This window comes from Bradyrhizobium sp. Leo78 (assembly GCF_059512425.1).
In genome coordinates, this window is sequence record NZ_JCAMOT010000050.1 from 1 (window position 1) to 49,921 (window position 49,921).

At 63.6% G+C, this 49,921-nt stretch carries 47 protein-coding genes and 4 pseudogenes; 31 read left to right on the forward strand and 20 right to left on the reverse strand.

Translation table 11 applies throughout. From position 1 onward, the window contains the following. Window positions 1-101 precede the first annotated feature (101 nt). From AC5ZG1_RS37450 to AC5ZG1_RS37460, 3 genes and pseudogenes are all read left to right on the forward strand, one after another. Window positions 102-371 (forward strand): annotated as a pseudogene (locus tag AC5ZG1_RS37450) (hypothetical protein); the annotation flags it as partial. 72 nt (window positions 372-443) lie between these two features. Beyond that, the gene (locus tag AC5ZG1_RS37455) at window positions 444-698 is read left to right on the forward strand and encodes a FitA-like ribbon-helix-helix domain-containing protein (protein ID WP_130226832.1); all 255 of its coding nucleotides are present in this window, start codon (window positions 444-446) and stop codon (window positions 696-698) included. After that, entirely contained in the window at window positions 695-1,117 is a 423-nt protein-coding gene (locus tag AC5ZG1_RS37460) for a type II toxin-antitoxin system VapC family toxin (RefSeq protein WP_130226796.1), read from the forward strand. The genes AC5ZG1_RS37455 and AC5ZG1_RS37460 overlap by 4 nt, the downstream gene beginning before the upstream one ends. Here AC5ZG1_RS37460 and AC5ZG1_RS37465 read toward each other — a convergent pair. The 4 genes from AC5ZG1_RS37465 to AC5ZG1_RS37480 all read right to left on the reverse strand — a co-directional run bounded on the left by AC5ZG1_RS37465 (window position 1,092) and on the right by AC5ZG1_RS37480 (window position 2,705). After that, the gene (locus tag AC5ZG1_RS37465) at window positions 1,092-1,727 is read right to left on the reverse strand and encodes a hypothetical protein (RefSeq protein ID WP_496135892.1); all 636 of its coding nucleotides are present in this window, start codon (window positions 1,725-1,727) and stop codon (window positions 1,092-1,094) included. The genes AC5ZG1_RS37460 and AC5ZG1_RS37465 overlap by 26 nt on opposite strands. Continuing rightward, window positions 1,679-1,960 carry a TRAP transporter small permease gene (locus AC5ZG1_RS37470; RefSeq protein WP_496135893.1) on the reverse strand — a complete coding sequence of 94 codons (282 nt, stop codon included), beginning with the start codon at window positions 1,958-1,960 and terminating at the stop codon, window positions 1,679-1,681. Before AC5ZG1_RS37470 ends, AC5ZG1_RS37465 begins: the two co-directional genes overlap by 49 nt. 389 nt (window positions 1,961-2,349) lie before the next feature. Further along, entirely contained in the window at window positions 2,350-2,526 is a 177-nt protein-coding gene (locus AC5ZG1_RS37475; protein WP_496135894.1) for a hypothetical protein, read from the reverse strand. Then, window positions 2,523-2,705, reverse strand: a complete 183-nt coding sequence (locus tag AC5ZG1_RS37480; protein ID WP_496135895.1) for a hypothetical protein — start codon at window positions 2,703-2,705, stop codon at window positions 2,523-2,525. The genes AC5ZG1_RS37475 and AC5ZG1_RS37480 overlap by 4 nt, the downstream gene beginning before the upstream one ends. A gap of 233 nt (window positions 2,706-2,938) precedes the next feature. Here AC5ZG1_RS37480 and AC5ZG1_RS37485 point away from each other — a divergent pair. Then, a pseudogene (locus tag AC5ZG1_RS37485) lies at window positions 2,939-3,260 on the forward strand (ISL3 family transposase); the annotation flags it as partial. 276 nt (window positions 3,261-3,536) lie between these two features. On the opposite strand, the gene AC5ZG1_RS37490 reads toward AC5ZG1_RS37485, so the two are convergent. The 5 genes and pseudogenes from AC5ZG1_RS37490 to AC5ZG1_RS37510 all read right to left on the reverse strand — a co-directional run bounded on the left by AC5ZG1_RS37490 (window position 3,537) and on the right by AC5ZG1_RS37510 (window position 7,507). Beyond that, the gene (locus AC5ZG1_RS37490) at window positions 3,537-4,892 is read right to left on the reverse strand and encodes an NAD(P)H-dependent oxidoreductase (RefSeq protein WP_496135896.1); all 1,356 of its coding nucleotides are present in this window, start codon (window positions 4,890-4,892) and stop codon (window positions 3,537-3,539) included. Continuing rightward, a complete protein-coding gene (locus AC5ZG1_RS37495; RefSeq protein ID WP_496135897.1) occupies window positions 4,892-5,773 on the reverse strand; it encodes a dihydroxy-acid dehydratase domain-containing protein in 882 nt (293 codons plus the stop codon). The genes AC5ZG1_RS37490 and AC5ZG1_RS37495 overlap by 1 nt, the downstream gene beginning before the upstream one ends. A 30-nt stretch (window positions 5,774-5,803) precedes the next feature. Beyond that, a complete protein-coding gene (locus AC5ZG1_RS37500; RefSeq protein WP_496135898.1) occupies window positions 5,804-6,202 on the reverse strand; it encodes an NAD-binding protein in 399 nt (132 codons plus the stop codon). Window positions 6,203-6,251: 49 nt separating this feature from the next. Beyond that, window positions 6,252-6,503 (reverse strand): annotated as a pseudogene (locus tag AC5ZG1_RS37505) (NAD(P)-binding domain-containing protein); the annotation flags it as partial. A 101-nt stretch (window positions 6,504-6,604) separates the two neighbouring features. Further along, window positions 6,605-7,507, reverse strand: a complete 903-nt coding sequence (locus tag AC5ZG1_RS37510; protein WP_496135899.1) for a LysR family transcriptional regulator — start codon at window positions 7,505-7,507, stop codon at window positions 6,605-6,607. A gap of 365 nt (window positions 7,508-7,872) precedes the next feature. Here AC5ZG1_RS37510 and AC5ZG1_RS37515 point away from each other — a divergent pair, with 365 nt between their 5' ends. From AC5ZG1_RS37515 to AC5ZG1_RS37525, 3 genes are all read left to right on the forward strand, one after another. After that, the gene (locus AC5ZG1_RS37515) at window positions 7,873-8,496 is read left to right on the forward strand and encodes a GntR family transcriptional regulator (RefSeq protein WP_496135900.1); all 624 of its coding nucleotides are present in this window, start codon (window positions 7,873-7,875) and stop codon (window positions 8,494-8,496) included. A 23-nt stretch (window positions 8,497-8,519) separates the two neighbouring features. Continuing rightward, complete coding sequence (locus AC5ZG1_RS37520; RefSeq protein WP_496135901.1) at window positions 8,520-9,632, forward strand: isocitrate/isopropylmalate dehydrogenase family protein; 1,113 nt, start codon at window positions 8,520-8,522, stop codon at window positions 9,630-9,632. Between the two features lie 277 nt (window positions 9,633-9,909). Continuing rightward, window positions 9,910-10,797: a tripartite tricarboxylate transporter substrate-binding protein gene (locus AC5ZG1_RS37525; RefSeq protein WP_496135928.1), complete on the forward strand. Its 888-nt coding sequence runs from the start codon at window positions 9,910-9,912 to the stop codon at window positions 10,795-10,797. A gap of 368 nt (window positions 10,798-11,165) precedes the next feature. Here AC5ZG1_RS37525 and AC5ZG1_RS37530 read toward each other — a convergent pair whose 3' ends face one another. From AC5ZG1_RS37530 to AC5ZG1_RS37545, 4 genes are all read right to left on the reverse strand, one after another. Next, window positions 11,166-11,438 carry a hypothetical protein gene (locus AC5ZG1_RS37530; protein ID WP_496135902.1) on the reverse strand — a complete coding sequence of 91 codons (273 nt, stop codon included), beginning with the start codon at window positions 11,436-11,438 and terminating at the stop codon, window positions 11,166-11,168. Window positions 11,439-11,766: 328 nt separating this feature from the next. Next, entirely contained in the window at window positions 11,767-12,663 is an 897-nt protein-coding gene (locus AC5ZG1_RS37535) for an acyl-CoA thioesterase (RefSeq protein ID WP_165435284.1), read from the reverse strand. Window positions 12,664-12,795: 132 nt separating this feature from the next. Further along, a complete protein-coding gene (locus AC5ZG1_RS37540) occupies window positions 12,796-13,911 on the reverse strand; it encodes an Rv3169 family protein (protein ID WP_496135903.1) in 1,116 nt (371 codons plus the stop codon). Between the two features lie 46 nt (window positions 13,912-13,957). Next, on the reverse strand, window positions 13,958-15,187 hold the full coding sequence (locus tag AC5ZG1_RS37545; protein ID WP_496135904.1) for an ABC transporter substrate-binding protein: 1,230 nt from the start codon (window positions 15,185-15,187) through the stop codon (window positions 13,958-13,960). A gap of 262 nt (window positions 15,188-15,449) precedes the next feature. On the opposite strand from AC5ZG1_RS37545, the gene AC5ZG1_RS37550 reads away from it, so the two are divergent. The 15 genes from AC5ZG1_RS37550 to AC5ZG1_RS37620 all read left to right on the forward strand — a co-directional run bounded on the left by AC5ZG1_RS37550 (window position 15,450) and on the right by AC5ZG1_RS37620 (window position 33,257). After that, complete coding sequence (locus AC5ZG1_RS37550; RefSeq protein ID WP_496135905.1) at window positions 15,450-17,003, forward strand: acyl-CoA synthetase; 1,554 nt, start codon at window positions 15,450-15,452, stop codon at window positions 17,001-17,003. Then, on the forward strand, window positions 17,003-18,079 hold the full coding sequence (locus AC5ZG1_RS37555) for a phosphotransferase family protein (RefSeq protein WP_496135929.1): 1,077 nt from the start codon (window positions 17,003-17,005) through the stop codon (window positions 18,077-18,079). Before AC5ZG1_RS37550 ends, AC5ZG1_RS37555 begins: the two co-directional genes overlap by 1 nt. After that, window positions 18,076-18,570, forward strand: coding sequence for a hypothetical protein (locus AC5ZG1_RS37560; RefSeq protein WP_496135906.1), 495 nt, complete (start codon window positions 18,076-18,078; stop codon window positions 18,568-18,570). Before AC5ZG1_RS37555 ends, AC5ZG1_RS37560 begins: the two co-directional genes overlap by 4 nt. A gap of 145 nt (window positions 18,571-18,715) precedes the next feature. Further along, on the forward strand, window positions 18,716-19,870 hold the full coding sequence (locus tag AC5ZG1_RS37565) for an acyl-CoA dehydrogenase family protein (protein WP_130226813.1): 1,155 nt from the start codon (window positions 18,716-18,718) through the stop codon (window positions 19,868-19,870). A 72-nt stretch (window positions 19,871-19,942) separates the two neighbouring features. Beyond that, window positions 19,943-21,109 carry a CaiB/BaiF CoA transferase family protein gene (locus tag AC5ZG1_RS37570; RefSeq protein ID WP_496135907.1) on the forward strand — a complete coding sequence of 389 codons (1,167 nt, stop codon included), beginning with the start codon at window positions 19,943-19,945 and terminating at the stop codon, window positions 21,107-21,109. A 249-nt stretch (window positions 21,110-21,358) separates the two neighbouring features. Further along, window positions 21,359-22,183, forward strand: coding sequence for an enoyl-CoA hydratase/isomerase family protein (locus AC5ZG1_RS37575; protein ID WP_496135908.1), 825 nt, complete (start codon window positions 21,359-21,361; stop codon window positions 22,181-22,183). Window positions 22,184-22,187: 4 nt separating this feature from the next. Then, a complete protein-coding gene (locus AC5ZG1_RS37580; RefSeq protein WP_496135909.1) occupies window positions 22,188-22,928 on the forward strand; it encodes an SDR family NAD(P)-dependent oxidoreductase in 741 nt (246 codons plus the stop codon). After that, window positions 22,925-23,851: an alpha/beta hydrolase gene (locus AC5ZG1_RS37585; RefSeq protein WP_496135910.1), complete on the forward strand. Its 927-nt coding sequence runs from the start codon at window positions 22,925-22,927 to the stop codon at window positions 23,849-23,851. The genes AC5ZG1_RS37580 and AC5ZG1_RS37585 overlap by 4 nt, the downstream gene beginning before the upstream one ends. Next, a complete protein-coding gene (locus AC5ZG1_RS37590) occupies window positions 23,848-25,323 on the forward strand; it encodes a hydroxymethylglutaryl-CoA synthase family protein (protein ID WP_496135911.1) in 1,476 nt (491 codons plus the stop codon). The genes AC5ZG1_RS37585 and AC5ZG1_RS37590 overlap by 4 nt, the downstream gene beginning before the upstream one ends. Before the next feature lie 14 nt (window positions 25,324-25,337). Further along, a complete protein-coding gene (locus tag AC5ZG1_RS37595; RefSeq protein ID WP_496135912.1) occupies window positions 25,338-26,540 on the forward strand; it encodes an acetyl-CoA acetyltransferase in 1,203 nt (400 codons plus the stop codon). Window positions 26,541-26,544: 4 nt separating this feature from the next. Beyond that, entirely contained in the window at window positions 26,545-27,339 is a 795-nt protein-coding gene (locus tag AC5ZG1_RS37600) for an enoyl-CoA hydratase/isomerase family protein (protein WP_456645093.1), read from the forward strand. Further along, window positions 27,336-28,874 carry a 3-hydroxyacyl-CoA dehydrogenase gene (locus AC5ZG1_RS37605; RefSeq protein ID WP_496135913.1) on the forward strand — a complete coding sequence of 513 codons (1,539 nt, stop codon included), beginning with the start codon at window positions 27,336-27,338 and terminating at the stop codon, window positions 28,872-28,874. Before AC5ZG1_RS37600 ends, AC5ZG1_RS37605 begins: the two co-directional genes overlap by 4 nt. 144 nt (window positions 28,875-29,018) lie before the next feature. Beyond that, window positions 29,019-30,335 carry a phytoene desaturase family protein gene (locus tag AC5ZG1_RS37610; protein ID WP_496135914.1) on the forward strand — a complete coding sequence of 439 codons (1,317 nt, stop codon included), beginning with the start codon at window positions 29,019-29,021 and terminating at the stop codon, window positions 30,333-30,335. Further along, the gene (locus AC5ZG1_RS37615) at window positions 30,332-32,035 is read left to right on the forward strand and encodes an acyl-CoA dehydrogenase family protein (protein ID WP_496135915.1); all 1,704 of its coding nucleotides are present in this window, start codon (window positions 30,332-30,334) and stop codon (window positions 32,033-32,035) included. Before AC5ZG1_RS37610 ends, AC5ZG1_RS37615 begins: the two co-directional genes overlap by 4 nt. A gap of 1 nt (window position 32,036) precedes the next feature. Next, the gene (locus AC5ZG1_RS37620; protein WP_496135916.1) at window positions 32,037-33,257 is read left to right on the forward strand and encodes a CoA transferase; all 1,221 of its coding nucleotides are present in this window, start codon (window positions 32,037-32,039) and stop codon (window positions 33,255-33,257) included. Here the strand turns inward: AC5ZG1_RS37620 and AC5ZG1_RS37625 are convergent, their stop codons facing one another. Further along, complete coding sequence (locus tag AC5ZG1_RS37625) at window positions 33,258-34,334, reverse strand: MBL fold metallo-hydrolase (RefSeq protein WP_496135917.1); 1,077 nt, start codon at window positions 34,332-34,334, stop codon at window positions 33,258-33,260. 426 nt (window positions 34,335-34,760) lie between these two features. Here AC5ZG1_RS37625 and AC5ZG1_RS37630 point away from each other — a divergent pair, with 426 nt between their 5' ends. After that, window positions 34,761-35,465 (forward strand): TetR/AcrR family transcriptional regulator, encoded by a 705-nt coding sequence (locus AC5ZG1_RS37630; RefSeq protein ID WP_474419001.1) that lies wholly within the window; start codon window positions 34,761-34,763, stop codon window positions 35,463-35,465. Window positions 35,466-35,496: 31 nt separating this feature from the next. Here AC5ZG1_RS37630 and AC5ZG1_RS37635 read toward each other — a convergent pair whose 3' ends face one another. Beyond that, entirely contained in the window at window positions 35,497-36,708 is a 1,212-nt protein-coding gene (locus AC5ZG1_RS37635; RefSeq protein WP_130226824.1) for an NAD(P)/FAD-dependent oxidoreductase, read from the reverse strand. A 170-nt stretch (window positions 36,709-36,878) separates the two neighbouring features. On the opposite strand from AC5ZG1_RS37635, the gene AC5ZG1_RS37640 reads away from it, so the two are divergent. The 7 genes from AC5ZG1_RS37640 (at window position 36,879) to AC5ZG1_RS37670 (ending at window position 45,110) form a co-directional block, all read left to right on the forward strand. Then, the gene (locus AC5ZG1_RS37640; RefSeq protein WP_456645101.1) at window positions 36,879-38,135 is read left to right on the forward strand and encodes an aromatic ring-hydroxylating oxygenase subunit alpha; all 1,257 of its coding nucleotides are present in this window, start codon (window positions 36,879-36,881) and stop codon (window positions 38,133-38,135) included. Between the two features lies 1 nt (window position 38,136). Continuing rightward, window positions 38,137-38,694, forward strand: a complete 558-nt coding sequence (locus AC5ZG1_RS37645; protein WP_245474780.1) for an aromatic-ring-hydroxylating dioxygenase subunit beta — start codon at window positions 38,137-38,139, stop codon at window positions 38,692-38,694. A 341-nt stretch (window positions 38,695-39,035) separates the two neighbouring features. Beyond that, window positions 39,036-40,604, forward strand: a complete 1,569-nt coding sequence (locus AC5ZG1_RS37650) for an acyl-CoA synthetase (protein ID WP_496135918.1) — start codon at window positions 39,036-39,038, stop codon at window positions 40,602-40,604. A gap of 425 nt (window positions 40,605-41,029) precedes the next feature. Next, window positions 41,030-42,055 (forward strand): TRAP transporter substrate-binding protein, encoded by a 1,026-nt coding sequence (locus AC5ZG1_RS37655; RefSeq protein ID WP_496135919.1) that lies wholly within the window; start codon window positions 41,030-41,032, stop codon window positions 42,053-42,055. Between the two features lie 7 nt (window positions 42,056-42,062). Continuing rightward, window positions 42,063-42,566 carry a TRAP transporter small permease gene (locus AC5ZG1_RS37660; protein WP_496135920.1) on the forward strand — a complete coding sequence of 168 codons (504 nt, stop codon included), beginning with the start codon at window positions 42,063-42,065 and terminating at the stop codon, window positions 42,564-42,566. Next, entirely contained in the window at window positions 42,563-43,873 is a 1,311-nt protein-coding gene (locus AC5ZG1_RS37665; RefSeq protein ID WP_496135921.1) for a TRAP transporter large permease, read from the forward strand. The genes AC5ZG1_RS37660 and AC5ZG1_RS37665 overlap by 4 nt, the downstream gene beginning before the upstream one ends. Window positions 43,874-43,922: 49 nt before the next feature. Beyond that, window positions 43,923-45,110 carry an enoyl-CoA hydratase-related protein gene (locus AC5ZG1_RS37670; RefSeq protein WP_496135922.1) on the forward strand — a complete coding sequence of 396 codons (1,188 nt, stop codon included), beginning with the start codon at window positions 43,923-43,925 and terminating at the stop codon, window positions 45,108-45,110. 24 nt (window positions 45,111-45,134) lie between these two features. Here AC5ZG1_RS37670 and AC5ZG1_RS37675 read toward each other — a convergent pair whose 3' ends face one another. Genes AC5ZG1_RS37675 through AC5ZG1_RS37685 form a run of 3 tightly spaced genes read right to left on the reverse strand, consistent with a single transcriptional unit; the run spans window position 45,135 to window position 48,248 of the window. Further along, a complete protein-coding gene (locus tag AC5ZG1_RS37675; protein WP_496135923.1) occupies window positions 45,135-46,610 on the reverse strand; it encodes an AMP-binding protein in 1,476 nt (491 codons plus the stop codon). Then, on the reverse strand, window positions 46,597-47,403 hold the full coding sequence (locus AC5ZG1_RS37680; protein WP_496135924.1) for an ABC transporter ATP-binding protein: 807 nt from the start codon (window positions 47,401-47,403) through the stop codon (window positions 46,597-46,599). Before AC5ZG1_RS37680 ends, AC5ZG1_RS37675 begins: the two co-directional genes overlap by 14 nt. Further along, window positions 47,400-48,248 carry an ABC transporter ATP-binding protein gene (locus AC5ZG1_RS37685; protein WP_496135925.1) on the reverse strand — a complete coding sequence of 283 codons (849 nt, stop codon included), beginning with the start codon at window positions 48,246-48,248 and terminating at the stop codon, window positions 47,400-47,402. Before AC5ZG1_RS37685 ends, AC5ZG1_RS37680 begins: the two co-directional genes overlap by 4 nt. A gap of 369 nt (window positions 48,249-48,617) precedes the next feature. Between AC5ZG1_RS37685 and AC5ZG1_RS37690 the strand changes: the two genes are divergently transcribed. After that, a complete protein-coding gene (locus tag AC5ZG1_RS37690) occupies window positions 48,618-49,253 on the forward strand; it encodes a TetR/AcrR family transcriptional regulator (protein ID WP_496135926.1) in 636 nt (211 codons plus the stop codon). Between the two features lie 57 nt (window positions 49,254-49,310). Here the strand turns inward: AC5ZG1_RS37690 and AC5ZG1_RS37695 are convergent, their stop codons facing one another. Together AC5ZG1_RS37695 and AC5ZG1_RS37700 are read right to left on the reverse strand one after the other, a co-directional pair. Next, window positions 49,311-49,757 carry an integrase core domain-containing protein gene (locus AC5ZG1_RS37695; protein WP_496135927.1) on the reverse strand — a complete coding sequence of 149 codons (447 nt, stop codon included), beginning with the start codon at window positions 49,755-49,757 and terminating at the stop codon, window positions 49,311-49,313. Next, a pseudogene (locus AC5ZG1_RS37700) lies at window positions 49,642-49,921 on the reverse strand (hypothetical protein); the annotation flags it as partial. The pseudogene AC5ZG1_RS37700 and the gene AC5ZG1_RS37695, both read right to left, overlap by 116 nt.

The window sequence follows — 49,921 nt, forward strand, 5'->3', positions numbered from 1 at the left end:
AGCCAGCATGGTGAATCAGAAACCGCCTGATTTGGGAATCCCAAATCGATTCAAGCTAACTTCATTCCGCTTTAGCTGGGTCGCGGAAGGCGGACGGGGCCGAAGGCGACAAGCTGACTTTCGATGTCGATGTGTTCGAGGGCGACCTTGCGGGGGCTGACGGACCGGCATCGGTCTTTATCGACATCATTGGGCGACCGCTCACGCTGCTGTCCTTTGCTGGCGTTGCCCGTCGGACGGCTTGGCGCGGCGCTTTCTATCGTGGCGCTGCCTATGCGGGAGCGGCCGCCGTGGGGGCTGCTGCCGTGGCAGGAGCTGCGGCCTATCCTTACTACTACGCACCCAAGACCGATGCGGCGCAAGCGCCGCCCCGTCCGACTTGCAAAATGATAGCAAATTATATATATTGCTATCAACGCCATCGTCAATTTTGGGGTGCCATCGTGCCCGCTGTCACAATCCGAAATCTTTCCGAGGCGACCCACCGAGCTCTCAAGGTGCGCGCGGCCCATCATGGTCGCAGTACCGAGGCCGAGATGCGCGAAATCCTCGAAGCTGCCGTCCGTCCCGAACGCCGTGTCCGATTGGGTACCGCACTCACTGACCTCGGCCGCCGCATCGGGCTTACGAATGAGGACCTCGATGCCTTGACGCGCGGTCGCGAGAAGAAACCTGCCGAGCCGATGAGCTTTGAATGATCGTCCTCGATACGAATGTCGTCTCGGAGGCGATGAAACCGCAGCCGAATCCAGATGTCCTTCGTTGGCTGGATGAACAAGTCGCGGAAACCATCTACATATCGAGCGTCACCGTCGCCGAGTTGCTCTTCGGCATCAACGCGCTTGCACCCGGCAAGCGCAAGGACAGGTTGGCTGAGGCGCTTAACGGCCTGATGGAGTTGTTCGCGGACAGGATTTTGCCATTCGATACTGACGCCGCACGTCAGTATGCTGATCTGGCAGTCAGGGCTCGCGCCGCAGGCAAGGGCTTCCCGACGCCCGATGGCTACATCGCAGCGATCGCTGCATCGCGAGACTTCATCGTGGCGACGCGCGACGCCAGCGCATTCGATGCAGCAGGCATCTCTGTCATCAATCCTTGGAACACAAGCGCCTGACCTCCATTCGCTCGGTGCTTACGTTCCCGGCGACGTCCGTCCCGGCGCGTCTATCGTCATGGCTGCGGGCATGGCTGGCGCAAACTGGGGCGGAGTGCGTGATCGTTATCTCGACCCTGTGAACCTCGCCGATCCAACGAAGCCTCTGGCTGGTCAGCCGGGCAAGGCGATGAAGAACTACAGGCAGGAGCTCGCTGGCTGGCTGAAGACCCGTTATGGGCAGGAAGGCAGGAAGACAGGAAGGCAGGAAGAGGAGAACCTCGCTTACTTTGATGCTCTCGCCCCTGAGCATCAGCGCATCTTCCTGCGCGAAGTCTATTACGCGGAGTTGCGTGAAGGCGGAAACTCCCAACACGCCAAGAGCCAGTCCCCCGCCCGAACTGCCTGAAAACAAAACGACCATGGCCATGACCACTGCCGAAAGCACCAGCACCGTGACGAGGATCCGGATGGGAATTGAGGCTGCCTTGCCCAAGGCAAACACCGCCATTGCCGCTGCGCCGATGGTGACGGGACAGACGAACATCCACTGCGGGTAGCCGCCGGGACTTTCCTGGCCGCTCACCGCATAGCCGAGCCGAATGCTGAGCACCACAAGGTTCGCGGCCACCACAACTGTGATGAGGGTACCGACGCCTTGCCGTAATCGTGAATATGGCCCGGCAACTTCGCGAGCAACGCCTCGATGCCGGTCAGTTGATCGCGCCGCAGTGCGGCCGCCGCGCCGATGAGGGTGACAGCGATCAGAAGGACGCGAGCGGCCTCTTCGGCCCATTCGATAGGTTCGTGGAGCGCATATCGGTAGAAGACCGAAAGCAGAACCACGATCACGTTCAAAGCCAAGACCAACGCGCCGAGCCCGTCGACGAGAACTGCTTCGGGCCGAGGCTGGCGAACCGTCGCGTGGGCGCCATAGTGGCTTGCGTCATGCCGAGTATATCGACATGTTCCAGGATGCGTCGACCGAAAAACGATCGTTCAGCTTGGAGCGCTAGGACAGGACCACAACTTTCTTCGCAACTCATTTTAATTGAGCGCTTCGTTCATGCATCGAGGGCTCAATAACAAACGACAGACTTTTGCGCGTTCTCGAGCTACGTTACGGCGCTAGGATTGAAACTATCGGCCCTACTGAAATCATCGTGCTGCCGGTCAGCTAGAGTCCACAGATGCCAGTCGATCACGTGCAATTCTGCACCAAAAAGTACCTGAAAAACTCCTACGGCTTTCGATCAGCGGCCGTGCGGCCGGATCTTGTCGAGAAAGCAAACGGCTGGTTGACGGCTAACGCCACCGGCATAGGGGCCGTGCTCGGCGTGCAGACGATCGCAGAGGACTCCGATGAGATCGCCTTCGTCGGTGAGAATGGGCTGTTTCTGGCCGACATAGCCAGGGCGTGTCTTATTCATCGATTGTCGGGACCCGCGCCGAATACCAAGCCAAGCAGGAATTCCGCGCGATTGACCTCGATCTGGACGACGGCTCCAGCGTGAAGCTCAAAGTCGAAAGTGGACATGGCAAGCTTCGCGATGCATTCGCCGTCTCGTCTTTCCTCGGGCATTTGCTCCAACGTTTGAAGCAGGATCACCCGGCCTACCGGCCGTACTCGGGTTGAGGGATACTAGACTAGCGCAGACGTGTGTTGGCCCCCGGATTCGTGAGGGAGACCCAACGGCGACAGCGGCGATCAATTTGAGAGACGCACTTTGCCCAGCAGGTACCGTTTCGCCTGTCAGCGCGCCAGGGTGTGAAGCGGCGCCCAACATTGACCCCTACGCTTGCGAGATCAATCAATCACTTAAGACGCCGATCGGTCTCCGGACCCTACGCCGAATAACAATCGAGGCCGGCGTACCAAGCCTGGTCGAGGCACGCGAGATCATCGCCGAATTCCACCTGATGATCCGGCGCAAGATCGAGGCGGGCCTCATCCCATAGATCGAGCGCGCCCGCGCCAGCCTCGTCGTCTCGTTTCGCCAGCGGCGTCGCGAAAGATGAAGCGGCGGTTCGAGCAGCAATCACTTTGCCCTGGTCCAACGGACAGACTGAAGGTCAGATCACGCGCCACAAGCTCGTCAGACACCAAATGTACGGCCGCGGGAAAATCGATCTGCTTCAAGCCAGGTTGATCGGCGCAGAATGAACGGAGCTGCGTCGGAGCCCGTATTGCAAGCCGAATGACAGGAAATGTCGTGGAGTTTGTCGCTGCGCTCATCACCACCTCCGGGAGCGCACTATTTGGCAGGGTCGGCCAACCATTTGAAATAGGCCTCGCGCTACCCACGTTGGCAAATTTGATATCGACCGCACACGGAATCGGCAACGACGCCATTCGCCACGATATGTGCAGCAATCGGGCCGTGATGGTTGTCATGGCCCGCTTTCGGGCATCCATTGTCCGGAAAGATTTCGGCTTTGCCTACTCTGCGGCGCTCGCCCTCGCAAAGGTGGCTTCGAGTTCTTTGCGGAGAGCAAACGCTGGCAACTTCGTGTCCCACGAAACGTCCTGCCAGGTGATCGGCTCGTCCGACCGGATGTCGCGGACCAACTTGATGCCATGGGCCAAGCCCAGCGGCAGATATCCACTTGCGAGCGACTTTCGAGCCGGAACGAGCTTGCCGAACACGGTGTAACCGCCCTCGCCGTCCAACACTTCCCCCGCCTTCAGATCGCGCTTGGCCGTCGCGACCGCATCGGCGTTGAAGGCCGTGGCCACGCCGGTCGCTTCGCGGCGCAGACCGATCGACGCAACCGAGATGCCCAGTTCCAGACCGATCAGGTGCCACTTCTTGTAGGAGCTCATGTAGCGACCGCTCGGATCGGTGATCACCTGATATTCCTTGAAGCATCTCCGGATGTATTCGGTGTCGCCCTCGAAGCTCACCCAGACGCCCTTCCGGATATCGTTGGGGATCGGCGTCCCGTCCGGGCGAAGGCTGGACACGACCTCGACGAGTCCCTTGCGCGACAACACGCCGCCTTCGGCCTTGGGCCGCATCAGCGCGGCAATGTCATCGACCGATCCCGGAGGGAAGCTCAGCCCGTCATCGGCCACATCAAGACCGGTCGCATTCGCGATCGCCGCGCTTTCGATCGCAGGCTTGGAGCCGTCGAGAAACGCGTTGAACATCTTCGGGTTCATGCCGCCGAGCGCCGCCTGCTCCGCGGTGACGCCCCAATGGTCCCAAACCGTCTCCGGGGTCGACTTGCGATAGGCAGGCAGCCATTTATGCCCGCGCCCTGCCGCCACGACTGGGAAGCCGCATGCGCGTGCCCAATCGACAAGTTCACAGGTAAGCGCGGGCTGGTCACCGTAGGCGAGGCTGTAGAGGACATTCGAGGCCTCCGCGCGCTTGGCGAGCATCGGCCCGCAGAACGCATCGGCTTCCACCGTGACATTGATCACGTCCTTGCCGTGTTCGAACGCCACGAGGCAGTGTTCGATCGCCGCAATCGGATTGCCGGTGCATTCGACGATGATCTCGATCTCGGGGCGGGCCACGACCGCGCGCCAATCATCCGTCAGGTACGTCGTTCCATTGCCAAGCGCGTCGTCGAGCGATTTGGCTGCATGGCGTTCGGACGGCCAACCGACCCGGGCGAGGTTCTCGATCGCACGTGCCGGAGCGACGTCCGCAATGCCGACGAGATGAACGCCCGGCGTCTTCAGTACCTGGGCAAGGTACATCGAGCCGAACTTTCCGGCACCGATGAGACCCACGCGGATGGGCCGACCATTGGCCTCCCGCGTCTGCAACATCTTGAAGAAGTTCATCAGCACGTCTCCGATTGATTGTCCTGGCCGCCTTCGACGTCCCCAACGAGGAAATCGAAATCGCAGCCATGAGGGGCCTGCAATACGCTTCGACGATACAGCGCTTCGTATCCGCGTTTCGGAACGCTCGGCTGACGATGGGACGCCAGCGGCTGCGCGATTTCGCTGTCGTCAACGAGAAGGGCGATCCTCTTGTTCGCGACCGAGAGCCGGATGCAATCTCCCGTGCGAACGGCCCCCAAACGGCCGCCGATTGCGGCTTCCGGAGCGACGTGCAGCACGATCGTGCCAAAAGCCGTTCTGGACATGCTGGCATCCGAAATGCGGACCATGTCCTTGACGCCCTGCCGAGCCAGTTTCTCGGGGATCGGATCGGAGATAGCGTTCAGTTCGTCATTTCCGATCCCGATGCCAGCCCGCCCGGCGATGGCAGCGAGATGAATCACGGCGTTGGTCGAACCGCCGAGCGCCATAAGCACGCGCAGCGCATTCCGGACGGAGTGTCTGGTCATGATCTCGCGCGGCCGATCCGGGCGATCGATCAATGCGACCGCTGTCTGGCGGCTCTGTTCGGCCGCCACGAGGCGGTCGGCGCTGACCGCCGGGATCGCCGCCGTGCCGGGAAGCATCATGCCGAGCACTTCCGCGATGCAGGCCATCGTGCTGGCCGTTCCCATCACCGCACAGGTGCCCGCGGTCGTCGCAAGGCGTCCCTCGACGACGTTGATCTCGTCGGCATCGATTTCACCACCGCATATTTTTGCCCGATAACGCCCACAATCGGTACAGGCGCCCAGTCTTTCGCCGCGGTGCCGCCCCGTGGACATCGGCCCGGTGACGACCTGGATCGCGGGTACCGTGCAAAATCCATGTCGCCGCAATTCGTAAGGCCGACGTAGAGCCCCTTGGGTTTAGTCATTCCGCTTTTCCTGAGACGCCCTGCTGCGGAATTCGACCTGCAGGAGCTTTTCGTTCGGAAGGATCATCGCGCCCTTGTCGAGTTTGCCGTGTCCCTGCTGCAGTGCTTGCTGATAGGTGGCAGTCGCGGCGGCCAGAACGGGAAGTGGGATGCGCTGCTCGGCCGACAACGTGGCGGCGCAGATCATGTCCTTGTAGGCAGCCTTCATTGGATAGCCCGACTCAAACTCGCCCTTGGGATTGTTCGGCACGAAGACCTCCGACGCGTAGCTTTTGCCCGTGCTGCCGTTGACGACTTCGGCGACGAGGTCGGGATCGAGACCGAGCTTCACCGCCATCGGCAAGACTTCGGCGGGTGCGGCCATTCGGAATGGAATTAACAGCGGCGGCATGCGAGTTCGTGCTGAGGTCGATGACGATCGATCCCAGTGCGAGGTTCGCCGCAAGGCCGTTGCTTCCAAGCAGAATGCCGTCAACGGACGCAGTGTCAGGCAGACACAGGAAGACGACCGAACAGGAGGCTAGATCGAGATAATTGGTGGTCGTTTTCGCCCCGGCCCTCTCGAATGACGCGAAGGTGTCGCGACTACGGTTGCAAACGATGGTCGGATCTCCGCCTTTCATCAGGTTACGCGCCACGTGGCGCCCCATCTGACCAAGGCCGACAAAGCCGATTTTGGTTCGTTCGATCATGCTTATCCCGTCGGTGACGATCGCCTTTGGGCGAACCTAGCTTTTCCGGAAGAAGCGTTGCATCACTGGATGGGAACGCCGCCCAACGCCAATCACGATGGCTACGGACTAGGGACTTCACCAGGCGCGAAACATTCGATCATGGCGCGGGCCACGACGGGTAGCGACCGGAATTCGCGATATCCCACCAGCAGCGAGCGTTGCGCCCACGGTTCATTGAGGTTCATTGCCGCAAATTCGCCCTTCTCGATATAGGGCAATACCGCTCCTTCCGGCAGGACGGCGACCCCAAGCCCGGCCTCGACCATCGGGCGGACGCCGTCGAAACCGAACACCTGCACCCGCATCCGGATGTCGATGTCCGAAGTCTTCGCCTCCGTCAGGATCTTCGCCTGCAGCGAACTGCCCGCCTGCAGCCCGACATGCTGATAAGACGCGGTTTCACCGAGGCGGACGCTGTCGCGGCCGTCGAGCTCGTGCCCCTTTGGCACGATCACCATCAAGGTGTCGCGCCGGTACAAACGGGTCTCGATCGAGGAGTGGTCTATCTGATCGGATATCACGCCGAAATCCGCCGTTCCTTGGCCGACGGCCTGTACGATCCTGTCGCTGGTGTCCTCGCGCAGATCGATGCGGACCTCGGGATACTGAGCCACATAGGATGCGAGGTCTTCCGGAAGAAACTGGGTCACCGCCGAGGTGTTGGCCCACAGCCGAACCAGGCCTTTCGCGCCTGACGAGAACTCGCTCAGTTCGGCATCCATGTCCTCGGCAATTCGCGAGATGCTCTGCACGTATCTGTAAAGCGCTTCGCCCGCCGGCGTGACCTCGATCCCGTCGCGAAGCCGATACAGCAATGCGACGCCGAAGCGTGCTTCGAGATCGGCCACCCGCTTGCTGACGGCCGACGCAGCGATGTTGTTCGCGCGAGAGGCCTGAGCAATGTTGCGGTGCTCAACCACGGAAGCGAACAACCGCAATGAAATGAGATCGAGATGAGCCATTGGGGCGAAGACGCTTCCTTGGACGCGGAGACCGCCTCGTAACGTCGAGGCTCCGTCGACTGCTTTCTCGCGGAAACCTGCCCTCGTTTCAACCGGCACCGGAGCCACCGCCTCGAGCGGCTTGCCGGACTCACCAGTTACGTATACGTTATCGCATGCATAATGTGACGGTAAAGAGACACCGGATGGCTCGAATGGCTTCGTCTCGAACATCAGCAGGACGCCGCGGCCGTGCGCCGACAACACACGAGACCCGCGGCAAGTCCGCTCCGAAGGTGAGGGCCCGGATTCCTCGTTCTGGAAACTCAGCGACAGTCGCAACGCCTAGGGCCCGCGCAAGTCGTTCGGATGCGGCGCACAAGGCGATGCGCGTCCTCATCCTCAACAACGCGTGGCCCGCCGGATTCCAAGCCACCGAGCAAGAAATTGCCGATCACTTGAAGATGAGCCGGACGCCTGTGCGCGAGGCAATGATGAAGCTGCAGCAGGAGGAATTGGTACGCGTCGTTCCCCGTCACGGACTGCGCGTCCTGCCTGTCTCTGCGGATGACATGCGCGAGATCTATGAGGTGCTGACCTCGCTCGAGGCGACTGCGGCCGGACTCGCTGCGCAACGTTCACTATCGACGCAGGACCTCGCCCGGTTGGTCTCCGCGACGGCGTCGATGGAGCGCGCGCTTTTGGCCGGAGATCTCGACGCATGGGCTTGCGCCGACGAGGATTTCCACAAAGCTCTGCTCGCGCTTTGCGGCAACCGGAAGCTCGAAGCCGTGGTCCTGAACTTCATGGATCGAGTTCACCGGGCACGCATGGTGACCTTACGGATGCGCGCGATCCCCACGGCATCGACCGAAGAACATTCTGCACTCGTGGACGCAATCCGCCGAGGTGATCCTGAAGCCGCGCACAACGTTCACAGGTCTCACAGGCAACGCGCGGGCCGCGAGTTGCTCGCTCTCCTGGCGCGAGTGGGCCTGAACCAGATTTGAATTCACCACCTTGGAGGTTCGACATGGCGACACACAACGACACGCTCGATATTGCGGTTCTCCCGGGCGACGGCATCGGACGCGAGGTCGCGGCGGCCTGCATCGAACTGCTCGCGGCAACCGAGAACGTCGCCGAGGGCCCTAAACTTCGGCTCACGACGCATAATGCGGGAGCGCAATATTACCTCGAGAGCGGCGACGCATTGCCGAAATCCACGATCGACGCATGCCGCTCGGCCGACGCGATCTTGTTCGGTGCGATGGGATGGCCGGACGTGCGCTTGCCCGATGGCACCGAAATCATTCCGCAACTCGACCTGCGCATGGAATTCGACCTCTATGCCGGGATCAGGCCTATACGCTGGTTTCCGGGTTTGCCTCAAATCCTGAGCGACGACCGATCGCGCCAAACCGATCTGGTTCTCGTCCGCGAACAGACTGAGGGCCTCTTTTACGCACGCGGTACAGGTACCGTCATCGAGGATCGCGAGGCCCTGGATACGATGCGGATCACCCGCGAGGGGACGGCGCGCGTCAGCGAATACGCCTTCCGGCTCGCAAAGCGCCGCAAGGACCGCCGCGGATCAGCGCGCGTCACCTGCGTGGACAAGGCGAACGTCTTCAGCTCGATGGCCTTCTTTCGGAAGGTGTTCGACGATGTTGCGGCATCGCACACCGCCGTCACGAGCGACCATGCCTACGTCGATGCGATGGCGCTCACGCTTGTCAAGGCGCCCTGGACCGTCGATGTCATCGTCACCGAGAACATGTTCGGCGACATTCTGTCGGATCTCATTGCCGGGCTTGTAGGCGGCATGGGAATGGCTCCCTCGGCGGACATCGGCGATAACCATGCACTGTTTCAGCCTGCACACGGGACGGCGCCGGATATCGCCGGACAGGGCAAGGCGAACCCATGCGCCATGTTCCTCTCGGGCGCAATGATGTTGGATTGGCTGGCCGACAAATACGAGGACCAGCGATTGGAGTTGCGCGCACGTCTGATCGAGCGCGCCATCGAAGCCGCTTTCGCTGCCGGGAACGTCCCCATCGAACTCAAGGGTGGATCGGGGTGCGCCGAGATGACGCGCGCAACCATCGCAGCCATGCCCGAGGCGATCCGGGCCCTCGCCTGACGTCGGCTGGAAGCGCCGGATCAACTAACTGGGACCAGCCATCGCCGGTGACGAATGCGACCATGTCGAGAAAATAGTTCTGACCGCCAGAACCTATCCTAGTGTGACCTGACAAGGTCGGCGGGGACGCGATCAATTTGCGCCCCGCCGAAACCAAAAAAGAAGGGAGGTAGAAATGATCGTTAGGACGATTCTGACCGCCGGATTCTCGGTTCTGATTTCAGTGATGGCATCGGCGACCTACGCTGAGAGCTCCTTCCCCACTCGGCCGATCACGATGGTCGTGCCGTTCGCCGCCGGCGGCGCCACGGACGTGATCGCGCGGATCGTCTCGGAAGGCATGAGCAAGCAGTTGGGAAAGCCCATTATCATTGAGAACGTGGCCGGTGCTGGCGGCACGACCGGATCGATCCGTGTGATGAAGGCAGCGCCCGACGGCTACACCTTGCTCACGGGGCACATGGGCACGCACGCCTCATCTTTCGCGCTGTACGAGAAGCGCAAATACGATCCACGTACGGACTTCGAACCGATCGGTCTCGCCGCGTCCGCACCGATCGTCGTTTTCGCTCGAAAAGATTTGTCCGCCGCGACCTTTCCGGAGTTCATCGCGCTCATGAAGCAGAAAGGCGCGGACCTCAAGGTTGGTCACTCCGGCGTCGGCTCGAACGCCCATCTGACTTGCGCCCTACTCAACATCCTGGTCGGCAGCAAACCAACTGAAGTGCCCTATCGCGGCAATGGTCCATTGATGACCGATCTCATGTCCGGAGCGATCGACTACTCCTGCGATCAGGTCATCACCGTCGCGCCGCAGGTCTCGGCAGGCACGGTGAAGGCTTTCGTCGTCGCGTCCTCGCAGAGGTCGAAAGTCCTGCCCGACGTCGCTACGTCCGAAGAAGGCGGCCTCAAAGCGTATCAGGCAGATGCATGGACGGCGGTTTTCGCACCGAAGGGCGTCCCGGCCCACATCATCGACAAGCTGGAGGACGCATACAAGAAAGCCATGGCCGATCAGGACACGGTCAATCGTCTCGAGAAGCTGGGAGCCGTCGTTCCTGCACGCGAAAATCAATCGCGGGCCTACTTGAAGAAACTCGTTTCATCCGAAGTTGACCGCTGGTCCAAGGTCATCACGGATGCTCGCATCAGCATCGCCGACTAGGTTTTGCTGATAACCACCGCTGCGACGAACCCGCCCCAGGGGCCATGGCAAGGTGCCCGCGTGTTCGGTGAAAGTTCGGTCAGCAGAAAATCAACCTCTACGGAACATCATCGCCGCGCATCCGACCGCCGCCGATCGAATGCGGCCTATTCCAGAAAAATTCGCGATTGCCTGTCGCTGTAATTCGGCGCGCTGTTTGACCCCTATCGGCGCCGAAGGTTGACCCCAGCCGATAATATCGAAACCTTTGAACCGTCGCCGGAAAATTCATGTCGTGCAGGGTCAACGTTGGAAGCCCTTAGGGGTCAAAGTTCGGCGCTTATTCACAGACCAGGAGATGGACGAGATCTTCGCGTTTCACATGGACCTCACAGACGCCGCACTTCGACCCGGCCGAACAATCCGCCGGGCCGGCGGATGAGCACCAGGATCACGATGGCGAGCAGAGCAGGGAAACCCCATCGCGCGCCGGCCAGGAACTGGACCGGCGCCTCGACGATGGCGAGACCGAACGAGGTGATGATCGCGCCGGGCAGATGAAGCCCGCTGGCCAGCCATAAGTTGCGATCCAGAAATGTCCCATCGGTCCGATACGGTAAAGCGTCCGCCGTCGTGATAGCCGAGCGTAACGGTCTGGCCATCTGGCGAAAAGCTATAGTCCTTAGCCCAGCCGGGCTCGGGCTGGAATGCGCCAATCTCCCGGCGCGCCAGAAGATCAAAGATAATCAGCGGGTCCCAGGTTCGAGCCCTGGTGCGCCCGCCAAATCAATGACCTAGCCAGAAAAACCGTTTGAGAGTGGTCAAACGGTATTTGTGCACGCAAGTCTTGATTCACCTGAAACTTCGCGCGCGTAATCTTGCGCTGGAGCTTGGCTCCGACCGATCCTTTGTATTTGAGGCGGGGCGCCGCGTTTCGCCCCGAGTGGGCTAGATTCAGTCCTTGAAGACGATGGTGCGGGTCGCTCGCCTTTAGGACTCCGCTAGATGCACCATGAGAGTTTCCTGGATCGTTGTCGCAATCATCGTTCCGGTAAAATCATGGATACGCGCGATGGACAATCCGCGCCCTCCCTCGGCGCAGGGACTCTCTGTGTCGAAATGCATCCAGCCATCGGGCGAGAAGGCGCGGTGAAACCAGATGCAGTGGTTGAGGCTCGAGAGATAGAGCGGCTCCTTCGATTGCAGGTCGCGCAGGTGGCCGCTGACGCTGCTGAAATTGAGCCACCAGTCGGAGAGATAGGCAAAGACGGCCTGCTGGGCCCGCGAGCCGGCGGTTAGGGGTTGCCGTCCCCTCAGCCAGAATCTGAGGCGGGATTGCGCGGTCGCTTCGGAGAGCTGCCGTTCGATGTCGGGAATGCGAAAGTCCATGCTTGGCTTCACATGGCGGGAGTAGGGGCCGAGCGGCCGCAATTGCCGCATGAGGACATCGGGAATCGTCGTCAATTCCGGCAGGCTCTCGGGGTCTTCTGCTAACGCCGACGATGAGATTGCGTGTCGCGGCCCGGGCTGTGGCGCGCAGAATGTCGCATGGGCATCCAGCACCAGACGGCCGTCACCCTGGACGCCAAGGACATGGCGGGACGAGAACCGCTTGCCATCCTGGAGGGAGTTGACCTCGAACTCGACCGGCTGGCCGGGATCGGCACCGCGCAGGAACAGGAGTTGCAGCAGGGATGCGGGTCGATCGTCCGGAGCGCTCAGCGTGGCGGCCATCATCGCCTGCCCGAGGATCTGGCCGCCGTAGGAGCGCCCGTTCAAATTGCCATCACCGAACCAGCTACGGTAGCGACCCGGTCCGGTCGGTTCGAGCGAAACCAGGGCCTCGATGTTGACTTCGTCCCACGGCTCGTAGGCCTCATCGTGCATCGCCATCATCCTTGTGACCGAGATCGAACAAAAGATGGCAAGGCCGGCAGAGCCGTCCTCGCCAAGTCTCTCTCGGGAGAAAGTGGTTGCTCGCGCCGCTTCAATAGGCCGCGCTGCGGAAGTGCCTGGTTGTCACAGCGCCGGGAATTTCTGCGGCGCCGGATAGAGCGGATAGCCTGTGGCAACGCCGTACTCGCTGATGCCGAAGCCAGTCTCGCCGCCGCTATCGAGTCTGACGACATGATCTGACAGGGTGCGGGCCGTCGCGCGCGTTGCGGCATCGTCCAGGTCCCACACATCGTGCGCGGCGTGCTGCTCGCCGCGATCATCGCCATGCGTCCATCCCTTCAGGCCGCCATACATGCCGGCCTTGAGATAGAAGCGGGTCCGCAGGCCGACCATCCGGACATGGCGGGGCTCGCCGCGATCGAACTTGAAGGTGAGATCGGCGGCGGCAATGGTCTGACCGAGCTTGTCGTCATTCCATTCGATAGCGTGCTCGAATGCGGTCACGTCGCGATGCGAGATCGAGCCGTCGGCTTCGCGGCGGAATTCGGTGCCCGAGAGGTAGTGCGCTTTGCCGGGCGCTCGCTCTTTCACGAAGACCGACAGCGCCGATCGTTCGAACTGGAACATCGACCAGGTCCAGAAGAAATTGCGGTGTGTGGCGACCGGCGGCCGCGTCTCGTCGGTGCGCATCTCCGAGCGAAGGCCCCAGGAGCGGTCGCGCTGCCCCCACCAGGTCTCCGGTGTTACCTCAAAGCGCCTGCCGTCGACCGCGATCCAGCCGCGCCAGCGCCCGAACTGCGAGACCCGGGCGAGATCCTCCTCGACGACGCCCTCGCGCTCGCGATAGTTCTGCTTCTCCTGCGCCGGCGGGAAGCTTGCCATGAATTCGAGCGCGAAGCTGATGCCGGACGGATTATCGGCGAGCGTGAGCCGGTGCAGGTTCATGCCCTCGACGATCTCGATCTTCAGGCCTCCGACCGACGTCTCCAGAGGGCGCGTGCCGAGCCGGCGCGAGGCACGAAAATTGTGCTGCTTGCGGCCGATGGTCACGCCGGCGAAGCCGTCCATCACGCGACGGTTCGGATAATAGCCGAGCCCGATGTCCAGAAGGAGCTCGCTGCCGTCGATCGGATGGGCCGTATACCAATAGCGTTCGGTGAAGCGTACGTCGCCCACGCTGGCTGTTGCAAATGGCGCCGGCGTCTGATGGCCAATAAGGTCGTCCTGGGCTGTCAGCATTGTTCTTGTCCTTGCTTCGATTTCGACGTGAATTGATCGCCCCGGCTCAGTCTTTGCCCGGTCCTGCGCCGAGAATGTCGCCGAACAGCACCCAGGTCTTGCCGTCGAAACGCGCGAACTGGCGCTCCGTGATCGCGGCATAGTCATCGGGTGTCGTCTGGATCGAAATTCCCGGCAACAGCATCGGCAGCTCGATCCCCTTCAGATTGGTGGCCTGCTTCAGCACGTTCTCGCGGGTGAGTTCGTCGCCGCAGCGCTCGATGATGATCGCACCCAACTGCGCCGTCGTGTATGCCGTCACGGCAATCACGTCGTTGGGATCCATTCCCGGCAGATATTTCGCGGTAAAGGCGAGATAGTCCGTCATTCCCTTGTCATTGGCCCAGCTCGGATCGTTCGGGGTCTTGTAGGATGTGGTGGTGAGGACGCCGGTGGAGGCATCGAGCCCAGCCGGGATCAGCACGCCGCTGATCGAGTTGGCCGTCGAGCCGAGGAAGATCTGCGGCTTCCAGCCCAATTCGTAGATCTTGCGGATCGCCATTGAGGCGAACTTGTTCTGGGCCGCGATCAGAACCGTGTCGGCGCCGGACGCCTTCAGATTGACGATCTGCGAATCGATCGTCGGCTCGGTCGATTGATAAGATTCCTCCTTCACGATCATCTTGTCGGTCTTCGTGCCAAGCCCTTGCTTCAGGCCGAGCAGGAAGTCCTTTCCGATGTCGTCGGCCTGCATGAGGACGCCGACCTTGGCCTCCGGTTTGGTCTGCAGGATGTAACGCGCGATGATGCGCGACTCGTTGACGTAGGTCGGCGAGTAGGGCGTGGTCCAGGGGAATTGCTTCGGGTCGTTCCACCGCGTGCCGCCGCTCTGCACGAGGAGCTGGGGAACGCCCTTCGAATTGAGATATTTCTGGATCGCAGCATTGGTGGGCGTGCCGAACGGCGCCATGATGGCGAGGACCTGCTCGTTCTCGACGAGCGATCTCGTCACCTCGACCGTCTTCGGCGGGCTGTAGGCGTCATCGCGGGTCACGTAATTGATCTGCCGCCCCCTGATTCCGCCTTTCTCGTTCAACACCGCAAAGTAGGCGAGCATGGTCCGCGGGAAGCTCGCATAGATCGATGCCGGGCCGCTGTAGGGCGCGTTGGCACCAAGCTTGATTTCGCTGTCGCTGACACCGGGCCCGTAGGCCTTCTGCGCAGTTGCTGCGCCGATGCTGCAGCAGAGCGCGAGTGTCCACGCGGTCAATGTAAGGATTGCCCTTTCCCTTCGCATCGTCTCCTCCATCCCATGTCGTCACGTTCGATGAACCATCTGACGGCCCGCGGCCTGCGTTCTCTCGACGCTTTACCTGCCGAAGCCGTCATGCAATAATAGACCGTCCGGACGGATTATCAACTTTTTTTTGGAGATGCGCGACGAGGGAGGACGCAATTGCGCGACGGGATCATTTCGTGGTGCCGTTGCGACAGCGCAGACCATTCAAAAGATCGCGCACGGAAAAACGGGCGAGCAATATCGCCCTGACGGAGGAAACATGAAGCTTACTCAGGCCCTGACTTCGGCGGCACAGTTGCGCAGAGATAATGTCGGCACCATCTGCGGCGGCAGGTCGCGGACGTGGAAGGAGATCTGCCGCCGGGTCGCGGGCGCCGCCGCCGGCTTTCGCCGATTGGGGATCGAGCCCGGCGATCGCATCGCCATCCTGGCGTTCAACAGCGATCTCTATATCGAGGCGCTCTATGCTATCGCGTGGGCCGGAGCAGTCGCAGTGCCGCTGAATACGCGCTGGGCCGTTGCCGAAAATGCCTATGCGCTCAACGATTCCGAGCCTAGAATTCTCCTGGTGGATTCCGCATTTGCGGAGACTGCTACGGCGTTGCAGGAGTCAAGGCTGCTCGCCTCCGTCGTCTTCATGGATGAGGGGCGCCCGCCGAATAACATGCTGAGCTACGACGAGCTCGCAGCCGAGGATCCGATGGAGGACGCATCTGGCGCCGACAATGACCTCGCCGGAATTTTCTACACGGGCGGAACGACAGGCTTCCCCAAGGGAGTCATGCTGTCGCATGCCAACATCATCTATGAATCGCTGGTGTGGATCTACGCACTCCGATTCAAGGAGGACACCCGCTATCTTCATTCGGCGGGCATGTTCCATCTTGCCGGCGCCTCGCCGATGGTCGCCCTGACACTGATCGGCGGGACCCATGTCCTCATTCCCAAATTCGAGCCGGAGCTTGCGATGAAGGCGATCGCCGAGCACCGTGTGGATTACTGCCTGTTCGTGCCGACGATGCTCAACATGCTGCTCAACCATCCTACGTTCGGGCGATATGATCTTTCGAGCGTCAAGGATTGCGAATATGGCGCCTCGCCGATGCCGGACGCGCTTCTCATCAAGCTGATGCAGGTGCTGCCGGGTTGGCGCTTTCACCAGGGCTATGGCATGACCGAAAGCGCGGCTCTGGCGACCATCCTGCCCTGGGAGTATCACGCGCTCGAGGGGCCCCTGGCGGCGAAGCGGAAATCGGCCGGTCGCGCGGCGCCCGGTGTTGAGATCCGCATCGTCGACGACGCAGGCAGGGAAGTGCCGCGCGGGACCGTCGGAGAGATCGCGATCCGCGGCGCCGGCGTCATGCTCGGCTACTGGCGCAAGCCCGCGGAATCTGCGCGCGTCCTTCGCAATGGATGGTTGCACACTGGCGACGGCGCCTGGATGGACGAGGACGGCTTCGTCTATATCGTCGACCGCATCAAGGACATGATCGTCTCGGGCGGAGAAAACGTCTACTCCGGCGAGGTCGAGAATGCGATTTTCCAGCACGAGCATGTCAGGGAATGCGCCGTCATCGCCGTGCCTGACCCGCAATGGGGCGAGGCTGTTCACGCGATCGTCGTGCCGAAAGACGGGCTCACGCTCGACGCGGAAACCGTGATTGCGCATTGCCGGACGTTGATTGCCGGCTACAAATGCCCGCGTTCGGTCGAAATCAGGCGTGAGCCGCTGCCGCTAACCGGCTCGGGCAAGATCATGAAGTCCGCGCTACGCGAGGAAAAATGGCGCGGGTATAGGAGGTCGGTGAATTGATGCAGGTCGCCGTGACGCAGAAGGAACGAACCGCGCAATCGACGCAAGATTCCGCCCGAGCGGCCATCGTCTTCGACGAGCCTACAGTGCTGTCCGCGCTGGAACGGCATCTCCGACAAGAGTTGGGCAGCGAGGTCGAGATCGAAGGCCTTGAGCGCAAGTCGTCCGGCTTTTCCTGGATCACCTACAGCTTCGGTGCTCGGGCAGGAGCGGGAGCCAGTCGCCGGCTGATCTTGCGGGTCGGGCCACCGAACGGCCTGTTCGCGCCCTATTCGGTGCTGCCTCAGGTCCATGCGTTGCAATCGCTGAACGGAACGCAGGTCCCTGTTCCCGGGCTTGTGTCGTTCGATCAGGAAGGAACGGCGCTCGGCTGTCCGTTCTTCGTCTGCGAGCACGTCGAAGGCGATGTGCCCGCGCCCTGGGCCGGAAGCAAGCTGAGCGAAGAGCATCGGCGCGACATCGCAGGCCAATTCATCTCGATCCTGGGCGAACTGCACCGGCTCGACTGGCGCGGGACCGAGCTTGCGTCCTTGCATGCGGAGAGCGGCGAACGCGACGAGGTCCGTGCCATCGCCGGCTGGTGCGCGTCGCTCGCGCGTCCGACCGCGCGCTACTATCCGCTGCTCGATTGGGGCGGGCGATGGCTGCTCGACAACTGTCCCTCGCCGCCACGTCGGACGATTGTGCATGGCGACTACAGGATCGGAAATTTCCTTGAGCGCGAGCAGCGGATCACTGCCATTCTCGATTGGGAACTTGTTCATCTCGGCGATCCTCATGAGGATCTGGCTTGGGCGCTGATGCCTACGTTCAATGGCCGAAGCAGGAAGCTCTATGGCGTCGTGGAGCGCAACGAAGTGATTGAACGCTATCAGCGTGCCTCCGGTGTGCAGATTTCCGAGAAAAGCCTAGCATATTACGAGGCATTCGCCCTGTACCAGGCGGCGGCAATCCAAATGCGCGCCGTTCGAGCCTTCGAGGTGGACAAGTTCAACGACATGCGCATGGCCGTGATGGCGAGTCAGATGGCTTCGATCGTGCGAGCCTTCGACCGGGCGCTCGAGGCCGCGGTATGAGTGCATCCTTCGACCGATTGATTGACGGCATGATCGAAGCGTTGCGAAGCCACGTGCTTCCGAGAAGTGGTGACGAATTCGTGCGGGGCCAGATATCCTCCACCATCTTCGCTCTGAACGGGCTGAAGCTCACGGCGGATTGGAAAGCCGGCCCGTTGCTGGAACAGGTGCGCGTCCAGGACGCCGCTCTCGCCGAAGTCGGACGGCTGGCGGGCAAGATGAGGCATCCCCCGATCCCGGCTTTGCCGCGCGCGGAAGGCGCCACAGCCGATTCCGCGGCCGTCGAGGCCCTGCGTGACGATGGGGATCGCATCCTGGGCGAGCTCCTGTTCTGGGCAAGCAGCGAAGATGCCAGGACGGCGGATCCCGCAGTTGCACGCGAGATCGAACTGTTCCTGCGCCGATCGATCTGCGAGCAGCTCAAGGTCGAGCTCGCGATGACGCCGAAATCCATGCTGCATCAGATTGCCACGGGCGAGGAAGGCGCCTGACAGCAGCGTCGCGGCCGCGCGTCTGGTTGCATCCTGCGTCGCGCCTGCGCCACAGGGCCGCATTGGACCAGAACTATTGCAAATCCGACGCGTCGGTTTATTAATGACCGTCGGCTCTGGCCTGCGCATCCCGAGGAAGAAGACCATGTTTGAATTTGCCGAACCTGCGATGCTGGACGAGGAACTGGTCCTCGTGAGATCCCAAATCCGCAGATATGTCGAGGAGCGCATCGTCCCGGAGGCGGAAGATTGGGAACAGACCGGCGAGATTCCCCGGCAGGTGTTCCGCGACCTCGGCTCGCTCGGCGTGCTCGGCATGCGCCATCCCGTCGAGTACGGCGGCGGCGGCCTTGGCGCGCTGTCGTCGGTGATCCTGGCCGAGGAGCTCTCGCGCTCGTCCTTCGGCGGCGTGGCGAGCTCGCTGACCGTCCATTCGGACATGTCGATCTCTCACATCGCGCATCGCGGCACTGAGGCGCAGAAGTCGCGCTATCTTCCTGCGGCCTGCGCCGGCGAGAAGGTCGGCGTCGTCTGCGTGACGGAGCCCAACGCGGGGTCCGATGTGGCCGGGCTCAAGACCCGCGCCACCCGGACCGACGCCGGCTGGGTGATCAACGGCTCGAAGACCTTCATCACCAACGGCGTGCTCGGCGACATCTATGTCGTGGCGGCGCGGACCGATCCGGACGCCCGCGGCGCGCGCGGCCTTTCACTCTTCATCGTCGAGCGCGGCACGCCGGGCTTCTCGATCTCCGGAAAGCTTCGCAAGCATGGCTGGCTGAGCTCGGACACTTCGGAACTGTTCTTCCAGGACGCGCTGGTCCCGCATGACGCGTTGCTCGGCGAGGAAGGCCGCGGGTTCTACTACATCATGAGCACGTTCCAAAACGAGCGTCTCGTCATCGGCGGGCTGGTGTCCGGCGCGTGCTCCAAGGCGATCGAGGTGACCCTCGACTACCTGCGTCAGCGCAAGGCGTTCGGCAAGACCCTGTGGGAGCAGCCGGTCGTGCGCAACAAGCTGTCATGGATGGCGGCGAAGGCGGCCGGCGTCCGCGCACTGACCTATCAGTGTGCGCAGATGGTCGACGAAGGCCAGGACGTCGTTCGCGAAGTTTCCATGCTGAAGGCGCTCGCGGGAGAGACATTGCAGGAGGTGGTGCACACCTGCCTGCAGCTCCATGGCGGGATCGGCTACATGTCGGGAACCCCGATCGAGCGGATGGTGAGGGATGCGCGCATCCTGACCATCGGCGGCGGCGCCACCGAGGTCATGCTCGAGGAAGTCGCCAAGCGCATGTGAGGCGGGCGGCGTGTAGTGGGCGCGGTCTCATAGCGCCTGTCCGCGAAGTCGCAATGTGGTTAGGGAGGGCGAATGTCGGGTCCGCTATCTAGCTTGACCGTGGTGGAGCTCGCAGGAATAGGTCCGGGCCCGTTCGCTTGCATGATGCTTGCGGATGCCGGCGCGCGTGTGATCCGGGTCGATCGGCCGCCGGTCCGCGGCAGCGCGGCCGACGGCCTGTTCCGCAACGACGGCTTCGTCGACCGCGGCCGCCAATCGCTTGCGCTCGATCTGAAGCAGCCTGCCGGCGTGCAGGCGGCGCTCCGCCTCATCGAACGCGCCGACGTGCTGATCGAAGGCTTTCGCCCGGGCGTGACCGAACGCATGGGGCTCGGTCCGGAGGTCTGCCTCGCCCGCAATCCGCGCCTTGTCTATGGACGGATGACCGGCTGGGGCCAGCACGGTCCCTACGCGAATATGGCGGGCCATGACATCAACTACATCGGGCTCAGCGGCGCGCTGCACGCCATGGGCTCGGACGACAGGCCGCCTCCACCACCGCTGAACCTGGTCGGGGACTACGGCGGCGGAGGAATGCTGCTTGCGTTCGGCGTGGTGGCCGCCATTGTCGCAGCGACGGCGACCGGACGTGGACAGGTGATCGACGCGGCGATGGCCGACGGCGCGGCGCTGCTGATGGCTCCGATCTACGGCATGGCGGCGAAGGGCTATTGGTGCGATCAGCGCGGCGCCAACTTCCTCGATGGGGCCGCGCATTTCTACGGCACCTACGAATGCGCCGATGGCAAGTTCGTCGCAGTGGGGGCGATCGAGCCGCAATTCTATCGCAGCCTGCTCGATATTTGCGGCATCGGCGATCCCGCCTTCAAGGACCAGTGGCGCGCGGAGGCGTGGCCGGCGCTGCGCGACAAGCTCGCCGCCGTGTTCCGCTCCAAGACCCGTGCCGACTGGGTGGCGCGGTTCGACGGGACGGATGCGTGCGTGACGCCCGTGCTCTCGATGAACGAGGCGCCGCTTCATCCGCACAATGTCGCCCGCGCAACATTCGCGATGACGGAGGCCGGTTCGCAACCGGCGCCGGGGCCGCGATTTGAAAGCACCAAGGGAGGGCTGCCTGCTCCAGCCCCGGCAACGGGCCGCGACACGAGCGTGATCCTGCGCGAGGTCGGCTATGAGACCGGCGCCATCGAGGATCTCCTGCGAAACGGCGCAGCCTATCAGCCTACTGACGGAACTTGAGCATGCTTTGTCCGCGCAACGTTGTCTGAGTTTGAGACGCCGGTTGTTGGTCTGGTCTGATCCGGACAAAGATCGAGGAAATCTTGAGAGCGAGAGAGCCGGGAGACCGCCGCAGCTTTCTCGCGCAAGCCAAATACCATCCGTGAAGTCTCGTTCAGCGTTGACATAAACCGGATGGCCGGACTATTAATTCATAACAGCCGGTCGTCATGCGACCGCGACCATGTCCAGGGTTTGAGGGAACGCGTCATGATAGAGATTGCAGAGCACCACGTCCTCAGTGCTGACGGTCCCGTCCTTGCAGAATTGCACAAGGACGGCGTTGCCCATGTGAAACTCAATCGACCGGACCAGGCCAATGGTCTCAACGTCGAGCTTCTCTCCGAGCTTCATCGCGTGATCATGCTGCTGCATGGCGACGACCGCGTGCGCGCCGTGCTCGTGACAGGTGAGGGCACGAACTTCTGCGCCGGCGGCGACGTCCACGCCTTCCTCGCCAAGGGCACGGATTTGCCTGCCTATATTCGCGTCGCGACCGCGTATCTTCGACTGGTTGCGACCGGCCTGATCCGATTGAAAGCGCCGGTAGTGTCGGCGGTTCACGGCTATGCGGCCGGCGGTGGCGGCATGGGTCTGGTGTGCGCATCCGACTTCGTCGTCGCCGCACAATCGGCAAAATTCATTGCAGGCGCAACGCGCGTGGCCATGGTTCCGGACGCCGGAGTCAGCGTGACGCTGACCCATCTGGTCGGTCTGCGCCGCGCGATGGAAATCCTGATGCTCAACCCGGTCATTGACGCGGCGCAGGCGCTCGAGATGGGGCTCATCACGCGCATGGTGCCCGACGCGGCATTGCTCGATCAGGCATGGGAGCTGGCGCGAACACTCGCCGCAGGTGCGCCGGCGGCGCTCGCAAACACCAAGCGTCTGCTCTGGAACGGCCTCGGTGAGGGAGTAGAAGCAGCCATGCCTGAGGAGAACCAGGCACAGGAGGTTCTCTCAGGCATGGCGGACGCGCGCGAGGGCCTCGCTGCCGTCATCGAGAAGCGCAAGCCGAAATTCACGGGGCGCTGAGGCGATGGCGGCTGACAACGTCAAGCGGCGGCGGGCTCTGGTCGCAGGTGGTGCAAGCGGCATCGGCGCGGCGACCGCCGCTCGGCTTGTGGCGACCGGCGCGGACGTGCTGATCGCGGACATCGATGCAGCCAACGGCGCGCGGATCTCCGGCGACATCGGCGCGACATTCGTCGCGGTGGACCTGACCGACCACGCCGCGGTATCGGCCGCGCTCGCGCACAGCGATCCGTTCGATATTCTCGTCAACAGCGCCGGCGCCGATCAGCATGCTTTCTTCACGCAGACGGAACCGAAGGATTGGGCGCGCCTGATCGCGCTCAATCTCGGCGCGGTGCTCAACACGACTCATGCGGTCCTGCCGGGAATGCAGCAGGCGCGTTACGGGCGCATCGTCAACGTGGCCTCCGAAGCCGGCCGGCTGGGCTCCAGGGGCGGCTCTGTCTATGCCGCGGCCAAGGGCGGCGTCATCGCCTTCACGCGCTCGATCGCGCGTGAGAACGGACGCATGGGAGTGACGGCGAATGTCGTCGCGCCCGGACCGATCGACACGCCGATGCTGCGGCGTGCGGTCCAGGACGGCGGAGAGAAGCTGATGACGGCGATGACCTCGGCGACGCTGGTCGGGCGCCTCGGCACGCCGCAGGAAGTCGCTGCCGTCATCGCCTTCCTTGCATCGGCTGATGCGGGCTACGTGACGGGCGAGGTGCTGGGCGCGTCCGGCGGCATGGGGTGCGGAGCGTGAGCCGCGATCCCGTCGAGGACGTCATCGATCGGGTGCGCGGCGTCTATTCGCGCTGGCGACGTGACACGCCCGTTTCGCAAATGCGTGCCGATTGGGATCAGCTCTTCAGCTCCTCTGTCTCCGCGACGATCGAGCCGGTGCAGGCCGATGCGGTTGCCTGCGAGTGGGTTCGACCCGCTGCGGCCCGCCAGGATGCGGCGATCGTCTATCTTCATGGCGGCGGCTTCCGCGTTGGCTCGCCGACGTCTCACAGGGAGATCATCGCGCGACTGGCGGCGGAGGCCGGAATCCAGGTTCTCGCGGTGGACTATCGTCTGGCGCCCGAGCATCCGCTGCCGGCCGCGCTCGATGATGCGATCACGGTCCTCGAATGGCTGGAGAAGTCGGGCCTTCCCGTCGATCGTATCGCGCTGGCGGGAGATTCCGCCGGCGCTGCGTTGGCTCTAGGGACGATAGTTGCGCGCCTGCAGCAGGGTAAACCATCTCCGGCCGCAGCCTATCTGATGTCGGCATGGACCGACCTCACCGCATCGGGCGAGAGCTACCAGTCGCGCGCCGCGCTCGATCCGATCCACCAGCGTCCGATGATCCTTGCGATGGCGCGCGGCGCGCTCGGACCCGACGTGAGCACCGAGGATCCGCGGCTGTCACCCCTGCTTGCGAGCGCGGAGATCATGCGCGCGCTGCCTCCGATGCTGATGCAGGTCGGCGCGCGCGAAACGCTTGTCAGCGACACCGAGGACTTTGCGGCACGCGCCAACGCGGCCGGTGCTTCCGTCCGCTCGGAGATCTGGCCCGGCATGATTCACGTCTTCCAGCAATTCCCGGACCACTTGCCCGAGGCCCGCGAGGCGGTGGCAGCCGGCGGCAAATTCATTGCGACTCATCTCGTGAGCGTACAGACAGGAAGCAACCCTCCATGATCGGAATCACCGCGTTCGGGGGCTACATCCCCCGCCTTCGTCTCTCACGCGAGGCCGTAGCTCAGGCGAACGCCTGGTACGCTCCGCAGTTCGCGAGCCAGAAGGGCGAGCGCGCCTTTGCCAACTGGGACGAGGACAGCGTCACCATGGCGGTCGCGGCGGCACGCGACTGTCTGGGACCATCGGAGGACCGATCTCACGTTCGTTGCGTTCTCCTCGCCACCAACACGCCGCCGTTCGCGGAGCGGCTGAATTCGGCGATCGTTTCCGGCGCGCTGACGCTCGACGATACGGTCGAGGCCACCGATCTCGGGGGAACGCAGCGCGTGGCCCTCTCCGCCATTTCGCAGGCGATCGCGCGCAGCAACACTTATAAGGGCGATGTCCTCGTACTGGCCGCCGACCGGCGCAGGACGCGTGCGGCGAGCACGCAGGAGCTGGACTATGGCGATGGCGCGGCAGCACTCCTGATCGGCCGCAACAATGTGCTCGCGGAACTGGTCGGATCCGCGACGCTGTCGGTCGATTTCGTCGACCATTTCCGTGCAACAGGCTCGGAGATCGACTACCAGTGGGAAGAACGCTGGGTCCGCGAAGAGGGCATCAGCAAGCTCGTGCCGCGCGTGGTGGCCGCAGCCTTGAAGGAAGCGGGGGTCACCGCCGACAAGGTCGATCACTTCATTTTTCCGACGTCGTTCTCGCGCATGGATGCGCAGGTCGCCAAGGCCTGCGGCGTGCGCGGTAACGCAATCGCACCGTCCATGATGGAGCGCATCGGCGACTGCGGCGCGGCGCACGGGCTCATCATGCTTGCGCATGTTCTCGAACGCGCGCAGCCCGGCCAGATCATCGTGCTCACGCAGTTCGGCAGCGGAGCCCAGGCGATCGTGCTGCGGACCACACCGCTGATCACAGGCTTCAGGCCCGTGCGCGGCGTTTCGAGCTGGCTCTCGCGCGGCAAGGAAGACCGCAACTATACCCGCTTTCTCTCGTTCGGCGGCCAGCTCCAGCTCGAGCGCGGAATGCGCGGCGAGCAGGACCGCAAGACCGCGCTCAGCACGGCATGGCGCAACCGCACGGCGCTGCTTGGCCTCGTAGCCGGCAAGTGCCGCGTCACCGGCAGCGTCCACTTTCCGCCATCGCGCCTATCCTATGATCCCGGCGCGCCGCTGCAGGACACGCAGGAGCCTTACAAGCTCGCAGACCGGGCGGCCCACATCCTGAGCTGGTCGGCGGAATATCTCTCCTACCATCCATCGCCGCCGCATCACTACGGTCAGATCGACTTCGAGGGCGGCGGCCGCATCCTGATGGATTTCACCGATCTCGACGTCGGCGAAGTCGATTCCGGAACGGCGATGGAGATGGTCTTCAGGATCAAGGACGTCGACACGGTCCGCGGCTACACGCGGTATTTCTGGAAGGCAACGCCGGCGCGCGACGCATCGGGCGCGATCACGAACGGCAATTGAAGGAGCAGGCAAACGTGGCTAGTGGCATCAAAGACAAGGTCGCGATCCTCGGCATGGGATGCAGTCGTTTCGGGGAGCGCTGGGAGGCGAGCCCCGAGGACTTGATGCTCGAGGCCTATAGCGAGGCGATGCAGGATGCGGGGATCACGCCCGATCAATTGGGCGCCGCCTGGTTCTCCACGCACATGGACGACGTCGGAACCGGCCGTGGCGGAACGCCGATGAGCATCGCGCTGCGGCTGCCGAACATCGGCGTGACGCGCGTTGAGAATTTCTGCGCCGGCGGCTCGGAAGCGATCCGCGCCGCGGTCTATGCGGTGGCCGCGGGCGCCTCCGACATCGCCCTCGCGGTCGGCGTGGAGAAGCTGAAGGATACCGGCTATGGCGGCCTGCCGGTCGCCACCGTCGGAACGTATATTCCGCAATGGTATCCGAACGCGGTTGCGCCCGCGAATTTCGCGCAGGTCGCCGCCGCCTACCGCTACAAGCACCGCGTCGATCCGAAGACGCTCAAGCGCGCCATCGCCCACGTCTCGGTCAAGAGCCACGACAACGGCGCCAAGAATCCGAAAGCACATCTGCAGAAGACGATCACCGAAGAGCAATGCCTGCGGGCACCGACCATCGCCGCGCCGCTCGGCCTGTTCGATTGTTGCGGCGTGTCCGATGGGGCTGCGGCTGTCATCGTCACGACGCCCGACATCGCGCGTGGTATGGGCAAGCGCAATCTGGTGACGTTCAAGGCGCTCCAGATCGCCTGCTCCAACGGATGGGAGCTCCAGGGCAACGGCTGGGACGGCAGCTATTTTCACACGACTCGGATCGCGGCCAAGAAGGCCTATATCGAGGCCGGCATCGATCGCCCGCGCGAGCAGATCAGCATGACCGAGGTGCACGACTGCTTCTCAATCACCGAGCTCGTCACGATGGAAGACCTGTTCCTGTCGGACGAAGGATGCGCGGTGCGGGATGTGCTCGAGGGCGAGTTCGATGCCTCCGGTCGCGTGCCCTGCCAGATCGACGGCGGACTGAAGTGCTTCGGTCATCCGGTCGGCGCGAGCGGCATTCGCATGCTCTACGAGATCTATCTGCAGCTCAACGGCCGTGCTGGCGCCCGTCAGCTCGCCGATCCGAGCCTGGGGCTGATCCACAATCTCGGCGGCCAGCCGTCGCAGAACGTGTGCGCGGTCTCGATCATCGGCCGCGAGGGAGTCTGAGATCGTGGAGCAGGTCGTTCTCCTCGACAGGCCGGCGCCGTCGGTGGCGCGCTTGCGCATCAATAGGCCCGCCAAGCGCAATGCGATCGATCACGCCGTCCGGCAGGGATTCATCGATGCGCTCGGCGGCCTGCGGGGCGATCCCTCGGTCCGCGCGCTGGTGCTCGGCGGTGTTGACGGCGTCTTCTCGGCGGGCGGCGACCTCCCCACCATGGCGAATCTCGACCACGCGCAGGCGGAGGCACGCATGCGGCACGTTCATGCCGTCTGTCGCGCCCTTGCGGAATCCGGCCTCTCGATCGTCAGTGCGCTCGAGGGCGTGGTGGCGGGCGCGGCCGTCGGCATGGCCCTGCTCGGCGATCACATCGTCGCCGGGCGACGGACGCAGATTCTGTTTCCCTTCCTCCGGCTCGGGCTTGCGCCGGATTGGGGACAGCTTTTCACCTTGCGGCAGCGCGTCAGCAAGGTAACTGCCTGGCGGCTCGTGACGTCGCCGGCAGCGGTGACCGGCGAGCAAGCTTTCACCATAGGGCTTGCCGATCAGCTCGTAGCGGATGACGACATCATGAATGCCGCGATCATCGAGGCGTTGCGCCTTTCGCAGCTTCCGATCGAGGCGCTGCGACGGACGCGCGAGCGGCTCACCGATCCGTCGCGGTCGCTCGAGGACGAATTGGCGCGCGAGGTGCGTGACCAGGCGGTGTGCTTGACCGGTTCGGAATTCGCCGAAGGCTATGCCGCCTTCATGGCGAAGCGCGCCCCCGACTTCCTGGGGATTGCGGCAAAGGAGCGGGCATGAGTGGGCAAGCAGATGCGCCTCGCCGAACCGGTGCCCTGCACATCGGCGTGGTCGGCGCTGGCACAATGGGGCGCGGGATCGTTCAGCTCTTCGCCCAGGCTGGACATACCGTGCTCTGCTTCGACGAGAAGCTCGACGCCGCTGCTCAGGGCGTTGCCGCGGTGTTCGCGACGCTCGAGAGACTTGTTGCGAAGGGAAGGCTTGCTTCCGACGCGTTGGACGGCATCCGCGCCCGCGCGAAGTCCTGCGTGGCCCTCACGGACCTTGCAGGGTGCGACGTCGTCATCGAGGCCATCATCGAGGATATCGCGGTCAAGCGCGACCTGTTCGGGCGGCTGGAGGGTATCGTCGCGGACAACTGCATCCTTGCCACGAACACTTCGTCGCTGATCGTCGCGGAGATTGCGTCAGCCTGTCGGCACCCCGAGCGCGTCGCAGGTCTCCATTTCTTCAATCCCGTTCCCTTGATGAAGGTGGCGGAGATTATCGCGGCGGTGCGGACGGCGCCCTTGGTCGTCGCCACCTTGCGCGCCATCGTCGAAGGCGCCGGGCACAAGGCCGTCGTGGTCGCCGACCAGCCCGGCTTCCTGGTCAATCATGCAGGCCGCGGCCTCTACACCGAGGGATTGCGGATTGTCGAGGAGCGGGTCGCGACCCCGTCGGAGGTCGACGACGTCCTGCGCGAAGGGCTGGGCTTTCGCATGGGCCCGTTCGAGCTGCTCGATCTCACGGGCCTCGACGTATCCTCCAAGGTGATGACGTCGATTTACGAGCAGTTCCAGGAGGAGCCGCGCTTTCGCCCGTCGTCGCTGGTGCCTCCGCGGGTCGCGGCCGGACTCTATGGTCGCAAGACCGGCGAGGGATGGTATCGCTACGAGAAGGGGCAGAAGGTCGAGCCCGCCCGCAAGCCCGCGCCGTCCCTGCCGAGCGGTCTGACCGTGTGGGTCGATCCCGATGCGCCCGACGGTGACGCACTCGCAGGCCTCGTGCAGAACACAGGAGCCAGGCGGCGTTTGTCCGCGTCCGAGGCCGATATTTGCGTGGTCCAGCCCATTGGAGAGGACGCCACGTCCGCTGCGCTCCGGCTCGGACTTGACCCGTCACGATCGGTCGCCGTCGATCCGATAACACCGTTCGTCCGGCGCAGGACCATGATGCTGACGGTCACCACCACGCCTGCGGTCCGTGACGCCGCGCATGCCCTGCTGGCAAGCGACGAGGTCCCGGTCAGCGTCATCGGCGACAGCATCGGTTTCATCGCCCAACGCGTCATCGCCACGATCGTCAATATCGCGGCCAACATCGCGCAGCGCGCGATCGCTGAGGTCGAGGATCTGGAGGCGGCTGTGCGCATCGGGCTCGGCTATCCCTTCGGGCCCCTGCATTGGGGCGACCGAATGGGTGCCACCAAAATCCTGCAGATCCTGAACGGGCAACTGCAGGCGACCGGCGATCCGCGATACCGCCCAAGCCCGTGGATCGCGCGACGCGCGGCGCTCGGAGTTTCCCTGCTCACCCCGGAGGCTCCGCGATGAGCGTGCAGCACGCCGCGCCCGCCGGTCGCTTGCGAACGTCAGGACTTGCGGTCTGACGAAACCTGTGAAGCCGGCGAGCGGGTGCCGAGGTGTCGGAACCGCACGGTGGCCAACGATGAATTCAAACGACCGAGGAAACCTGCCATGAGCGCAAATGACGACCTTCATCACTATGACGCCGTCGTGATCGGCGCCGGTGCCGGCGGCATGACCGCCGCCGCGCGCCTCGTGGCAGCGGGTCGCAAGACGCTGCTGGTCGACCGGCTGGGACGGTTGGGCGGTCGTGCCTCGAGCGAAGAGATCGACGGCCACATCGTCAACATCGGGGCGATCGCGATCGAGCTCGGCGGCGTCTTCGAGGAGAGCTTTGCGCTGTTGGGTGTGCCGCTCGATCTACGCGAGCCGAAGCCGGCCACGGTCTTCTACGTGGATGGCAAGATCATCAATGCCGCCAAGGGCGGCTGGGGCATGCTGCTCGGCGCCTTCACCAAGCAGGCGGCCAAGATCGGCACCAAGTTTGCCGACGCGCGGAACGGCCATCTGCCGGAAGCGAAGCTGTCGACCGCGGAATGGCTGTCGAGCTACACGTCGAACGCCACCGTGCACGCGATCTTCCGCAACCTCTGTGCCGCAATCTTTGCCGCGAATGCCGATGAGCTGCCGGCGCGCGCGTTCCTGACCTATTTCGCCGTCAAGGGTGCCTTCAAGCGCTTCGGGTTCTGTCCGCGCGGCACCATCGGGCTATGGAACGACCTCGGCGACGGCATCCGGCGTGCCGGCGGCGATATCTGGCTCAACGCATCGGTCGCCGGGCTGCAGGTGGAAGGCGACAGGGTGATCGGGCTCGACATCGAGCGCGATGGCACGAGGTTTCGTGTCGGCGCCAGGACGGTCATCAGCAATATCGGTCCGGCGGCCACCGCTGCGTTGCCGGGGGCCGAGGCGTTCGGAGAGGATTACATCAACCAGGCGCGCACGCAGATGCGCTCGTCGGCGAACATCGTTATTAACTTCGCGACGAAGAAGCGCCTCATCGACGCGCCCGGTCTTGTGACCTTCGGCGCGACCCAGCGGCTCTGCAACATGGGCGAGCTGACGGCGACCTGCCCAGAGCTCGCGCCGCCCGGCTGGTATCAATATGTCGCCTACGCCGTTCCCAAGCCTGCGATCGGCGACTTCGACGAGAAGGCTGAGATCGAGGCTTCGCTCGCGGATCTGCGCTCCCTGTTCGCCGATTTCGCCGACGCGAAGATGCTGTCCATCCGCGTCATGCGCAACGACTGGCCGGCGCAACGCTCCTGCGCTGGATTCGACCTGCCGCAAGATACGCCGCTGGTCAATCTCTGGCATGTCGGCGACGCCGTGAAGGACTATGGCGACGGTGGCACGCAGGCTTGCGCCTACACCGCGCGGGAGGCGGTCAGGAAGGCGGTGGCGTTGCTGGAGGCGGGGGCGGCATGACCGCGTTGAGCGCTCTCGCGACCCGCGAACAGAGGAAGACCGCGATCGACGACGCTCTCCATTGCGTCGCGGCGCTTCGCCGGTCGCTCGATCGCGTGACCGGGTCTCTCGCGCATCTGTGCCAATCGGCCGAGGGAGGCCTCTCGGCGGGCCTCGATATTCGGCAGGTCGCAGCGTTCGAGCTCGCGTGGGCGTCGGCGGATACGCTCGCGGCGCAAGCCGTGCTCGCCTCCCTCGATCTGGCGCGCGATGGCTTCGAAACAGCCCTGGGTCTCGTGTTCGTGGTCGACGCGATCGTTGCAACGATGGAGCGGCTCGATACGATCGGTCTCGATCTCGACGCGCAGGACCCAGCGGGCGCGTTACGAGCGGACAGAAGGTTCATCGCTCTGCGTCGTCTTGCAACCGCTGCGGCGACGCTTGAAGCTGTCGGAGTTGGTGTTGCCGAAGCCGACGGCGAGCTTGGCGGCTCCCTGATCTCGGACGACAATCTCGCGGTCCAGGACAGCGTCCGCCGCCTGGCAGCGGACGTCGTCGCTCCGCTCGCCGAAAAAATCCACCGCAATGACCTGACGGTGCCGGAAGATATCCTTGCCGGGTTGCGCGACGTCGGCGCCTTCGGGCTCGCAATTCCCGAAGCATTCGGCGGCACGGCCCAGCAATCGGAGGACGACACCCAGAGAATGCTTGTCGTCACGGAGGCGCTTTCGGAGGCCTCGCTCGGCGCCGCGGGCAGCCTGATCACACGCCCGGAAATTCTGTGCCGCGCTCTGCTCGCCGGCGGCACACCGGAGCAGAAGGAGCGCTGGCTGCCGCCGATCGCGCGTGGCGAGATCCTCTGCGCGATCTCGATCACCGAACCCGACCATGGTTCCGATGTCGCCTCGCTCGGCTTGCGCGCCACGCGCGTCGATGGCGGCTGGCATCTCAACGGTGCCAAGACCTGGTGTACCTTTGCCGGCAAGGCTGATCTCCTCATGGTGGTCGCCCGCACCAACCCGGATCGTTCGCTCGGTCATCGCGGCCTCAGCCTCATGCTGGTCGAGAAGCCATCCGATGACGGGCACGCTTTCGATGTTCGCCAGCCCGGAGGCGGCAGGCTCGTCGGTCGCGCGATCCCGACCATCGGCTATCGCGGCATGCATTCGTTCGACCTCGGTTTCGAGGACTTCTTCGTGCCCGACGCCAACGTGATCGGCGGTGAGGCGGGGATCGGACGGGGATTCTATTTCACCATGTCGGGCATGGTCGGCGGACGCATTCAGACATCGGCACGGGCGTGCGGCGTGATGCGGGCCGCCTTGCGGGCCGCGATTCGCTATACCGGAGATCGCCGGGTGTTCGGTGCGAGCTTGCAGTCCTATGCGCTGACGCGCGCCAAGCTTGCGCGCATGGGAGCGCGGTTCGCCGCCTGCCGCACGCTGTCGCACGCCGTGGCCCGGCTTATCGATCAGGGCAAGGGGCGCATGGAGGCGAGCTTGGTCAAGCTTCTGGCCTGCCGATCCGCCGAGATCGTCACGCGCGAGGCGTTGCAGTTGCACGGCGGCATGGGCTACGCCGAGGAAACGCCGGTGAGCCGCTATTTCGTCGATGCGCGCGTGCTGTCGATCTTTGAAGGCGCCGAGGAGACCCTCGCGCTCAAGGTCGTCGCGCGAAGCCTGCTCGAAGAGGCGCTTGGCTTGCGCGCCGGAGCTGCCTGACATGCTGGCACAAGGCATCCTCTCGGATCTGCGCATCGTCGAGGCATCCGCCTTCGTGGCGGCTCCCCTCGGCGGCCTGACGCTGGCGCAGATGGGCGCGGACGTCATCCGCATCGATCCCCTCGGCGGCGGACTGGATTTCAGCCGCTGGCCGATGTCCAACGATGACGTCAGCCTGTTCTGGTGCGGGCTCAACAAGTCGAAGCGATCCGTGGCGCTCAACCTTGGCGATCCCGAGGGGCGTGAAATCGCGATGTCGCTGATATCAGCGCCGGGCGAGGGCGCCGGCCTATTCGTCACCAACTTCCCGCCGCGCGGCTGGCTCGATTACGACAAACTGAAGAAGAGGCGGGCGGATCTCATTCAGGTCACCCTGCAAGGCGACCACAAGGGCGGCTCGGCGGTCGATTACACCGTCAACGCACGCGTCGGCATTCCCTACGTTACGGGGCCGGTGAGCGACGACGCCCCGGTCAACCATGTTCTCCCCGCCTGGGACGTTGCGACCGGCCATCTGGTTGCGACCGGTCTTCTGGCCGCGGAACGGCATCGGAGCCGGACGGGCCAGGGCCAACACGTCAAGCTGGCGCTGGAAGACGTCGCTCTCTCCGTGATGGGACACCTCGGATTCATCGCCGAGGCGCAACTCGGTTGCGCCCGTGGCCGCTACGGAAACGATCTTTTCGGCGCGTTCGGTCGTGATTTCGCATGCGCGGATGGCCGCCGGGTGATCGCGATCGGCCTCACGCTGAAGCAGTGGAATTCGCTGGTCGAAGCGACCGGTCTTGCCCAGACGATCGAAGCGATCGGCGTGCAGCTCGGGCTCGATCTCGCAAAGGAGGGTGACCGCTTCCTGGCGCGTCGCGAGCTTTGCGCCGCGATCGGCGGCTGGATCGCTGCGCGCTCCTTCGCTGATGTCGCCGCAAGCTTCGATCGCGCCGGTGTCTGCTGGGCTCCCTATCAAACGATCGATGAACTGGTGCACACCGATCCGGCCTGCTCGGTCGAAAATCCCCTTTTCGACACTGTCGACCAGTCCGGCGTCGGCCGCGTGCTGTCACCACGCTCCGCCCTGCGGTTCAATGCGTTCGACGCGCGGGCCGCCGGAACGGCGCCGGCGCTCGGAGAGCATACCGAAGCAGTTCTCGGGGAGGTTCTCGGCATCGACGGCGCGGCCTATGGCCGTCTTCATGACCGCGGGATTGTTCACGGTCCGTGGTGACTACGTGTTTGACTGAGATTGCGGCCGGGCCAGGCGAAACAGAAACCGGTCCTCCTTGGACAGCATGTCGAGCTCGCCGCGCCGGACGAGGCGGTTGGCATGCGCGAGCGTCTCGGCGAAGGCAAAGCCCATCTGATGCGGGTTCAAGGCGCGGTGGAACAACAGCGGGACCAGCTCGGCCACCGAGCGGTCGGCGTCGCGGCAGGCGTCGAGAATGATGCCGCAGCGGGTCTCGTGATGCGCGATCAGCTCCTGCGAACGAGCGTGCAGCCCGTAGAACGGGCGCATGTGACCCGGCAGCACGAGAATGTCGTCCGGCATCTCGCCGATGAACATGCGCAGGCTGCGCAGATAGTGACCCAGCGGATCGCCATCGGGCTCACCGGCCCAAACGCTCACATTGGGCGAGATATGCTCAAGCACCTGATCGGCCGCGAGCAGGGTCTTCTCGGGTTCGCAATAGAGCATGACCTGCTCCGCGACATGGCCGTCACCGGTGATGACCCGGAACGTCTTGCCACCGAGCGTCAATGCGTCGCCCATCACCAGCCGCAGGAACGTATCGGGCAGCGGGTCGACCTGCCGCAGATATTCGTGGCCCTGGGTGCTGACGATCCCTGCGGCGTCATCGTCCATGCCGTGGCTCTTGTAGAACAGCCGGTTGCGCGGTGATTCGAAGGCGCGCGGATCGAGCGAAATGACGCGGCAGCTCATGTAGCTGGAGAGGCTGGTCAGGAGCGGCGCATGAAAGCGCTCGCACAGCCAGCCGGCAAGTCCGATGTGGTCCGGATGAAAATGCGTCACAAGAATTTTCGTGATCTTCAGACCAGCGAGGGGCCCTGCAAAAAGACTGTCCCAGGCGGCTCTCGCCTCGCTCGTCGAGATGCCGGTGTCCACGATGACCCAGCCGTCGCCATCCTTGATCAGGTAGATGTTTACGTGGTTGAGCTGGAAAGGCAGCGGGAGTCGAAGCCACAGCAGTCCGGGCCGCACCTCGATCACCTCTCCGGGACAAGGCACCTCAGGAAATGGATACCGCAATTTAGCTTCCGCCGGCTTGACGATGTCGGTCGACATGCTGTGCTCTTTGTTGTTTTGGTCCAGCCGATTGGCGAGACTGACCGGCGGATGGAGCCTTTGACGTGCAAGGCTTCTTCATACCAGAGCCGGTCCGCCTCCGGTGCGGAGGCCGAGATTTTTCGTCTCGTGTCGCGACGATACGCTCAACTCGCCGCTGGCCGCTTGATAGCTTCAGGAATTATAAAACCGACGAGACGGATTATGTCAATGCATGTTTATGATGGAGCGATGTGGCAGAATCGGGTGATATGAAACATTCCCGATCCGCGCAGGATCGCGGGTGGTGAGGCTCAACGCGTGGTAGAATTGCCCGCTTACGGGCGTAGGCGCAGCTTCGTTAGGCGTCGGGCAGGAAAGGCCGTATGTTCGGTTTTGCGAGCTGTGTGCTGACCACACCGAATGCACGCAGGACGATCGTCACCAATGAGGAGCGATCGCGACAACGGCGAGCGCGAGGAAGACAGGAACATCAAGATGCCGCGGGTGCGTGCAGACGATTACGACACGAAGTATCAGGCGATCCTGGACAGCGCGGCAGCGCTCTTTGCCAAGGTCGGATATCCCAGTGCCAAGCTGCAGGATGTCGCAAAGCTTTGTGGTGCAACCAAGTCGATGCTGTATCACTACTTCCCGACCAAAGACGATCTGCTTCAGGCACTGCTGCGCGAGCACCTCGAGCGGCTGCTGGCCGAGGTCGAGGCAGCATTCGCGGCGGCCAGCTCGCCGAAGCAGCGCTTCTATCGCTTCGTCGAGGTCTTCGTGACGAAATCGGCGCGGTCGCGTCAGCGCCATGTCAGCGCAATGAACGACGTCAAGTTCCTGCCGACGGCAAAGCAGACGCAGATCCTGAACCTCGAACGCAAGGTCACGGCAGCGATCGGCGCTTTGCTCCGCGAGCTCAATCCGGGCCTGCCGGACGAGGTGTACGCGCCGTACGCGATGCTGCTGGTCGGCATGCTGAACTGGACGGACTATTGGTACAGGCCCTCCGGCAAGATCAAGCCGGACGAGCTCTGCGATCGAATCTCGCGACTGTACCTTCGCGGATTCCTGGCCGAGAAACCGGAGCAGGCCCGCAGCCCGGGACGCCGTTCGCGCGCGCGGCTCGTCGCCGACGACGCGAGCTAGCCGGCTGACTGCAAGTGCTTCCGCCGCCGGCTCACCGCGCGGCGATCTCCTTCAGCGGCTTCGACGGATCGGCAATATCGCCTGGCTCGGGTGATTGGCCGGAGTCGATCCATCGCTTGCCCACCACATAGGCCTGCGCGTCGTTGGCGGCGTCGACCGCAAGGAGCTGCGGCCCGCGAAAATACCAGAATGATGCCGCGCCCGGCCTCGTTCCCGCGCGTTCGATTACGCGATCGTAGCCGGTGTTCAGGCCTGCGATCTGCAGCTTGAGCTCGTACTGATCCGACCAGAACCATGGTTTCGCCGTATAGGGCGTCGAAGCGCCCATGATGGCGTCGGCGACGGCGTTTCCCTGATCGATCGCGTGCGGCACGCTCTCCAGGCGAAGATACTCGCCACGGTGCGGAAACGAGGCGCAGTCGCCGGCCGCGAAGATCGAAGGGTCGGACGTGCGGCCCTGAGCATCGACCTGGATTCCGTTGTCGACCGTCAGTCCGGCCGCCACGGCAAGACGTGTTTCCGGAACGACGCCGATGCCCACGACGACGAAATCGGTGTCGAGCCGATGATCGTCATCGGTCTCCGCCGTGACGGCGCGGCCGTTACCGACCAGACGCTTCAGCCCGGTTCCTTCGATCAGCCGGACGCCGCGCTCGCAGTGCATCTGCCGCAGGAACGCTGCTGTTTCCGGTGAGGCGACACGCTGGAGAATGCGCGGGCTCGCTTCGATCACGGTCGTCGTCAGGCCCAGGCTTGCGGCGACCGCGGCCGTCTCGAGCCCGATATAGCCGCCCCCCACGATCAGCAGCTTCGCCCCGGGCCGAAATTCGGGCGCAAGCGCGTCGATGTCGGCGAGCGTGCGCACGTAGTGGACGTTCGTGAGCTCGCCCCCCATCGACGCGGGTAGCCGTCGCGGCCGCGCGCCGGTCGCGAGCACCAGCACGTCGTAAGCCATCCGCTTGCCCTCGACGCGCACGGACCGGTCGTGGCGATCGATCGCCTCGACATTGGCCGCCGTGCGCAGATCGATCCTGTTATCGGCGTAGAAGTCCAGCGGCCGGAAATAGAGCCGATCGCGCGACATCTCCCCGGTGAGGTATTTCTTCGACAGCGGCGGCCGCTGATAGGGCGGATCCGACTCGTCGCCAATGAGGGCTATTTCGCCGTCGTAGCCTTTGCTCCGCAACCGCGCCGCGACGGCGAAACCGGCCTGGCCGGCGCCGACGATGATGATCCTGCTCAATCGTATCTCCTCGACAAGGTTGATGGCGAAGGGCGCTCGCGCCTGCCTTGATGCCCGTCTTACGCGTCGGTCTTTGGGATTGACAGTCCGCGTCGTCCAGATTTATAAACCGGTTGTCCGGTTTTTTAAAAGGGCTCAGAAACGGCCCGCTGTCGATGAGGAGCGCGCGAATGGAGACGAGCCGTCGAACCCAGTGGGGTGATCTGATCCAGCCCGGCATGGTGCACGGGTCGCTCTATTATGACGACATGATCTTCAAGGAGGAACTGGAGAAGATCTGGTTCAAGACCTGGGTCTATGTCGGCCACGAAAGCGAGGTTCCCAACAAGAACGACTTCGTAACCAAGTCGATCGGCCCAATGCCGGTCCTGATGGTGAGGAACCGCAAGGGCGACATCGATCTCCTGCTCAACCGCTGTCCGCACCGGGGCAATGCGGTGTGTGTGCAAGAGAAAGGCAACCGCACGTCGTTCACCTGTCCCTACCATTCGTGGACGTTCGCCAACGACGGCACGTTGATGAACTACGCGTTTCCGGAAGGCTATAACGGCGCCGACAAGTCCAAGCTTGGTCTCTCGAAGGTTCCGCGGGTGGCGAGCTATCGCGGCTTCGTGTTCGCCTCCATGGCGACGGAAGGGCAGACGCTGGCCGAACATCTGGGCGGAGCTGCTCGCACGCTCGATCAGGCCTGCGACAACTCACCGACCGGCGAGCTCGATCTCAGCGCGGGATTTCTGCATCACCGCACCCGCGCCAACTGGAAGTTCATCCTCGAGAACGAGTGCGATGGCTATCATCCAGGCTTCGTCCATTCGTCGATCTTCTCGGTCGCCGATAGTGCGATCGGCTCGCTCTATGGCGCCGATGCCGTCGCCATCACCCGCGGTTTCGGCAATGGCCACACCGAAGTCGATCCGCGCCCGGAATTCCGCCGCCGCGACAAGCCGATGAGCTGGTTCGGCACCACCGCCGACAAGCTGCCCGACTACGTCGCGCAGATGAACGCGGCCTATGGCGAGCAGCGCGCCCGGGAGATCATGATCGACGGCATGCCCCATGTCATGATCTTCCCCAACCTGTTCATCGCCGAGATCCAGATTTTCGTGATCCAGCCGGTGTCCGCGACCGAGTCGATCCAGCACGTGACGGCGATCCAGTTCAAGGACTCGCCGGAGATCAATCGTAGGCTGCGGCAGCAGACCATGGGCTCCGTCGGGCCCGCCGGTTTCCTGCTCGCGGATGACACCGAGATGTACGAGCGCAACCAGCGCGGGCTCGAGATCAGGAATCCCGAATATCTCTACCTGAAGCGCGGTGAGCATCGCGAGCGGCGCGACGAGGATGGCTATCTCATCGGCCATTCGACCGACGACCTGCCGTCGCGGGAAATCTGGAAGCATTACCGTTCTCTGATGGAAGCGCGCTGACATGAATGCCATGACCGAAACGATCGCCCAGCCCGATATCCTGAAGGAATGGACGGGCAAGGAATTGTCCTACGCCACGACCTTCGACCACGATCTGCATCACGAGGTGACGCAATTTCTCTATCGGGAGGCGAGGCTTCAGGACACGCACGAATATGATGCGTGGGAATCCCTCTGGACCGACGACGGCGTGTACTGGGTTCCTGCCAACGGCACGGACACCGATCCGGAGCGCGAGATGTCGCTCATCTACGACAACCGCTCCCGCATTGCGCTGCGCATTCGTCAGTTGAAGACCGGCCGGCGTCATTCCCAGACGCCGCCATCCCAGCTTGCTAGGATCATTGCGAACGTCGAATTGCTGCGTGCGGACGGCGCGGACATCGGCGTCGCCTGCAATTCGCAGATCTTCGAGACCAACCTGCGCGGTGACACGATGTGGGCCGCGCGATGCGTCTACAGGCTGCGTCGGGTGCAGGGCGAGTTGAAGATGACTTACAAGAAGGTCGTGCTCGTCAACAACAACAAGGCGATCTACACGGTCTCCTTTCTCATCTGAGAACGGCGATCTCCGGCGCGCACGCTTTGATCCTGCTCCGGAGGGTCTGCGAGGACCAGGATGCCCGGCAATCAAGAAGGCGGCGCGATTCTATGACGGGCCGCATGATAGGTCGGTACGGGACACAGCGTTGCCGCTGTCGATTGCAGTTGGCGCTTGCGCGCTTTGGTTGATCGCAAGTTCGATGAGGTCGCGAGAACTTTCGCAACTGGCTCCTCTCCTGCTTGACCAACCATTTTTCATTGACTTAATAATCCGACGTGTCGGATTGTTATAAGATAATCACAACGCAGAGGCCGGCACAGGCCAACGACCTGAATGTCTGCGGGAGTAGGGAAGAAATGGAGCTTCAGTTAACCGAGGGATTGCACCGGCAGTTGCGCCGTGGGCCGGATGCCGTGGCGACCGTCTTTGGCGATCGTCGCCAAACCTGGCGCCAGCTCGCGGATCGCACGGCGCGCCTGGCTGCGGTGCTGCGCGATGCGGCAATGGCGCAGAACGACCGCGTCGCGATGCTCGCTCTCAACTCCGACCGCTATCTCGAATATATGCTCGGCGTCTGGTGGGGCGGGGGTGCGCTCAATCCGGCCAACACGCGCTGGAGTGCCGCCGAGGTTGCCTTTTCCCTCGATGATTGCGACACGCGCATCCTGCTGGTTGACGATCACTTTGCGTCCTGGTGCGGCGAGCTTCGCTCCCGCAGCCGCTCGCTGCGGACCATCATCTATGTGGGCGAGGGCGATACTGCTCCGGAAGGGACGCTGCACGCCGGGCAACTGATGAAGGATGCGCGACCGCAACCCGACGTCCGGCGCGGTGGTGAGGACCTCGCTGGCGTGTTCTATACGGGCGGAACGACGGGCTTCCCGAAAGGCGTCATGCTGAGCCACAATGCGCTTATCGGCAACGCGATCTGCAATCTGCTTGACGTCAACTATGCCGATGACGAGGTGATCCTCGCGGTCTCGCCGATCTTCCATCAGGCCGGAATGTGCATCCTCATCCGTGCCCTGGTGCGCGGCTGCCGATCCGTCTATGTCGAATCGTTCGATCCCGCCAAGGTGCTGCACGCGATATCGCATGAACGGACGACCTTCACGCTGCTGGTTCCCACCATGCTGCAGCGGCTGATCGAGCATGCGGATTTCGCGACGTATGACACGAGCAGCCTGCGCAAGATCGTCTATGGCGCCTCACCGATCAACGAGAGCCTGCTCGGCCGGCTTCTCGAAGCGCTACCGAGCGTCGACTTCTACCAGGGCTACGGCATGACCGAGACGGGAGGTCCGTACACCATCCTGCCCGCGGCATGTCACCGCTCCTCGAAACCGGCCGACCGTGCGCGCCTGCGCTCTGCGGGGCGTCCGGCCTGGGGCGTCGACATGCGCATCACCGACACTGACGGCGCGGAGGTTCCGGTCGGAACGGTCGGCGAGATCGTGGCGCGTGGCGTCGGTGTCATGCAGGGATACTGGAATCGCGAGAAGGAAACGCGCGACGCGTTCCGCGACGGCTGGCTGCGATCCGGCGACATGGGATATGTCGACGGCGAAGGCTATCTATTCATCGTCGATCGCCTCAAGGACATGATCGTCTCCGGTGGCGAGAATGTGTACTCGGCTGAGGTCGAAAATGCGCTGGCGCGTCACGCGGCCATCGCCAGTTGTGCCGTGATCGGAATTCCGAGCGAGCGCTGGGGCGAGCAGGTCCATGCCGTGGTCGTGCTGCGCCAGGGGATGCAGGCGACCCCCGCCGAATTGCGCGATCACTGCCGCGAGTACATCGCCGGATACAAGTGTCCGGCAAGCGTCGAGTTTCGCGATGCGCTGCCGCTGTCCGGTGCCGGCAAGCTCCTGAAGCATGAGCTGCGCGCGTCCTACTGGGAAGGCAAGAGCCGCAACGTCGGCTGATCCCGGCTAGGCCTTCCGTTTCGCGGGCGGCCGCTGCGCTGGCACACAGATGTGCGTGGCGCAGCGCGATTGCGGCTGTGCCGCCGCAGCCCGACTGTCCGCGGCGGCGCCAGCCATTGCCGCTATCCGCGAGCCATCCCAAGCGTCATCTCCCGATTGCGAAACGAGCAACGGCCTCCTTCCCGAAGGATGCGGCAGGAGAGCGGGCGCGCAAGCTCAGGCGAAGCTATGTCGGGCGTGAGCGCCGCAAGAGAAGCGCCAATCTCCGCTTGCGCCGCTGCGCGGAAAATCCGCCTTGCACCGCCGGCACGGCTATGTCATTTATAGACCAACGCGTCGGATTATAAATGATGCCTGCGAGGGCCTTCATTCAGCGAAGGCCGTCGCGCACAAGAACCGGGGAGGGAAAGGTCTTGGCGAATTTCGTGCGACTTGTTGTTGTGCTTGTGCTGGCGGCTGCGAGCCTGCTGGTTGCCGGCGGCGCTCCCGGCCATGCCGCGACCGTGCTCAAATATTCGAACTGGCTGCCGGTCGGAAACGTGATGCGCGAGAAGGTGGTCGAGCCCTGGATCGCCGAAGTCGCGAAGGTCACGAATGGCAGCGTCAAGATCGAAATGCTGCCCAAGGTAATCGGCTCCGTGCCGGCCCAGTTCGACGTCGCGCGCGATGCCCAGGCCGACATCACGATCTTCGTCAACGGTTACACGCCGGGCCGCTTCGACGTGATGGAGGTGGCCGAACTTCCCTTCATGTGCGACAATGCCGAGCTCTACGCCGTCGTCGTCAACAATTTCTACCGGACGCACCTTGCCCAATACGGCGAATACAAGGGCGTGCATCCACTCAGCGTGTTCGTCATCGGGACCGGACAGCTCTTCAACAACAAGCGCCCGATCCGTGCGCTCGCCGACATCAAGGGCCTCAAGCTTCGCAGCCCGCAGCCCGGCGTGACCCAGAGCCTCAACCTGCTTGGCGCCGTTCCCGTCTCGAAGCCGGCATCGGAGCTCTACGAACTGCTCTCCTCCGGCGTGATCGACGGAACGCTGCTCGTTCCCGAATCCGTCGGCTCCTTCAAGCTGATCGACTCGCTGCCCTACGCGACGATCGTGCCCGGCGCGCTCTACAACACCATCCTGACGCTGGGCATCAACGAGGACAAATGGGCCGCGCTCTCCAGGGAGAACCAGGACGCGATCACGCGCATCTCGGGCGATCTGTTCGCGCGTGCCGTCGGGCGCGCCTATCTGGATGGCGACCGGGTCACTTGGGAGGCTATGCGCAAGGGCGGCAAGTCGATCGAGACCGCCAGTCCCGAGCTCGTCGCCGAGGTCAGGCAGGCGCTCAAGCCGGTCGAGACGGCCTGGATCGAGAAGGCGCGCAAGCGGGGCGTCGCGGATCCGCAGAAGCTGATCGACGACCTGCGCGCCGACATCGCCGCCGCGAGCAAATGAGCGCGCGATGCTGACGACCATTGCCCGACGCTTCGAGCAGGTGCTCGAAGCCGCAAGCGCGGCGTGCCTGCTTGCCCTGATGCTGATCGTCCTGGTCGACGTCGTCGGACGCGATCTCTTCAATCGCCCGCTGAGCGCCGCGACCGAGGTGCTGGAGATCGTGGTCGCTGCGATGGTGTTCCTAGTCTACCCGATCCTCGGCTTCCGCGAGAAGCACATCACGGTCGACCTCCTCCAGGTCGGCCCGGTGGGACAACGCCTGCAGCGTTTCATTGGAGCACTGTTCGGCGTCGTCGCCTTCGCGCTGATCGCCTGGTGCGTCGGCAGGCAGGTGCTTCGCGCCATGGACTATGGTGAGGCGTCGCCGATTCTCGGCATTCCGCTGGTGGATGTTCTTGCCGGAATGAGCGCGCTCGCCGCCGTAACAGCCGTCGGTTTCGCCGCCTCCGCTGTCAGGCGTGCGCTGTGGCCCGTGACCCAGCCCCACGCCGCAGAGGGGACCCGGTCGTGATCGCCGCACTCGTGGGCTTCCTCATCGCCTTCTCGTTCATCCTGTTTCAGGTGCCGATCGCGACCGCGCTGTCCGTGGTCGGCTTTGGCGGCTATATCGCGCTCAACGGGTTGAAGCCCGCGCTGAGCATGGTGGCGACCATCACCACCAGCAGCACGCTGTCCTATTCGCTGATCGTGCTGCCGCTGTTCGTGCTGATGGGCAATCTGGTCGCTGCGGCGGGAATCTCGGGCGACCTGTTCCAGGCCGCGCAGATGTTCATCGGCCGGCGTCGGGGCGGTCTCGCCATGGCCACGATCGTCGCCTGCGGCGGTTTTGCAGCGATGAGCGGCTCGAGCGTCGCGACCTCGGCGACGATGGGGCGGGTCGCCATTCCCTCGATGCGCGCATTCGGCTACGCCGATTCGCTCTCCGGAGCGTCCGTCGCGGTCGGCGGGACACTGGGCGTTTTGCTTCCACCAAGCATCATCATGGTGGTCTACGGCGTGTCAACGCAGACGCATATCGGCATGCTGTTCGCCGCCGGCATCGTGCCCGGCGTGCTGGCCATGCTCGCCTATGTGCTCGCGGTGCAATGGTCGGTCTGGCGCAATCCGGCGGTCGCGCCGCTCGCCGAGCCCGTCGCCAAGCAGGATCGCGTCAAGCTCGTGCGCTCGCTGTGGCCGATCGCGCTCATCTTCGCCGTCGTCATGGGCGGAATCTACGGCGGCTTGTTCACCGCGGTCGAAGCCTCAGGCATCGGCGCGTCCTCCGCGATGGCGCTGACGCTGATCCGCCGGTCGCTGACCCCGGCGCAGATCTACGCCATCCTGGTCGAAACGGCGAAGACCTCGGGCATGCTGTTTGCGATCATTCTCGGCGCCGGCATCTTCGGCGAGTTCGTCAATCTCACCGGGATCCACGAAGACCTGCTGCGGATTGTCGGCGGCAGCCGGCTGCCGCCGTTCGGCGTCATCATGCTCATGGTGGGACTCTACATTCTCCTCGGCAGCGTGCTGGAGAGCCTGTCGCTGATCCTCCTGACGGTTCCGATCTTCTTTCCAATCGTCAAGGCACTCGGCTACGATCCGGTGTGGTTCGGTGTCCTGCTCGCGCTCGTCATCGAGATCGGCCTCATCCATCCGCCGATCGGTGTCAACCTGTTCGTGCTGCGATCAGTCGTGCCTGATATCGCGATGATGGAGCTCGTGCTGGGCGTCATTCCCTTTATCGTCGCGATATTGGCGCTGATCGTCGTGATCACGGCGTTCCCGTCATTGTCGCTGTGGCTGCCGCACCTGCTGTTCAAGTCGGCGGTCTCGCCGTGAACGGAATGTGGCGGTCGGAGAGTGGGTCAAATTGAAGGAGGCATCGCCAATGCAAGCACGATCAACCGAGGATCTGGCGCGGTCTCTCTACATGGCCCTCGCCGCGGGCGATCGGGAGCTGCTCGATGCCCTGCTTCATCCCGAGTTCGTCGGCCAGATCGCCGAAGGCATGCCGTTCGGCGTCGGCGGCCGGCACGAGAGCCCATCTACGATGCGGCGCAATGGCTGGGGAGGAATTGCCCGGCATTTCACCGCGCGCGCCGAGCCCGAGCGCTTTCTTGAGATCGGAACGGACCGCCTGCTCGTCACGGGGCGCTATCGCGGCGAGGGTAGGCAGGGCGGCGCCGCCCTCGATGCGGCCTTTGCGCATCTCCTGACCTTCGAAGACGGACGGATCCGCGCGCTTGAGCAATACACCGATACGGCGCGCTGGCGCGATGCCGCCAGCCCGTTGCGAACGGTTCTGCTCGATGTCAAGGGCGGCGTCGCGACGCTGCGCCTCAATCGCCCCGACCAGGGCAACGCAATCAACGAGGAGATGGCCAAGGATCTGGCCGAGGCCGTGTCACAGATCGTCGAGACCCCCGGTGTTCGTGCAGTCATAATCTCGGGCAACGGGTCTAACTTCACCATGGGCGGCGACGTCAGCCTGTTCGCAGGGACCCCTCCTGAACGGCTGCCGCACAAGCTTCGCCGCATGATCGACGCGTATCATCTGGCGATCGAGCGGCTGACGAGCATGGATGCCCCGGTCGTCGCTGCGGTTCGCGGCGCCGCGGCCGGCGGCGGTCTCGGTCTGCTTTATGTCGCCGACATCGTTATCGCCGCGGCCGATGCGCGGTTCGCGCTCGGCTATGGTGCGCTGGGCCTGACGTCGGACGGCGGCAACACCTGGTTTCTTCCACGGATGGCTGGGCTCCGGCGTGCGCAGGAATTGTTCCTGCTCAACAGCCGTCTCTCCGCGCAGGAGGCTCTCGACTACGGGCTGGTCTCGCGACTCGTTCCCGACGAGGCGGTCGAGGCGGAGGCTGCCGGCATCGCCGCCAAGCTCGCCGCCGGCCCGACGCGGGCCTTCGGCGCCATGCGCCGCATGCTGCGTCAGTCGTTCGAGACCGGCCTTGCGGAGCAGCTCCTGGCCGAGGTCGATTCGATCGTCGTCGCTGCCGGAACGGACGACGCGCGGGAAGGGATAGCTGCCTTCGCCGCCAAGCGTCGCCCGCAATTCCGGGGAAGCTGACCGGGGTCTCGACGGCCGGTGGGCCTAGTCGACCGGCTTGAAGCTGAGGCTGGAGAAATCCGCCTGCATGATCTTCAGCTTCTGGTTGGAGAAGCGTACGCCGGGACCGAAGCTAACGGGGGCCATCACGCCGGTTTCGACGTTCGAGGTCTTCTCCAGTTCAGTGACGGTGCAGGCCCAGGTCGGGTCCTTGCCGCAGCGTCCGATGGCGGCGATCAGCACCTTGGCAGCGGCATAACCGGTCATCGTGTAGCGGTTGATGCCTTTGAACTCCGCCTCTGACACCAGCGACATGGCCTTTTCGAGGAACGCCTTGCCGGCCTCGCTCGCGAAGGGCTCGACATAGTCGACCGCGTAGATGCCGTCGCCGGCCGGCCCCATCAGCTTCAGCACGGGCTCGATGCGGCCCGGCCAGAAGATGCCGGTGACCGGCTTGACGTTGAGCTTCTCCAGCTCCTTCATCATCGCCACGTTCTCCGCGATGATGATGCCCATCAAGAGCGCGGTGCGGTCGTCGGCCGCCACCGCCCGCATCGCCACGCCGAATTTGGAGTAGCGGAAGAAGGCCCAGATGCCGGCGAGCAGCAGCACCAAGGTCGCGATCACGGCGATCTGGCCGGTGCGCACGCCGATGGAGCCGATGCGGACGACGTCGCGGCCGGTGCCGAGATCGAGCGCGTGCGGATAGCAGACGGATTCGAATTGCTTGTCGGCGATGCCGACCGCCCCGGCATAGGTGTAGGCCGAGTAGATGAGGTTGCGGTTGGTGAGCATCGCGCCTTTCGGCGGGCCCGTGGTGCCGGACGTATAGACCAGGATGCAGGTGTCGTCGGGCGCGCCCTGCGAAATCAGGCGGTCGAGCGTCGCGTTCGCTTCCGGATGCTCGGCGGCATAGGTCCGGCCGAGCTCGCACAGCTTGTCGAACGACACGAGCTGCTCCTGGCGGTAGTGCCGCAGCCCCTTCATGTCGATGCAGATGATCGCCTCGAGCGCGGGCAGGCCGCCCTCCTTCGCCATGGCCTCCAACACCTTGTCGGTCTGCTCCTGGTCGCCGGTGACGACGATGCGGGAGCCGGAGTGCCGGACGATATATTGCAGCTCGACCCACGGGTTGGTCGGATAGATGCGGACCGCGATGGCGCCGATCATCTGGGTGCCGAGGTCGGCATAGAACCATTCCGGCGTATCCTCGCCCGCGATCGCCACCCGGTCGCCCGGCTTGATGCCCAGCGAGAGCAGGCCCAGCGCGACCGCGCGGGCGGTTTCGTAATAGTGGCGCCAGGAATAGCGGTTCCAGATACCGTATTCCTTCTCGCGCAGCGCCAGCCCGTCGCCGTGCAGCGCTGCGCGCTCGCGCAGCAATTGCGGAATGGTGATGGCCGCGTTCTGCAGCGCGCGCTCCAGTGCTGCGAGTGATGTTGCCTCGCGGGCGCCGGCACCGCACTTTGCATCCATAGATGGCGCCGAATGAACCGTCCGCAGCATATCAAGCACCGACATGGGAATCCGCCTTTGCCGGCGCCTGCGAGCGATGTCCGCCGAGATAGGCCTCCGCGACGGCCGGATCGCGCCGCACCTCGTCGGGCGTGCCGCCAGCGATCTTGCGGCCGAAATTCAGGACATGGACGCGGTCGGAGATGTCCATCACGATCCGCATCTCGTGCTCGATCATGACGACGGTGATACCGAGGTCGTCGCGGATATCGAGCACGAAACGCGCGATGTCCTCGGTCTCCTCCTGGTTCATGCCGGACACCATCTCGTCCAGCAGCAGAAGTTTCGGCTCGCAGGCCAGCGCGCGGGCGAGCTCGACGCGCTTCTGCTGCCCGTAGGAGAGCGTGCCGACGACGGCGTCGCGGATATGCTCGATCTCGAGGAATTCGATAATCCGTTCGACGTAGCGCCGGGCCTCGATCTCCTCGTTGCGCGTGCGGCCGAAGTAGAGCACGGCATCGAGAACGGTGGAGCGAAGGTGGGTGTGGCGGCCGGTGAGGATGTTCTCGACGGCGGTGCCGTGCTTAAACAGGGCGAGGTTCTGGAAGGTGCGGCCGATGCCCATGGCCGCGAAGCGCGAGGGCGATACGCGGGACATGTCCGTGCCGTCGAACACGACGCGTCCGCCGCTCGGACGCAGGACGCCGCTGATCATGTTGAACAGGGTCGTCTTGCCGGCGCCGTTGGGACCGATCACGCTGCAGATCTCACCGGCGATCACGGACAGATTGATGTCGGCGACGGCCTTGAGTCCGCCGAAGCTCTTGCTGAGGTTTTCGACCGAGAGCAGGGGGCTCACGAGAGCCACCTCTTGCGCCGCTTGTAGTGCTTGACATCACGCATGCTTTTCCTGCCGGAGCCCGACACGCCGAGATAGAATTCCTGCACGTCTTCGTTGGCGCTGAGTTTGCGCGGCGTGCCGTCGAGCACGACCCGTCCGGTTTCGAGGATGTAGGCATAGTCGCAGATGTCGAGCGCGCGCTGTGCGTTCTGCTCCACGAGCAGCACTGTCAGCTTCATCTCGTTGCGCAGCTTCGCGATCACCTCGTATATGCGGTCAATGATCAGCGGCGCGAGCCCGAGCGAGGGCTCGTCGAGCGCCAGCAGCACCGGGCCTGTCATCAGCGCGCGGCCGATCGCCAGCATCTGCTGCTCGCCGCCCGACATGTAGCCCGCGATCTGGTCGCGTCGCTCGTAGAGGCGGGGAAACAGGGCGAACACCTTCTCGCGCTGTGTGCGGGTCTCGGCGGCGCTTCGCGTGTACCCTCCCATCTGCAGGTTTTCGTCGATGGTGAGCGCGGGGAAGACGCGGCGGCCCTCCGGCACCTGCACGATGCCGCGCCGGACGAGCTCGTCCGGGGCAAGGTGGCCCACGCTCTCGCCGCGAAAGCTGATCGAGCCGTTTTCGAGCTCGCCTTCCTCGGTGTACAGGATCCCGGACATCGCCTTGAGCAGCGTCGATTTGCCGGCGCCGTTCGAGCCGAGCAGGGCGACGATGCCGCCCGCTGGCACCGCGATGCTCACGTCGCGGATCGCCTCGATCGCGTTGTCATAGACGACGCGGATGTTGCGGAATTCCAGCGGGCCCTCTTGCGCCAATGGAGCCGGATCGCTGCTCGGGGATGCCTGGGTGGAGATCGTCATGACCGGAGGCTACCTGATCAGAGCATGCAGGCAGGCCGCGCCCGGCAAACATCGCCGCCGCGAGCGGGTTGCGCGGCCCAGTCAGGTCCGCCCGCTGCTTTGGGGAGGGATGTCGTGCAGAAACTCGAGCGAAATACCATTGCGATCGACGCTGTGGCGCCTGCGGTGGGATCCGCCGGTCAAATTGCTATTTGCTCGCAATATAATATAATCCGGCCGGCCGTTCAAATAATTTTTGGCTGGATTTCGCGGGATATCGTGCTCTCCGGGCCGAATATCATTGCGCCTCGCCGGGGTCGGAAGTAACCAAAAAAGTAGGGGAATTTGATTTCGATTCCTCTGAATTCACGGACGGAACTAAAGGTTGCGATGGCGCGGACTCGCTCTGAGAATTACGACGATATCCAGCATGGCATTCTGACCGCCGCCTGCGAGCTGTTTGCTCAGCAGGGTTACATGCGCGCCTCGATCGCTGAATTGGCCCAAGCGTGCCGGCTTTCGCGGGGCGCCCTCTACCACTACTTCCAATCCAAGGAAGCGATCCTGTTCGCGATCCTCGATGCGCATGTCCGGCAGATGATCGCGGACGTCGAAGCGGCGATCGCCAGCAAGTCCACGACGCTCGACCAGTTTCGCGCCGCCATCCGCGCCATCGTCGAGCTCAATGCCCGCTCATCGAACGAGCAGCGGCTGATTCTGAACGACCTGTCGTTCTTGAGCGAATCCGAGCAGGCCATGATCAAGTCGCTCGAGCGGCAGATCGTCGATATCGTCTCCGATCTCCTGATCCGGCTGGACAAGGAAGGCAAGATCGTCAAGCGGACCAAGAAGATCTACACGATGATGCTGTTCGGCATCCTGAATTTCAGCCACACTTGGTTCGACCCGGCCGGCGGCATAACTCCGACCGAATTCGCCGATATGATCGTGGACCTGTTCTTGTATGGATTTGTCGCGCCCATGTCTCAAGCGCTAAAGAAGAACACCATTCGGCAAGGCGCGTGAGCACCTCGTACGGCGGGGCGGTGCCCATCGTCGTCTGGAAGCTTTTCTTTCCGATGCTCAAAGCGAGCCGTGTGTGTACCGAAAACTTAAGCTCGGGCGTAGTGGTGATGAAGTCCGCCCAGGATGGGGCGTGAACTGATCGCACCGGTTCGCTGAACCGGGCGAGAAATCGGCGCGTCCTTGTTCAAGGAGCAGATGCGCCTCGCGCAAAACAATGACGTGGTCCAAACACTCACGCCGGATCGATCCGATCAGCCGTTCAGCAAAGCCATTCTGCCAAGGCGAGGCTGGTGCGGTAGGCTTGTCCCGGATGCCCATGGCTCGCAATCGGCGCGTGACGACGCTGCCATAGATCCGGTCGCGATCGCGGATGAGGTAGTGCGGAGCCTCATCCCAAGGAAATGCCTCTGTTATTTGACGTGCAACCCATTCCGCCGTCGGATTTGCTGTGACGTTGATCCAGACCAGGTCTCTGCGGTTGAGTCGAACAATGACAAAATGCATAGAGCAGGTCGAAACCGATGGTCGGAACAACGAACAAATCCATGGCGGCAATGTCCGGCGCGTGATTACGCGAGAAGATCCGCCATGCCTGGCTGGGTGGCCCGCGTCGCTTCACCATGTACTTGGCGACGCTGGACTGCGCGACCTCGAACCCGAGCTTGAGC

Bases quoted from the DNA above. Each gene is read 5' to 3' on its own strand.
- AC5ZG1_RS37590 (WP_496135911.1), top strand. From the start codon at position 23,848: ATGATCGGAATCACCGCGTTCGGGGGCTACATCCCCCGCCTTCGTCTC.
- AC5ZG1_RS37615 (WP_496135915.1), top strand. From the start codon at position 30,332: ATGACCGCGTTGAGCGCTCTCGCGACCCGCGAACAGAGGAAGACCGCG.
- AC5ZG1_RS37685 (WP_496135925.1), bottom strand. From the start codon at position 48,248: ATGACGATCTCCACCCAGGCATCCCCGAGCAGCGATCCGGCTCCATTG.
- AC5ZG1_RS37610 (WP_496135914.1), top strand. From the start codon at position 29,019: ATGAGCGCAAATGACGACCTTCATCACTATGACGCCGTCGTGATCGGC.
- AC5ZG1_RS37530 (WP_496135902.1), bottom strand. From the start codon at position 11,438: ATGGCCAGACCGTTACGCTCGGCTATCACGACGGCGGACGCTTTACCG.
- AC5ZG1_RS37625 (WP_496135917.1), bottom strand. From the start codon at position 34,334: ATGTCGACCGACATCGTCAAGCCGGCGGAAGCTAAATTGCGGTATCCA.
- AC5ZG1_RS37570 (WP_496135907.1), top strand. From the start codon at position 19,943: ATGTCGGGTCCGCTATCTAGCTTGACCGTGGTGGAGCTCGCAGGAATA.
- AC5ZG1_RS37490 (WP_496135896.1), bottom strand. From the start codon at position 4,892: ATGAACTTCTTCAAGATGTTGCAGACGCGGGAGGCCAATGGTCGGCCC.
- AC5ZG1_RS37525 (WP_496135928.1), top strand. From the start codon at position 9,910: ATGGTCGTGCCGTTCGCCGCCGGCGGCGCCACGGACGTGATCGCGCGG.
- AC5ZG1_RS37540 (WP_496135903.1), bottom strand. From the start codon at position 13,911: ATGCTGACAGCCCAGGACGACCTTATTGGCCATCAGACGCCGGCGCCA.
- AC5ZG1_RS37510 (WP_496135899.1), bottom strand. From the start codon at position 7,507: ATGGCTCATCTCGATCTCATTTCATTGCGGTTGTTCGCTTCCGTGGTT.
- AC5ZG1_RS37645 (WP_245474780.1), top strand. From the start codon at position 38,137: ATGAATGCCATGACCGAAACGATCGCCCAGCCCGATATCCTGAAGGAA.
- AC5ZG1_RS37555 (WP_496135929.1), top strand. From the start codon at position 17,003: ATGCAGGTCGCCGTGACGCAGAAGGAACGAACCGCGCAATCGACGCAA.
- AC5ZG1_RS37580 (WP_496135909.1), top strand. From the start codon at position 22,188: ATGGCGGCTGACAACGTCAAGCGGCGGCGGGCTCTGGTCGCAGGTGGT.
- AC5ZG1_RS37475 (WP_496135894.1), bottom strand. From the start codon at position 2,526: ATGAATAAGACACGCCCTGGCTATGTCGGCCAGAAACAGCCCATTCTC.
- AC5ZG1_RS37550 (WP_496135905.1), top strand. From the start codon at position 15,450: ATGAAGCTTACTCAGGCCCTGACTTCGGCGGCACAGTTGCGCAGAGAT.
- AC5ZG1_RS37515 (WP_496135900.1), top strand. From the start codon at position 7,873: ATGCGCGTCCTCATCCTCAACAACGCGTGGCCCGCCGGATTCCAAGCC.
- AC5ZG1_RS37640 (WP_456645101.1), top strand. From the start codon at position 36,879: ATGGAGACGAGCCGTCGAACCCAGTGGGGTGATCTGATCCAGCCCGGC.
- AC5ZG1_RS37605 (WP_496135913.1), top strand. From the start codon at position 27,336: ATGAGTGGGCAAGCAGATGCGCCTCGCCGAACCGGTGCCCTGCACATC.
- AC5ZG1_RS37660 (WP_496135920.1), top strand. From the start codon at position 42,063: ATGCTGACGACCATTGCCCGACGCTTCGAGCAGGTGCTCGAAGCCGCA.
- AC5ZG1_RS37560 (WP_496135906.1), top strand. From the start codon at position 18,076: ATGAGTGCATCCTTCGACCGATTGATTGACGGCATGATCGAAGCGTTG.
- AC5ZG1_RS37670 (WP_496135922.1), top strand. From the start codon at position 43,923: ATGCAAGCACGATCAACCGAGGATCTGGCGCGGTCTCTCTACATGGCC.
- AC5ZG1_RS37460 (WP_130226796.1), top strand. From the start codon at position 695: ATGATCGTCCTCGATACGAATGTCGTCTCGGAGGCGATGAAACCGCAG.
- AC5ZG1_RS37620 (WP_496135916.1), top strand. From the start codon at position 32,037: ATGCTGGCACAAGGCATCCTCTCGGATCTGCGCATCGTCGAGGCATCC.
- AC5ZG1_RS37690 (WP_496135926.1), top strand. From the start codon at position 48,618: ATGGCGCGGACTCGCTCTGAGAATTACGACGATATCCAGCATGGCATT.
- AC5ZG1_RS37500 (WP_496135898.1), bottom strand. From the start codon at position 6,202: ATGCCGCCGCTGTTAATTCCATTCCGAATGGCCGCACCCGCCGAAGTC.
- AC5ZG1_RS37630 (WP_474419001.1), top strand. From the start codon at position 34,761: ATGAGGAGCGATCGCGACAACGGCGAGCGCGAGGAAGACAGGAACATC.
- AC5ZG1_RS37535 (WP_165435284.1), bottom strand. From the start codon at position 12,663: ATGCACGATGAGGCCTACGAGCCGTGGGACGAAGTCAACATCGAGGCC.
- AC5ZG1_RS37565 (WP_130226813.1), top strand. From the start codon at position 18,716: ATGTTTGAATTTGCCGAACCTGCGATGCTGGACGAGGAACTGGTCCTC.
- AC5ZG1_RS37650 (WP_496135918.1), top strand. From the start codon at position 39,036: ATGGAGCTTCAGTTAACCGAGGGATTGCACCGGCAGTTGCGCCGTGGG.
- AC5ZG1_RS37520 (WP_496135901.1), top strand. From the start codon at position 8,520: ATGGCGACACACAACGACACGCTCGATATTGCGGTTCTCCCGGGCGAC.
- AC5ZG1_RS37575 (WP_496135908.1), top strand. From the start codon at position 21,359: ATGATAGAGATTGCAGAGCACCACGTCCTCAGTGCTGACGGTCCCGTC.
- AC5ZG1_RS37675 (WP_496135923.1), bottom strand. From the start codon at position 46,610: ATGTCGGTGCTTGATATGCTGCGGACGGTTCATTCGGCGCCATCTATG.
- AC5ZG1_RS37695 (WP_496135927.1), bottom strand. From the start codon at position 49,757: ATGCATTTTGTCATTGTTCGACTCAACCGCAGAGACCTGGTCTGGATC.
- AC5ZG1_RS37545 (WP_496135904.1), bottom strand. From the start codon at position 15,187: ATGCGAAGGGAAAGGGCAATCCTTACATTGACCGCGTGGACACTCGCG.